This window comes from Streptomyces sp. NPDC037401 (assembly GCF_055602345.1).
Genome location: NZ_JBVJWO010000024.1, coordinates 75,766 through 117,942, shown reverse-complemented (window position 1 = coordinate 117,942; position 42,177 = coordinate 75,766). Strand labels below are relative to the sequence as shown.

Here is a 42,177-nt window from a genome sequence, read left to right as displayed (position 1 = left end):
ATGCGGGCAGACCACGGAGAACCGTCCAAACCCCGACCCACCGGAAACACGCCCCCATCACCCCGCCCACCACTCACGTCCCCGACCTGCCGGAAGAGGCCACTGACACCGGCCAGGCATCACGCTGACCGCAGCAGGACTCGGCTCAGCCGAGGGGGCGGGTGGGCAAACGCCGGACGGGGAAGTCCCGCTTGGGGGCGGAGGGCCGAGCCGGCAGAGCGCCGGGCCCCTCCCGCCGTCACCCCGACAGCAGCACACCTCGGCTCAGCCGAGCGCCGGTGACCGGACCCGCTCGGGGGAGAAGGGCGGGTCCGGTAGGGCAGCCGCCAGTGCGGCCCGCTCACCGGCAGAGCGTTGGCCCGCAGTAGCCCCCGCCCCGCCCCCACCCCCGCCTGGGCGTCCGGCGGGCGGGTTCAGGGCGGGTTGTGGGTGGGCCGGGGGTGAGGCGTAGGCGCAGGGGTGGGGCGCTGCTACCAAGAAAAGCGAAGGAGAAAGCGAAGGCGAGCGGGAACGCGGACTTGAGAGTGCGGGGGTGGCGATGGAAGCGTCAGTGATCGTGGTGCTGGCACTGTTCTACTTCGTTCCGACGGTGGTTGCCGTCGCGCGAGGGGTGTCGAACAGCGGGTCGGTCTTCGTGATCAACCTGTTCCTCGGGTGGTCCGTGATCGGCTGGGTGGCGGCCCTGGCCATGGCGGCCCGCTCCGTGGAGCGGTAGGAACGGAAGGGCGGGGGAGCGAGCCGTCGGCAATCAGGCCGCCTCCGCCCCCAAGAACTCCAGCAGCAGCTTCGTGATCTCCTCCGGCCGTTCCAGGGACGGCAGATGGCCCGCCCACGGCAGTTCCACGTGGCGGGCGTGGGGGAGCAGGGAGGGGAGGGAAGCGGCGATCTCGCGGAAGTCGGCGAGGTCGTGCGCGCCGCCGACGGCGAGGGTGCGGGCCGCGATGGTGGTGAGGTCGACATCCTGCCCGGGGAGTTCGTAGTTCTCCTCGTCGGAGCCGTCGGAGCCGTCGGAGCCGTCGGAGCCGTCGGAGCCGTCGGAGCCGTCGGAGCCGTCGGAGCCGTCGGAGCCGTCGCCCTCACCGACTCCCTCGCCGCCGCCCCCGCCCACCCCCCACGACACGAAATTGCCGCGCTGCATCTCCGCCACGAGGGCGCGGGTGGCCGCGGTGGCCTCCGGGCCCAGCCAGGTGCGGACGTTCAGGTCGACCGCGCCCTCGAGGTCGCCCGCCTCCAGCAGGGCCTCCTCGGCCTCGTCGAACGCATCGAGCTCCGGGCCCTGCTCGTGGCCCGGCCGGCCCGCGCAGAGCAGTGCGAGGGCGGTGACCCGCTCCGGGTGGAGGGCCGCGATGCGCAGGGCGATCCGGCCGCCGTAGGAGGCGCCGACCAGGGTGGCCCGGCCGATGCCCAGGTCGTCGAGGAGGGCGACGACGTCGGTCTCGTCGGAGTACGGGGCCGTCGCCGCCGGGGACTCGCCGCAGGTGCGGAAGTCCGCGCGCACCACCCGGAAGCCGGCTTCGGCCAGGGGCTTCCACTGGGGGTCCCACATGCGGCGGTCGCAGACGGAGGAGTGCAGCAGGATCACGGCCGGCGCGTCGGCCGGACCGTCCACATCATGAGAAATGATCACCACGGCATCGTCGCAGCCGAACACCCGCCCGACCATCGAATTGTCAGTGGGGCCCTCTACCGTCGTGGTCATGGGAATGGTGACGTTCGTCGACGAGACGACTGCGGGGAGCCGCGCCGACGGCTGGGGGATCGAGATCGCCGAGGAGCGGCTCGCGTTGCGCGAGCTGATCCGGCGCCGCGTCTTCCAGGAGGTCGCCGAGCAGCGCGCGGCCACCCTGGTCGCCGCGCCGCACCACACACCCACCGCCCACGAGACCTGCAAGGCCCACGAGACCTGCAAGGCCCACGCTGCCCGCAAGTCTCCCGTGGACCCGGAAGTGCAGACGGAGATCGCGCTGAAGGCCTTCGCGCGCAACGGCTTCCTCGTGCTGGTGGGGGACCGGCAGATCACCGAGCTGGACGAGGAGGTCGAGCTTCCGCTCGGCACCGAGGTCACCTTCCTCAAGCTCGTGGCACTGGTGGGGGGCTGAGATGGGACACGAGGGCGAGTACGCCGCAGCCGTGGTGCTGGCCGCGCGCGGGGACGACGTACGAGAGCTGGCCGAAGCGCTCCTCCTCGCGGCGCGCCACTACGACAACTACTGGTACGGCGAGCGCGGGATGGCGCTCGCCGCGGTGCGCGAGCTGCCGGCCGCCCGGCGCGAGCAGCTCGCGCACGCGCTCGCCGACCGGTTCGGGGAGCAGCACGAGGACTCCCCGGTGCGGCGGAGCATCCTGGTGCTGCTCGGCACGCTGCTGCACGACCTGCCCGTCGACGTGCTCGTGGCCGAGCGGCGGGCGGCGCTGGAGATGCTGGGGCGCCAGTCGTCCTTCTGGTACGGGCGGGGCTGGGAAGCGGTCGCCCGCGCCGAGCTCGCCGCCGGGCGGCAGCTGCCGCCCGCTGCGATCGCGACCCTGCGCCGCAGTTCGGACGGGTACGGCCGCAAGGACATCGCCGAGGTCGCCGCGCAGCTCACCGAGCCGGTGCTCAACGTCGGCGAGGAGTGGGCCGAGCGGGCCATGGCCGACGAGCGGTGGCACGGTCTGCTGCGGTACGTGCTGACGGCGACGGCCGCCAAGCCCTCCGCCCGCTGGGACAAGGGCGCCCTGGCCCTGATCGGCGAGCTCGGCGCGGAGGAGGTCCGGGAGGCCGTGCTGTCGTGGCTGGCCCTGGTGGGCCGGCCCCGGACGTTCCTGCTGGAGCCCGGTGCGTACGAGCCCGACGTGAACGCCGCGTTCGATCCGTTCAACGCCAACGCGCTGCGCGGTCTGGTCTGGCTGGCGAGTCTGCTGCCGGCGTGCCCGGACACGGCCCGGACGCTCGGGGCGGTCGTGGAGAGCGCCCTGCGCAAGGTCGCGGGGCTGGGCCCGCGCAATCCGAAGGTGGCGAATGCCGGGGTCAACGCCCTGGCCCGGATGGAGGGCGAGGCGGCGCTCGCGGAGCTGGCCCGGCTCGGCACCCGGGTGACGTACAAGGGCACCCTCAAGCTCCTCGACGGCGCGCTGGAGGACCGGGCCGCGGTGCTCGGGCTGAGCCGGGACGAGATCGAGGAGCTGGCCGTTCCGGCGTACGGGCTCACGGACGTCGGCGTGGCCGAGCGGCGGTTCGGCGAGGTAAGGGTCCGGCTGGAGGTCCGCGGCACCCGTGTCGACACGGCGTGGACGAATGCCTCCGGCAAGGCGGTGAAGAGCGTGCCCGCCGCGGTCCGGCGCGAGCACGGCGAGGAGCTCAAGGAGCTCAAGACCGCAGTGAAGGACATCGAGAAGACGCTGTCGGCGCAGGCAGAGCGGCTGGACCGGCAGTTCCTGGCCCGCCGCACCTGGCGGTACGCCGTGTGGCGCGAGCGGTACCTCGACCACCCGCTGGTCGGCACGCTGGCCCGTCGGCTGATCTGGACGGTCGGCGGGCTGCCGGTGCTGTTCGACGGCACGGACCTCCGCAGCGTCGACGGCGACCCGGTGTGCGCCACCTCCTCGGCCGAGGTCACGCTCTGGCACCCCGTTGGGCGGGAGGCGGCCGAGGTCTCGGCCTGGCGCGAGCGCCTCGAAGCGCTGCGCGTGACCCAGCCGTTCAAGCAGGCCCACCGCGAGGTGTACGTGCTGACGGACGCGGAGCGGGCGACCGGCACGTACTCCAACCGCTTCGCCGCGCACGTCCTGCGCCAGCACCAGTTCCACTCGCTCGCCGCGGTCCGCGGCTGGCGCAACAAGCTGCGGCTGTGCGTGGACGATTCGGCGCCGCCGGCGGTCCGGGAGCTGCCGCAGTGGGGGCTGCGGGCCGAGTACTGGATCGAGGGCGAGGGCGAGGACTACGGCACCGACACCACGGATTCCGGCAGCTACCTGCGCCTGCGGACCGACCAGGTGCGCTTCTACCCGATCGACGCGCCGCAGAACGAGGCGAGCACGTACGGCGGCGCGTACACGATGTGGCTGCGCGACGGACAGGACCCGGTGGAGCCGCTGCCGCTCGGCGGGATCCCCGAGCTGGTGCTCAGCGAAGTGCTGCGGGACGTGGACCTGTTCGTCGGCGTCGCCAGTGTGGGCAACGACCCCACCTGGTCGGACGGCGGGCCCGGCGGCCGCTTCCGCGAGTACTGGACGTCGTACGGCTTCGGGGAGCTGAACCAGAGCGCGCAGACCCGCAGGGCGCTGCTGGAGCGGCTGGTGCCGCGGCTCGCGATCGCGGACCGGTGCACGCTCGACGGCCGGTTCCTGCACGTGAAGGGCGAGCTCCACACGTACAAGATCCATTTGGGCTCGGGCAACATCCTGCGGACGCCGAACGACCAGTACGTGTGCATCGTGCCCGGCGGCAGTGCCGCTGCCGCCGCGGCGCCGGACAGCGGATACCTGCCCTTCGAGGGGGACCGCACCCTGGCCGTCATCCTCAGCAAGGCACTGCTGCTGGCGGCCGATACGGAGATCACCGACCCGACCATCACCTCCCAGCTGCGGTGAGGTGACGGTGAGGTGACACATGCCGAAGGCCCGCACCCCCAGGGGGCGCGGGCCTTCGGTGAACCTGCCGACCGGAAGGTCGGACCAGAAGGTCAGAAGCGGCGCGTGATCAGCGCGCGCTTGACTTCCTGGATCGCCTTCGTGACCTCGATGCCACGCGGGCACGCGTCGGTGCAGTTGAACGTCGTGCGGCAGCGCCACACGCCGTCCTTGTCGTTCAGGATCTCCAGGCGCTGCTCGCCGGCCTCGTCACGCGAGTCGAAGATGAAGCGGTGCGCGTTGACGATCGCCGCCGGGCCGAAGTACTGGCCGTCGTTCCAGAACACCGGGCACGAGGACGTGCACGCGGCGCACAGGATGCACTTGGTGGTGTCGTCGAAGCGCTCGCGGTCCTCGGCGGACTGCAGGCGCTCGCGCGTCGGCTCGTTGCCCTTGGTGACCAGGAACGGCATGACGTCGCGGTACGCCTGGAAGAAGGGCTCCATGTCGACCACGAGGTCCTTCATCACCGTCAGGCCCTTGATGGCCTCGACCGTGATCGGCTTCTCCGGGTTGATGTCCTTGATCAGCGTCTTGCAGGCGAGCCTGTTCTTGCCGTTGATCCGCATCGCGTCGGAGCCGCAGATGCCGTGCGCGCACGAGCGGCGGAAGGTCAGCGTGCCGTCGAGGTCCCACTTGATCTTGTGGAGACCGTCGAGCACGCGCTCCTTCGGGTCGATCTCGATCTGGAAGTCCTGCCACTGGGCGTCTTCCGACACCTCGGGGTTGTAGCGGCGGATCCGGAACGTGACCGTGATGTACGGGGAGGCCGCGGCCGCCTCTTCCATCTTGTCCAGAGTCGGGGTAGCCATCAGTACTTACGCTCCATCGGCTGGTAGCGGGTGGTGACGACCGGCTTGTAGTCGAGGCGGACCGAGTCCGTGCCGTCGTCGCCGACCTCGCGGTACGCCATGGTGTGGCGCATGAAGTTGACGTCGTCGCGGTTCGGGTAGTCCTCGCGGTAGTGACCGCCGCGGGACTCCTTGCGGGCCAGCGCCGACACGGCCATGACCTCGGCCAGGTCGAGCAGGTTGCCCAGCTCGATGGCCTCCAGCAGGTCCGTGTTGAACCGCTTGCCCTTGTCCTGGATCGCCACGTTCTTGTACCGCGCGCGCAGCTCCGCGATCTTCTCGACCGCGGTCTTGATCGTCTGCTCGGTGCGGAACACCATCACGTTGGCGTCCATGGTCTCCTGCAGCTCCAGGCGCAGGTCGGCGACCCGCTCGTTGCCGGTGGAGTTGCGCAGCCGCTCGACCTGCTCGACCACGAGGGACGCCGGGTCCTCCGGCAGCTCGACGTAGTCGTTCTCGGCGGCGTACCGCGCGGCCGCGATACCGGAGCGCTTGCCGAACACGTTGATGTCCAGCAGCGAGTTCGTGCCGAGGCGGTTGGCGCCGTGCACGGAGACGCAGGCGACCTCGCCGGCCGCGTACAGGCCGGGGACGACGGTGGTGTTGTCCGAGAGGACCTCACCCTCGACGTTGGTCGGGATGCCGCCCATGGCGTAGTGCGCGGTGGGCTGGATCGGGATCGGGTCCGTGTAGGGCTCGATGCCGAGGTACGTGCGCGCGAACTCCGTGATGTCCGGGAGCTTCGCGTCCAGCTGCTCCGGCGGGAGGTGCGTCAGGTCCAGGTACACGTGGTCACCGGCGGGACCGCAGCCGCGGCCCTCACGGATCTCGGTGTAGATGGAGCGCGAGACGACGTCACGGGACGCGAGGTCCTTCATGACCGGCGCGTACTTCTCCATGAAGCGCTCGCCGTCCTTGTTGCGGAGGATGCCGCCCTCACCGCGGGCGCCCTCCGTCAGCAGGATGCCCATGCGCCAGATGCCCGTCGGGTGGAACTGGAAGAACTCCATGTCCTCCAGCGGCAGACCGCGCCGGTAGCAGGCCGCCTGGCCGTCACCGGTGAGGGTGTGCGCGTTGGAGGTCACCTTGAAGAACTTGCCCGTGCCGCCGGAGGCGTAGATGACGGACTTCGCCTGGAAGACGTGGATCTCGCCGGTGGCGAGCTCGTACGCGACGACGCCGGCCGACTTCTTGACGCCGTCGACCTCCATGATCAGCTGGTCCAGGACGTAGAACTCGTTGAAGAACTCCACGCCCTCCTTCACACAGTTCTGGTACAGCGTCTGAAGGATCATGTGACCGGTGCGGTCCGCGGCGTAGCAGGACCGGCGGACCGGCGCCTCGCCGTGGTTGCGCGAGTGGCCGCCGAAGCGGCGCTGGTCGATGGTGCCGTCCGGGGTGCGGTTGAACGGCAGGCCCATCTTCTCCAGGTCGAGGACGGCGTCGATGGCCTCCTTCGCCAGGATCTCGGCGGCGTCCTGGTCGACCAGGTAGTCACCGCCCTTGACCGTGTCGAAGGTGTGCCACTCCCAGTTGTCCTCTTCCACGTTCGCCAGCGCGGCGGCCATGCCGCCCTGCGCGGCGCCCGTGTGGGAGCGGGTCGGGTACAGCTTCGTCAGGACGGCGGTGCGGCTGCGCTTCGTCGCCTCGATGGCGGCGCGCATGCCCGCGCCGCCGGCGCCGACGATGACGGTGTCGTACTTGTGGATCTTCATCGTGGTTTGCCTCAGCCCCGTGCCTAGCGGATGTTCGGGTCGAAGGTGAAGATCACCAGCGTGCCCAGAAGGATGGTGAACACCGTGGCGGTGTAGAGCAGGCCCTTCAGCCACAGCCGCGTGTTGGCGCGCTCCGCGTAGTCGTTGATGACGGTACGCAGACCGTTGGCGCCGTGCAGCATCGCCAGCCACAGCATCAGCAGGTCCCAGACCTGCCAGAAGGGCGAGGCCCAGCGGCCGGCCACGAAGGCGAAGCCGATCTTGGACACGCCGCCGTCCAGCACCAGCTGGATGAGCAGGTGGCCGATGACCAGGACGACCAGCACGATGCCCGACAGGCGCATGAAGAGCCATGCGGCCATTTCGAAGTTGCCGCGGGTGGAGCGGGGCGTCTTGCCCGTCCGCTTGCGCGGGGCCTCGATGTACGGGGCGGGGTTCTCGACGTCGTAGAGGCTCACGCCCTGCACGTCGCCGATCGCGGAAGAGGTGTCAGAAGACATGTGCGTCACTTCCCGAACAGTTCAGCAGCTGCGTGGCCGAGTACGGGGTACAGGGCCCCGGCCATCAGCACGACCCAGACGCCCACGACGGACCAGAGCATCTGCTTCTGGTAGCGGGGGCCCTTGGACCAGAAGTCCACGGCGATGACACGGAGTCCGTTCAGCGCGTGGAAGAGGATTGCGGCCACGAGGCCGTACTCCAGCAGCGCGACGATCGGAGTCTTGTAGGTAGCCACGACATCGTCGTACGCCTCGGGGGAGACGCGGACGAGAGCGGTGTCGAGGACGTGTACGAACAGGAAGAAGAAAATGAGGACGCCGGTGACTCGATGAGCCACCCAGGACCACATTCCTTCCCGGCCGCGGTACAACGTTCCAGCCGGCACGGAAAACCCTCCGGAAGCGGGGCGGGGGCCAGCCGGCTTCGTTGTCGGTCGGGCCCGGCCGGGTACGGTCCTCCGGCCCCGGACATCGTAGCGACGCTTTGTCGGTTCCTTCGCCCGGGGGCCTCTGGTGTGATCAAACAGGCACGGACGGACTATCCGACAGGCTGGAACCGGCCCATTGCGGGCTTACGGCGCCTACCCCGTCAACCAGTGCGATCAGCCGCCCCCGGGCGAGTCGCCGCAGCTCGTCGGCCGCGACGGACCGCTCCTCTTCCTCCGCGTGCGCCATCCGGCGGCGGATACCGGCCAGCACGTGGTTCGGGTGCTCCTCGGCCGGGTGCCCGTCGAGGCAGATGACGAAGGCGTGCCCGAACTTCCGCTCGTACTCCGCGTGGGCGGCGTGGAGGGCGAGGTGGGCGGCGTAGGGGGCGGTCGGGTGCAGTTCCGCGGACGACTCGTCGGCCAGGGCCTCCGCCAGGTCCTCGGGGGCGAGGTCGTACCCTGCTTCGTCGGCAGCGGCCAGAAGGGCGTCCATATCCGGGTACGGTCGGTGGGCGGCCATCCGGTGCGCCCAGTGCCGGCTGCCGCAGCAGTGCAGCAGGGCGTCCTCGGCCTCCTCGGCCGGGGCGGCGTTGAAGCGGGCCAGCCCGGAGCTGCCGCGGACCTGGGCCGGGAAGTGGCTGGACAGCGGGGGGCTCCTCGGGGCGGGGCGCGACGGGGGTGTGCGGCCAAGCTATCGAGGGCCGGGCGGCACCGTCGTACGGATACGCGGATTTCACCCTTACGAGGGGGAGGGGGCGAAGCGGCGGACGGGCGCGACGCGGGCAGGACGGCGGGGCGTGCGGATCCGGAGCGGCAGCCGAGGCCGCCACCCCCCACAGGAGAGGCCCCGGCCGCCGTCCGTTACGGGCTCGTGCGACAAGCCCGTACCCCTCTCAGCGTCGCGGGTGCGTTTTGTGTCACACCCCGCTTCGCGCACGAATGGTTGCTGGTTGTACAACTCGTGGACGACAGGTACTTGAAAGCCGTAACGTGCTGATTTGCGCAGGACGTACAGGACAGTGAACGGGTTGGGGACTTTGCTGGGGGACGACGCGGAGCTGACCGCCGCGGTGCTCGCGGCACAGTGCGGCGACGAGAACGGCTTCCGGACTGTGTACCGCACGGTGCACCCGCGCCTGCTCGGGTACGTACGCACGCTCGTGGGCGACACGGAGGCCGAGGACGTCACGTCCGAGGCCTGGCTGCAGATCGCCCGGGACCTCGGCTCCTTCACCGGGGACGCCGACCGCTTCCGGGGCTGGGCCGCACGAATAGCCCGCAACCGCGCGCTGGACCACGTCCGGATGCGCGGCCGCCGCCCCGCCGTCGGCGGCGACGAGACGGAACTGACCGGCCGGGCCGCCGACAGCGACACCGCCGTCGAGGCGATGGAATCCCTGTCGACCGGCCGCACCATGGCCCTCATCGCCCGCCTCCCGCAGGACCAGGCCGAGGCCGTCGTGCTGCGCGTGGTCGTCGGGCTCGACGCCAAGAGCGCCGCCGAGACCCTCGGCAAGCGGCCCGGAGCGGTCCGCACGGCAGCCCACCGCGGCCTCAAAAGACTCGCCGAGATGCTCGGAAGCGAGTTCGGGGATAATGCGGATGACCAAGGCGCGCCCGGTGACCCCGGGGGCTCCGGCGGTCAGGGGGGCAGCCGGGATCTCGACGCCGTACCGGCACCGCGGGCACACCGCGACGGTCCCGTGGAACGGTCCGGTGTGACGCAATCGCGTTGGCGGACGCAGAAGGACATGTGATGGCCGACGATCGCTACAGGTGGCTTGACGGTGCCGCGGCGGAGAAACTGCTGCGCGGCGAACCGGTCGAGCCCGCCGGGGGTCGTCGCGCACAGGACGAAGCCGCGCGCCTCGCAGACGCCCTCGACGCCCTCGTCCCGGCCCCCCGCTCCGCCGACGCCGCCGTACTCCCCGGTGAGGAAGCCGCCCTCGCGGCCTTCCGGGCCGCCCGCTCCGCCGGGGCCGTCCCGCACCGGGCCGCGGCCGACGAACCGCTGACCGTCCGGCTGGGCGTGCCCGAGATCACCCGCACCCCGGCCGTACGCCGCCGGGTCCGGCGCCCGCTGCGCTTCGCGCTCGCCGCGTCCGTCGCTGCCATCGCCGTCGGCGGCGTCGCCACCGCGGCGACCACCGGCCTGATCCCCGACCTGCGCGACGCTGCGGGCCCCGCCCCCTCCGTCTCGGTCGGCATCGGACCCGCGCCGGAAGAGACCGGTCCCACCGCCTCGCAGGATCCTGCCGTGGGCGTCCCGGCCGACAAGCTACGCGCGTCCGAGGGCCCTTCGGGCAGCCCGGAGACCGCCGACCCGCAGGCCACGACCGAGGGCGGCATCCGCCCGGACGGCGATGCCGAAGGCGGCCAGGGCGGGACGAAGGGCAAGGACGTCGGAGGGGCCGGCGACGGGGGCGGCGGAGGCAAGGACAAGGCGGCCGGCGGTACGGACGGCGGGGACACCAAGGACGACGCCACCGTCGTGACCGCCCTCTGCAAGGAGCTGCGGGCCGGCCGGCTCGCGGGCGAGCGCCGGCAGCGGCTGGTGCGTGCGGCCCGGGGCATCAGCCTGGAGAAGTTCTGCGACGCGAAGCTCGGCAGTTCGAGCGGCTCGGGCGGCTCGGGCGGTTCCGGCGGCCGCGACGAGGGCGACGGGGACGACGACATCCTCCAGACCCCGCCGGGCGGCACCGTCCCCGAGGACGACAGCGGCAGGCTGCCGACCCTCGGCTTCGGCCGCGACGCCCGCTAGGGCAACCGGCGAAGCCCGCCGGGAACATCCGCCGGAAATACCCCGCGGCCAAGCCCGTTCGCTGGGTGCCCGGCAGCGTGTCCGCACGTCGCAGCGGGGCGGCGCACATACGGCTGTAACACTTTTCGAGCGGTCGGCGCAGTACCTAGTGAGCCGACTGGTCATCGGCCGCGCATGAGCCGGGGTTCCCCCCGTACCCCTGGGCTCTGCGCAACCGGCGCGGGCGGGGCACGTTCCCCCGGCCCTGCCCGCGCCCCCTACGTTCCGCCGCCTCCGCGGCTCACCAGTAGACGACGACCTTGTCGCCCACGTTCACCTGCCGGAACACCGAGGCCAGCCGCTGCTTGTCCCGGACGTTCACGCAGCCGTGCGAACCGCCCGAGTAGCCGCGCGCCGCGAAGTCGGCCGAGTAGTGCACGGCCTGGCCCCGGCTGAAGAACATCGAGTACGGCATCTCCGTGTGGTACAGCGTCGAGGTCCACTTGACCTCCTTGCGGTCCACCTTGAACTCGCCCTCGCGCGTCGGCGTGTTCTCGGAGCCGAAGCGGACGTCCATCGCCGAGACCACCTTGCCGTCGATCATCCAGGCGAGGGTGCGGCTCTCCTTGCTGATGCACAGCACCCGGCCGGTCAGGCAGCGCGGGTCCGGAGCGGCCGGCTCCTTGGTGGTGGGCGGGTTCAGCTCGTTCTCGGTGGGCTTGCGGGAGGAGGCGAGCAGCTCCTGCCAGGTCTTCCCGTCCACGGTGCCGGTGACCGGCAGCTGCTCGTCCTGCTGGAAGGCCTTGACCGCCGTCGCGGTGAGCGTGCCGTAGAAGGCCGTGGGGCTGCGCTTGAAGTGGCCGAGCTGCCGCAGTCGGGCCTGGAGTTCGCGCACCTTCTCGCTCTCCGTGCCGTCCGCCATCAGCGGACCGTCCGAGGCGGGGGCGGAGGCGGTGGGCTCGCCGGAGGCCGAGGGGCCTTCGCCGAGCGGCTTGTCGTCCGTGGAGGGCGTGGGAGCGGCGGTGGCCGCCCCGGTGCCCGTGCCCGTGCCCGTACCGGCGGGCTCCTCCTGCGGACCGCAGCCGGCCGCCAGTGCCATGGCGGCGACTGCCGCGAACGTGTGGAATATGACGGCGCTACGGCGCATTGCTCTCCCCCGAAAATCTGCGTGTGTACCTAATGGATGCCGCCCGGACGTGCACGGTTGCGGACGGCGCGACGATGTTGCCACTACGTGACACGGTCCTGACACGGAGGTACTGCACATGGCGCGCGAGACGGAATCGGGGCTGCCCATCCGGCCGGTGTACGGGCCCGCGGACCACCCCGGCCGGGACCCGCAGCGGCAGCTCGGCGAACCGGGCGGCTACCCCTTCACCCGCGGGATCTACCCCTCGATGTACACCGGACGGCCCTGGACCATGCGGCAGTACGCCGGCTTCGGCACGGCCGCCGAGTCCAACGCCCGCTACCGGCAGCTGATCGAGCACGGGACCACCGGCCTGTCGGTCGCCTTCGACCTGCCCACCCAGATGGGCTACGACAGCGACGCCCCCCTCGCCCACGGCGAGGTCGGCAAGGTCGGCGTCGCGATCGACTCGGTCGAGGACATGCGCGTGCTCTTCGACGGGATCCCGCTCGACCGGGTCTCCACCTCGATGACGATCAACGCCCCGGCGGCCCTGCTGCTCCTGCTCTACCAGCTGGTCGCTGAGGAACAGGGCGTGCCGGCCGACCGGCTGACCGGCACCGTCCAGAACGACGTGCTCAAGGAGTACATCGCGCGGGGGACGTACATCTTCCCGCCCGCGCCCTCGCTGCGGCTGATCGCCGACGTCTTCCGTTACTGCCGGGCCGAGATCCCCCGCTGGAACACCATCTCCATCTCCGGCTACCACATGGCGGAGGCGGGGGCCTCGCCCGTGCAGGAGGTGGCGTTCACGCTGGCCGACGGGATCGAGTACGTCCGCACCGCGGTCGCCGCGGGCATGGACGTCGACGAGTTCGCCCCGCGGCTGTCCTTCTTCTTCGTCGCCCGCACCACCCTCCTGGAGGAGGTGGCGAAGTTCCGGGCCGCCCGGCGCATCTGGGCGCGGGTGATGAGGGAGGATTTCGGGGCCCGGGACCCGAAGTCGATGATGCTGCGCTTCCACACGCAGACCGCGGGCGTGCAGCTGACCGCCCAGCAGCCCGAGGTCAACCTCGTACGGGTCGCCGTCCAGGGGCTGGCGGCGGTGCTCGGCGGAACGCAGTCGCTGCACACCAACTCCTTCGACGAGGCGATCGCCCTGCCCACCGAGAAGTCGGCCCGCCTCGCGCTGCGCACGCAGCAGGTCCTGGCGTACGAGACCGACGTGACGGCCACCGTCGACCCGTTCGCGGGGTCGTACGTGGTCGAGTCGATGACGGACGAGCTGGAGGCGGCGGCCGTGGCGCTGATGGGCCGGGTCGAGGAGCTCGGCGGGGCGGTCGCGGCCATCGAGCGCGGTTTCCAGAAGGGCGAGATCGAGCGGAACGCCTACCGCATCGCACGGGAGACGGACAGCGGCGAGCGGGTGGTCGTCGGGGTGAACCGCTTCGCCCTCGACGAGGAGGAGCCCTACGAGCCGCTGCGGGTGGACCCGTCGATCGAGGCGCGGCAGGCGGAGCGGCTGGCGCGGCTGCGGGCGGACCGGGACGGCGCGGCGGTGGACCGGGCGCTGGCGGCGCTGCGGGAGGCCGCGGCGGGCACCGGGAACGTCCTCTACCCGATGAAGGAGGCGCTGCGGGAGCGGGCCACGGTCGGCGAGGTCTGCGACGCGCTGCGGGCGGTCTGGGGGACGTACGTGCCGGTGGATTCCACCTGGTGAAAACCGGTGGCGGGAGTGTCGTACCCGCGTGCGAGACTCGTCGGCATGCTGGGTGTGACCGATCTTCCGACGTATCTCGCGGCACTGGTGCTGATCGTGCTGCTGCCGGGGCCGAATTCGCTGTACGTGCTCTCCGTCGCCTCTCGGCACGGTGTGCGCGAGGGGTACCGCGCGGCCTGCGGGGTGTTCACGGGCGACACCGTGCTGATGGTGCTGGCGGCCGTCGGCGCGGGGGCGCTGCTCCAGGCCAGCCCGCTGCTGTTCGGCATCGTGAAGGTCCTGGGCGCCGGGTACCTCGCCTGGATAGCCGTCGGCATGATGCGGGCCGCCTGGGCGATGTGGCGGACCCGCCGGTCGGGCCCGGAGCAGGCGGCGGCCGCGGAGCAGCCCGGTCCGTCGGCCGAGCGCCCGTACCGGCGCGCCCTGGTGGTCAGCCTGCTGAACCCGAAGGCCATCCTCTTCCTGCTGTCGTTCTTCGTGCAGTTCGTGGACCCCGACTACGCCTACCCGGCGCTGTCGTTCCTGCTGCTCGGTGCGCTGGGCCAGCTGGCGAGCTTCCTGTACCTGAGCACGCTGATATTCAGCGGTGCCCGGCTGTCGGCGGCCTTCCGCCGCCGCAAGCGCCTGTCGGCCGGTGTCACCTCGGCCGCCGGCGTCCTCTTCCTCGGCTTCGCCGCGAAGCTGGCGGTCAGCTGAGCGCCTTGCGCAGCCTCGGCGTCAGCGGTTTCTCCACCAGCCGGTAGAGCAGCCAGGCCAGCCCCAGCATCAGCGCGACCGTCCCCAGCAGGGTCGCCGCGGGCGGCAGCCCCAGCCGCTGGTGCAGCTCGCGGATGACGACCCAGCCCAGGTGCTCGTGCACCAGGTAGAAGGGGTACGTCAGCGCTCCGGCGACGGTCAGCCAGCGCCAGTTCATCCAGTCGAGCCTGCCCAGTGCGATCAGGGCGACGGCCACGAAGCCCGCGGTGACCACGGCCACGATCACGCCCGCGCTGCGGTACGAGAAGAAGCGCGGGTCCGGGGCGTGCCACAGCCCCGCCACGGCGTAGTGCTGGCCGATCAGCCAGCCCGCCAGGGCCACGCCCCAGGCCGGGACGTCGCGGTGGTCGCGGTGGACCAGGTAGAGGCCGATCCCGCCGATGAAGAAGGGCGCGTACTGCGGCATCAGGGCCTGCCGCAGGAATTGCGCGTCCGCCACGTCCGAGAGCGCGGCGGCCAGCGTCCACACCGCGCAGAAGAGCAGGATCCGCTGTCGTCCGCCGCCCGGCAGCACCACGAACAGCGCGAAGAGCGCGTAGAAGCGCAGCTCGGCCCAGAGGGTCCAGCAGACCCCGAGCACCCGGTCCGCCCCCAGCGGCTGCTGGAGCATGGTCAGGTTGACCAGGAAGTCCGGGCCGGACACGGTCCGGTGCGCCACCCAGGGCAGCGCGAAGACCAGCGTGATCAGCAGGATCGCCGCCCAGTAGGCGGGGTAGAGGCGGGCCACCCGCGAGGCGAAGAACGACTTCAGCGGCCGGTTCCACGCGCTCATGCAGATGACGAAGCCGCTGATCACGAAAAATATCTGCACGCCGAGGCAGCCGTACGCCAGCCAGGGCGCGGACTCGGGGAACAGCTCGCGGGGCGACTGCCCCCAGGACTTGGCGACCTCGCCGCCGCGTCCCGCGTAGTGGTACCCCGCGACCATCAGGGCGGCGAGCAGCCGCAGCCCGTCCAGGGCGCGCAGCCGCGGCCGGCCCGCGGGGCGCGGCCGGGCACCGCGCTGCTGCACGGGCACGGGCACGGGCACGGGGCCGGCGGTGGCGGTCATCCGAGTGCGGCCCGGCGCAGGTGGCGTACCCGGCGGACCACGCGGCGCACGGCCGGGCTGCGCGGGATGAACGCCAGCTGGGGCGGGACGGCGCCGGGCAGGCCCAGTGCGGTCAGCCGCCGCTTCTTGAAGTACCGCCAGGTGTGGTCGTCGAGCCGGCGGGCGAGGTAGCGCTCCGCCTCGGCGCGCCGAGTGGCGAGGACCTGGGACTGCATGGCGTACCCGACGGCCGTGACCAGGCCGGTGAGGTCCTCCAGTGCGGCGGGTCCCGGCGGGGTCCAGGCCCGTACGGCCGCCGGGTCCTCCAGCTCGGGCAGCAGCGCGTCCACGATGGTGAGGGGGACGCGGTTGCTGTTCTGGTACGGCGCGATGCGGTCGAGCAGGGCGCCGGTGCCGGTGCGGGCGACCGGGATGCCGTACAGCGCGGACGCGGTGAGCAGTCCGGTGGAGAAGCAGCCGACGACGAGCGCCGGGTCCAGCTGCCGGTAGAGCACCTCGGCCAGGACCGGTGCGTCCACGACGGTGAGCCGGGCGCCGAGGCGCTCCGCCTCCTCCTCGACCATGCGGGACCAGCGGGCCGGGGCGCTCGGGTGGGGCTTGAACACGAGGTGCTCGTGGCCGAGGGCGTGGGCGCCGCGGACCATGCGGACGTGGAGTTCTTCCTCTTCCTGCGGGGTGATCAGGCCGAGGGCGGACAGGTACTGCCCGAGCAGTACGGCGGGCCGCTCGCCCGACTCGTGCGCCGGGACGTACTCCTGCTCGTCCCGGGCCAGGTCGTCGAGCACCTTGCGGAAGGCCTCGGTGGGCACGATCTCCGCGGGGACGCCGAACTCGCTCAGCAGCAGCGGCTCCAGGCCGGCCACCAGGTCGAGGTGGAGCAGCCGCTTGATGCGGACCCCGGTCAGCGGGTCGAGCTTGTTGCGCGTGGGCCCGTAGCTCATCAGCCCGTCGGCGTAGACCTCGACCGGTGTGCCGGCGAAGACCTGGACGAGGGCCTGGGCGGGGGCGACCTGGATGGACTCGACGATCAGCTGTATCCGGTCCTCGCCGAGGTCCCACAGCTGCCGCAGCTGCCGCTCCCACAGCGGGGCGTCGTCGTTGCGGGGCTGCCAGCCGCCCGGGTGGAAGGGCTCGATGACGGCGTTCCAGTCGCGCACCTCGTCGAAGCGGGTGGCGAGCCGGGCGAAGCCGGGCATCTCGGCGGGTCCCGGAGTGGTCTCGGGCACCGCGGAGTTGTTGCTGACGAGCAGGATGCGGCGGTCGGCCCGGCCGAAGCAGCCCGCGTCGAGGGCGGCGGCGAGGGTCGCCGTGCCGTAGAGCGTGGACGCCAGGAAGATCTGGGTGGTGCGGCGCGCGGCCATCAGGCGGCCACCTCCGCGCCGGCGGAGCGGCGCCGGAGCCTGCGCAGGCGTCCCGCGCGCTCGGTGTCCATGGAATTCAGTGCCTCGTCCAGCACGTCCTGCGGCATTCGCCTCAGCGCGGCCGCGCTCATCGAACGGAGTTTTCTGGCCACGACCGGTTCGAACCTTTCAATGGAGCCGACATGGTGCGAAATGATTGCGCAATAGGTGCGCACTGCTTTCGGCATAAGCCGGTCCGCATCGCGGTCCTGCGACGTTTCCAGCAGTACCTGGTCGAATGCCCGGATGAAGTCGAGCTGGCGCACGTCGCCGATCTGCGTCAGCGAGGTCGCGACGCCCCGCCGGTAGAAGAGGCCCGGCAGGCCGACCGCGGCGAAGCTGTCCGCCTCGCGGTGCAGCCGCCAGATCCACGGCCGGTCCTCGGCGGTCCGCAGGCCGTCCGTGAAGTGCAGCAGCCCGCGGTCCGCGAGCCGCCGGTGGTACATGCCGGCCCAGGCGAAGGGGTAGTCGACCGAGGTGGTGCGGTCGGCGGGCAGGATCGCCTCGCGCGGCTGCAGCACCTCGCCCTGCGGGCCGTACGGCACGCGCTGCACGGTGCGGTTGCGGCCCGTGCACCGGACGTGGTCGATGCGGACGAAGTCGCAGCCCAGCGATTCGATGGAGGCCAGGACCCGGCTCAGGTGACCGGGGGCGAGCCAGTCGTCCCCGTCCATGAAGGTGATGAATTCGCCGCTCGCGGCATCGAGACCGGTGTTCCGGGCGGTGGCGAGACCGCCGTTCTTCTCGTGTCTGATGTGCACCGCTCCGGGCAGGTCGCGGGCCGCCCGCTCCAGGAGCTCGGGCGTCCCGTCCGACGAACAGTCGTCGACGAGGATGAACTCGAAGTCGTCCCGCGCATTGCTGCGCAGGCTCCGGAGGGCGTCTGGTGCGTATGTCTGCACGTTGAAGAACGGCACGACGACAGAAAGCTTGACCACCCACGTGACACTAGGACTTGGCGCCGCATTCACCATGGACCGGGCAAGGACTTTCGGTGAACTCCGGGCGTCGGATCGCTTAACCAGAACGGTTCCCGCCGGTGTCCTGTCCGTATTCGCATTGCGTCGACTGGCTGTTAACCCTCTGTTGTGCGGTCGTTGGGCCGATCACTGGAATTCCGGCATAGCTTCGGGCCGTGCCAGTAAGTACCAACGGCGTAAGTGCTCCCGGGACAATGCGGGTTGCCGTACTCGCCGATTCCGATACGCGATGGAAATGGGGCGCGCTCACCGCCCGGCGCCTCGCCCCCGGCTGTGCAGAGCCCGACGGTCACCTGACGGGATTCCTGCTGCGTGGACGGGCCACCCCCACCGCGCGCCAGCTCGGCGAAGTGGGTGTCCGCGCCGACCGGTTGACGGAAGTCACCTGCGCCGAATTCCTCGCCGAAATCAAGAACGGCGGATACGACGTGGTCGTGCTCGCGCTCGTCGGCGGGGCCGTCCAGGCCGTGCTGCACGGGCTGCGCGCCCTGTGGCCCGAGCCCGCGCGGCGGCCCGTCCTCGTCACCGGCTACGTCGGCGTCGTCTACGAGAAACTCGCCGACGGGCTGCTGCTGCGGCACGGCGCCGACGTCGTCCTCGCCAACTCCCGCCACGACGCGGACCGCTTCCGCGCCGTGTACGAGGGCGTCGGCGCCGACGCCGGAGCCGTCACCGAGACCGCACTGCCCTTCCTCGGCGGCGCACCGTACGAACAGAAGACCAGCCGCGCGCACACCGTCGTCTTCGCCGCCCAGCCCTCCGTGCCCGAGAGCCGCGCCGACCGTACGTACATCCTGCGCCGCGCCGCCGAGCACGCCCGGCTGCACCCCGGCCGCGAGGTGCTGATCAAGCTGCGCAGCAAGCCCGGCGAGCACACCACGCACCTCGAAGAGCTGCCGTACCAGAAGCTCGCCGAGCGCCTGCCCGGCGGACTCCCGGCCAACTGCCGCCTCGTCTACGGGAACATGGGCGAGGTCCTCGACGGCACCGACCTGCTCGTGACGGTCAGCTCCACGGCCGCACTCGAATCCCTCCACCGGGGCATCCCCACCGCCGTCCTCACCGACCTCGGCGTCCGCGAGGCCCTCGGCAACCACCACTTCCTCGGCTCCGGCTGCCTGGCCTCCTGGGACCAGCTGGACGAAGGCCTGCGCCCGAAGGCCGACCCCGGATGGCTCGCCCGCCAGGGCGTGGCCGCCGACGGACCGTACGACCAGGCCTTCGCGACCGCCCGCGAACGGGTCGCCGAACTGGCCGCGCTGCCGCAGCTGCCCGCGGTCAGCCCCTACTACACGCTCGCCACCGCCCCCGGCTACCTGCCCGGCATCCTCGCCCGCCACCACCTCGGCCCGGACGGCACCCCGCTGCCCGGCGCCGTACGCCCGGCGCCCGGCCGGTCCCGGGTGCGGCGGTACGTGCGATCGGCCCTGCGGGACGCGGCGCGCGGCGCCTACCGCCACGGCGTACAGCGGGTGGCCCCGGCCATCCGCCGGATGGGAGAACTGTGAACGTCAGCACCGGGGCCGCCGGCCCCGCCGAGCGGGTCGTCCTCGCCGTCATCCCGGCCCGGGGCGGCTCCAAGGGCGTCCCGGCCAAGAACCTGGCCCCGGTCGGCGGGGTCCCCCTCGTCACCCGCGCGGTCCGGGCCTGCCTGGCCGCCGGACACGTCACCGACGTGGTGGTCTCCACCGACGACGGGGCGATCGCCGCCGCCGCCCGCGAGGCCGGCGCCGAGGTGGTCCCCCGGCCCGCGGCCATCGCCGGGGACACCGCCACCAGCGAGTCCGCCGTCCTGCACGCCATGGACGCCTTCGAGGCCCTGCACGGCGTGAGCGTCGACGCGGTGCTTCTGGTCCAGGCGACGAGCCCCTTCATCACCGCCTCCGACGTCGAGGGCGTCGCCGCCGCGGTCGTCGCCGACGGCGCCGACTCGGCCATGACGGTCGCCCCCTTCCACGGCTTCCTGTGGCGCGAGAGCCCGGTCCCCTCCGGCCGCAGCGGCTACGGCGTCAACCACGACGAGTCGCACCGGCCGCGCCGCCAGGACCGGCCCCTCGACCTGCTCGAGACCGGCGCCGCGTACGCCATGGACGCCGCCGGCTTCCGGGCCGCCGGCCACCGATTCTTCGGGCACATCGTGCCCGTCCACACCGACCCGGCACGCGTGCTGGAGATCGACGACCCGCACGACCTGGCGCGCGCCCGCGCGCTGGCCCCGCTGCTGGACCCCCCGGCCCCCGAGGCCGCCCGGCAGCTCCCGCACCACCCGCACGACCCTCACCACCCGAACGACCCGCAGCTCGACCCCGCCGGGGCGCCAGGCCACCCCGAAGCAGTTCCCGGCCCCCCGGCACCCCGTACCACCCACCACCGAAGGACGTCTCCTGCCATGACCGCCACCTCCTCCCCCCGCCTGCGCCAGCTCGGCTCCCGCATCGCCGGCCCCGGCCGCCCCGTCTACGTCGTCGGTGAGATCGGCATCAACCACAACGGCGAGCTCGACAACGCCTTCGCGCTCATCGACGCCGCCGCCGAGGCCGGCTGCGACGCCGTCAAGTTCCAGAAGCGCACCCCCGAGATCTGCACCCCGCGCGACCAGTGGGACATCGAGCGCGACACCCCCTGGGGCCGGATGACCTACATCGACTACCGCCACCGCGTCGAGTTCGGCGAGGACGAGTACCGCGCCATCGACGAGCACTGCCGCAAGCGCGGCATCGAGTGGTTCGCCTCCCCGTGGGACACCGAGGCCGTCGCGTTCCTGGAGAAGTTCGACGTCCCGGCCCACAAGGTCGCCTCGGCCTCCCTCACCGACGACGAGCTGCTGCGCGCCCTGCGCGCCACCGGCCGCACCGTCATCCTCTCCACCGGCATGTCCACCCCGAAGCAGATCCGCCACGCGGTGGAGGTGCTCGGCAGCGACAACATCCTGCTCTGCCACGCCACCTCGACCTACCCGGCCAAGGCCGAGGAGCTCAACCTGCGCGTGATCAACACGCTCCAGGAGGAGTACCCGAACGTCCCGATCGGCTACTCCGGCCACGAGACCGGCCTGCAGACCACCCTCGCCGCCGTCGCCCTCGGCGCGACCTTCGTCGAGCGCCACATCACCCTCGACCGCGCCATGTGGGGCTCCGACCAGGCCGCCTCCGTAGAGCCCGGCGGCCTCGCCCGCCTGGTCCGCGACATCCGCACCATCGAGACCGCCCTCGGCGACGGCATCAAGAAGGTCTACGAGTCCGAGCTCGGCCCGATGAAGAAGCTCCGCCGCGTCCAGGGCGAGCCCGCCGAGCTCGCCGGCGCCGGGGCCTGACCCCTCCCGCCCGGTCCCGTACGGCCCGCCCCCGACACGAGGAGAACGCGGTGACTTCGCGCGCGACGACCCTGGCCTTCGTGGAGAGCCCGGTCCAGCTGCTGAACGTCCTGGAGTGGGCCCACGCGGAAACCGGACGGGGCGCGGCCGGCCCCGGAGCTGCCCTGCTGGGCGGCGTACCGGCCCAGCCCTCGGCCCGGGCCCGGCCGCTGCCGGACCGGGCCGGCGGGCCGCCGGAACCGGAGCCCGGCCGACGGCCGTACGAGGAGCTGCGGAACCTGCGGATCGTCGTGCTGCCGCCCGTGGACCCGATGTCCCGCGGCCAGCTGCGCCGGATGGCGGGGCTGGCCAGGGACGCGGGGCACCAGGTGCAGTGGCAGGAGGCCCGCGGCGGCGGCTCGGCCCCCCTCAAGGCGCTCGCCGCCCTCGCGCGCGACGTGCGCCGGGCCGAGCGGATCGTCGTCGGGGACCCCTTCTCCCGCTACGTGCAGCTGCTGCTCACCCTGGTGAGCGCGGACGAGCTCGTCGTCGTCGACGACGGCACCGCGACCATGGAGTTCGTCTCCCAGATCGCCCGCGGCGAGCGCCTCGTGCGCTGGCACCGGGTCGGCGGCCGCGGCCTGGCCGGGCGGACCCGCGAACTGGCCTACGCGCCGGTCTCCGCGACCGCCCGGCGCCGCTTCACCCCGCGCCCGGGGCAGCGGGTCGAGGTGTTCAGCTCGATGCCCGTCACCGCCCCCGACGGGGTCCGGCTGCGGGTCAACGACTTCGCCTGGACCCGCAGCACCTTCGGGCCGCCGCGGATACACAAGGGCACGGACCTGGTCGGCACCTCCCTGGTGGAGACCGGGGTCGTGGAGCCCGCCCGGTACGTCGACGCCGTCCGCGGCCTGGCCCGCGCCCACGGCGCGACCCGCTACTTCGCCCACCGCCGAGAGAGCAACGACAAACTGCGCACGCTCAGCGAGGCCACCGGGATGGAGATCGTGCGCCCGGACCTCCCCCTCGAACTGATCGCCCGGCGTGGACCCGTCGGTCGTACGATCGTCAGCTTTCCGTCCACGGTCGTCCACACCCTGCCCTACGCACTGGCGGGCACCGGCGTCACCGTCGCCGTGGTCGACGTCGACCCGGCCTGGCTCACCGGCACGGCCTCGCCGCGCGCCCGGACTTTCCTCGCCGACGTGAACGACACCGCGCGTGACGTGCGCAGGCTCAGCTCCCTCGCGGGGGCGCCTCCGGCGGTCACCCCGGCCGGATGAGCGGCGGAGTTTACCCCCAGCGCCAGGGGGCTATGCGTCTGGAAGCCGGGTTTTCTTCCCCTAACGGGCTGAACTTTTCCTGATCTCCAGCCAGTTGGCCCTTAGGTGCGCCTACCCTTCAACGGGTGAACCAGTTGATGTCCCGCGAGTCCCTGACCGTCCTGCCCGGAGAGCCGGCCGATCCGGCGCTGCCCGGCAAGCTCCCGGAGAATCTGCGTGCCGAACTGATCGCGTTCCGCCGGGACTTGCACATGCACCCCGAGCTGGGCCACCACGAGTTCCGCACCACCGCCGCGATCAAGGCCAGACTGGAAAAAGCCGGTCTGCGGCCACGCGTACTCGCGACCGGCACCGGGCTCATCTGTGACATCGGCACCTGGGACCGTACGCGGCCCATGCTGGCCATCCGCGCGGACATCGACGCCCTGCCCATCCCCGACGCCAAGGTCTCGGCGCCGTACCGCTCCACCGTCCCCGACCGGGCGCACGCCTGCGGCCACGACGTCCACACCGCCACCGTGCTCGGCACCGGCCTGGTCCTGGCCCAGCTGCACCGCCAGGGGCTGCTGCCCCGGCCCGTACGGCTGCTCTTCCAGCCCGCAGAGGAAGTGCTGCCCGGGGGCGCCGCCGAGGCCATCGAGTCCGGCGTCCTGGACGGCGTCGGGCAGATGATCGCCGTGCACTGCGACCCGAGGGTCGACGCCGGCAGGATCGGACTCCGCCCCGGTCCCATCACCTCCGCCTGCGACCGGCTGGAGGTCACCCTCTCCGGCCCCGGCGGCCACACCGCGCGCCCGCACCTCACCACGGACCTGGTCACCGCAGCCGCCCGGGTCGCCGTCGACGTCCCGGCGCTGCTGAACCGGCGGATCGACACCCGCTCCGGGCTCTCCGTCACGTGGGGACGGATCGAATCCGGCCACGCCTGCAACGTCATCCCGATGCTCGCCGAGCTGTCCGGGACCATCCGCTGCCTGGACCTGAACGCCTGGCACGGCGCCCCCGACCTGGTGCACGCGGCCATCGACGAGATCGCCACCCTCCACGGGGCCAAGTCGGAGATCACCTACGTCCGCGGCGTCCCGCCGGTCGTGAACGACCCGGTGGTCACAGAACTGCTCCGCGACGCCATGACGGCCCGCCGCGGCGCCGGCTCCGTCGAGGACACCGAGCAGAGCCTCGGCGGGGAGGACTTCTCCTGGTACCTGGAGCAGGTGCCCGGCGCCATGGCCCGGCTGGGCGTACGCACCCCGGGCGACCCCGTCAAGCGCGATCTGCACCGCGGCGACTTCGACGTGGACGAGTCCGCGATCGCGGTCGGCGTGGAGCTGTTCACGGCGGCCGCGCTGCTCGACGCGCACCGCGCCCGCCCGGTTTCATAACGGAAGATCAAAGTTTTTTCCGGTCGGTCCCGGGCTCCGCGAGGGGCTCGGGACACTCCCCGTACACCGCAGGTACAACAGGGTTTTGGGCCTTTCGGGTTACCGATCGGTCACTGTCCGGTTCGCGACGATCCGATAACGACTCCTGAACGGGCCTTTAACTGACATCTACGCGCGTTACGATCGCCGCGAAACCAGCGCCGGTCGTGGCGCTTCGGTCAGGTTTTGAAGGAGCCTCCCCTTGCGCCGGATCACCAGGATCGCAACCGTGGGCATCGCGTCCGCGGCGCTTGCCCTCAGCGCCACTGCATGTGGCGGAAAGAAGTCCACGGACGCCGGGTCCTCGGACTCGACGACGAAGGAAGCCACTGCGGCCATCGCCTACGACATCGGCGGCCGTGGCGACCAGTCCTTCAACGACGCCGCCTTCGCCGGCCTGCAGAAGGCCGAGAAGGACCTGTCGGTCAAGGGCAAGGAAGCCGAGCCCACCGAGGGTGAGGGTGACGCGGACAAGGTCCAGCGCCTCACCGAGCTGGCCCGCAGCGGCGCCAACCCGGTCATCGGCGTCGGCTTCGCCTACGCCCCGGCCATCAAGAAGGTCGCTCCGAAGTTCCCGAAGACCACCTTCGGAATCATCGACGACACCTCGGTGACCGGCGCCAACGTCGCCAACATGGTCTTCAACGAGGAGCAGGGCTCCTACCTGGCCGGCGTCGCCGCCGCCAAGGCGTCCAAGACCGGCAAGGTCGGCTTCATCGGCGGTGTCGAGGTTCCGCTGATCAAGAAGTTCGAGGCGGGCTACGTCCAGGGCGTCAAGGACACCAACCCCAAGGCCACGGTACTGACCCAGTACCTGACCCAGCCGCCGAACTTCGACGGTTTCGCCAAGCCCGACCTCGGCAAGGCCGCCGCCCAGGGCCAGCTGGCCAAGGGTGCCGACGTGGTCTACGCCGCCGCCGGTCTGGCCGGTTCCGGTGCGATCGAGGCCGCCTCGACCGCCGGCAAGTGGGCCATCGGTGTCGACTCGGACCAGTACAACCAGGCCGGTCTGGCGAAGTACAAGAACCAGATCCTGACCTCGGTCACCAAGGACGTCTCGGACTCCGTCTACAACCTGATCAAGTCGGTCAAGGACGGCAAGCCGCAGTCCGGTGAGGTCCGCTACGGTCTCGACAAGGACGGCGTCGGCCTGGCCGACTCCAACCCGGAGTACAAGAAGCAGGCCGAGCTGATCGCCGCGGTCGAGAAGGCCAAGGCCGACATCATCGCCGGCAAGATCAAGGTCAAGACCGCCCCGTAAGGCTGGTCCGTCTGATCTGACGGTCGCCGGGGTCCGGGAAGCGGCTCTGCCGCTCCCGGACCCCGGGCCGCTTTTGTGGCCTGAACTTTTCACTTTCGACAGCGCTACGCGCGTAGAGGTCTCGTGGACGCGATACCTTCACGACCCGCCCTGTCCTCCCTGCCTTCCGCTCCTTCCCGCCAAGGAGAGTGCGTCATCAACGCGTCCAGCCCGCCCCCCGCCGTAGAACTGCACGGCATTACCAAGCGCTTCCCCGGCGTCGTCGCCAACAAGGACATCGCGATCACCGTCCGCAAGGGCACGGTCCATGCCCTCATCGGTGAGAACGGTGCCGGCAAGTCGACTCTGATGAAGATCCTCTACGGCATGCAGAAGCCGGACGAGGGCACCATCGCGATCGACGGGGAGCAGGTCTCCTTCAGCACCCCCGGCGATGCCATCGCCCGCGGCATCGGCATGGTGCACCAGCACTTCATGCTGGCCGACAACCTCACCGTCCTGGAGAACGTGGTTCTCGGCGGCGAGAAGCTCTACGGCATCGGTGCCAAGGCCCGCAAGAAGATCCTGGAGATCTCGGACGCCTACGGTCTGGGCGTGCGCCCGGACGCCCTGGTCGAAGACCTCGGCGTCGCCGACCGCCAGCGTGTGGAGATCCTCAAGGTCCTCTACCGCGGCGCGCGCATCCTCATCCTCGACGAGCCGACCGCGGTGCTCGTGCCGCAGGAGGTCGACGCACTCTTCGAGAACCTGCGCGAGCTCAAGTCCGAAGGCCTGACGGTCATCTTCATCTCGCACAAGCTGGGCGAGGTGCTCAAGGTCGCCGACGACATCACCGTCATCCGGCGCGGCACCACGGTCGGCACCGCCGACCCCAAGACCGCCACGACCAAGCAGCTCGCCGAGCTGATGGTCGGCAGCGAGCTGCCGACGCCGGAGACCCGGGAGTCGACGGTGACCGACGTCCCGATGCTCCAGGTGAAGGGCCTGACCATCGCCGCCGACGGCGCGGTCGTCGCCGAGCCCGAGGTGCTGGCCCGCCAGGCCCCGGAGGACTCCGCGGTCCGCGAGGGGGCCGAGCTCGGCCGGCTGCTGCTGGACGACATCAGCTTCACCATCCACAAGGGCGAGGTCCTCGGAATCGCCGGCGTCGAGGGCAACGGCCAGACCGAGCTCATCGAGGCCCTGATGGGCATGAACACCCCGGACGCGGGCGTCATCACCCTGGACGGCGCGGACATCACCAAGGCTCCCGTCCGCAAGCGGCGCGTCGACGGCATCGGCTACATCCCCGAGGACCGGCACCGGCACGGCCTGCTGCTGGAGTCCCCGCTGTGGGAGAACCGCATCCTGGGTCACGTCACCGAGGCGCCCAACTCCAAGCGCGGCATCCTCGACCCCAAGGCGGCCCGCAAGGACACCGAGCGGATCGTGCGCGAGTACGACGTGCGCACGCCCGGCATCGACGTCACCGCGGCCTCGCTCTCCGGCGGCAACCAGCAGAAGCTGATCGTCGGCCGCGAGATGAGCCACAACCCGAAGTTCCTGATCGCCGCCCACCCCACCCGTGGTGTGGACGTCGGCGCACAGGCGCAGATCTGGGACGCGATCCGCGAAGCCCGCCGCGAGGGCCTGGCCGTCCTCCTGATCTCCGCGGACCTGGACGAGCTCATCGGCCTGTCCGACACCCTGCGCGTGATCTACCGCGGGCGCCTGGTCGCGGACGCCGACCCCGCGACCATCACCCCGGAGGAGCTGGGCACCGCCATGACCGGCGCGGCCCGCGGCCACCTGGAACACGAGAACAACGGCGAAACCGCTGGTACCGCCGGGAGCGCCGGCAGCACCGAAGGACCCGACTCCGCCGCGGGCGCCGATTCGCCGGAGGACGAGGCGCGATGATGAAAATCGACAAGGACAAGCTGATCCTGGGAGCCGCCGGACCGGTGCTCGCACTGGTCAGCGCCTTCCTGCTGACCGCCGTGGTGCTGCTCGCCACCGGCGTGAACCCGATCGAGCCGATCCGCCTGATGGTGGAGAACGCCGGCTACGAGGACGTCCAGGTCCTGATCCTGAATCAGACCGGCACGTACTACCTGGCAGCCCTGGCCGTCGCCATCGGCTTCCGGATGAACCTCTTCAACATCGGCGTCGACGGCCAGTACCGCCTCGCCGCGATGCTCTCCGCGGTGGTCGGCGCGTCCGTCACCCTCCCGGGCCCGCTGCAGATCCTGCTCATCGTCGTCGTCGCGATGTGCGTCGGCGCCTTCTGGTCCGGCATCGCCGGCGTCCTCAAGGCCAAGCGCGGTGTCAGCGAGGTCGTCTCCACGATCATGCTGAACGCCATCGCGACCAGCCTGATCGCCTGGCTGCTGCTGCCGGAGAACCTCGGCGTGCAGCCGGAGGGCTCCAACGACCTCACCACCGGCGACATCCCCGAGTCCGGCTGGTTCCCGGCCGTGAGCATGGGCGACTCCGGCGAGATCTACGGCTTCACCTTCGTCGCCTTCGCGCTGGGCATCGTCTACTGGTTCGTCCTCAACCGGACACGCTTCGGCTTCGACCTGCGCGCCACCGGCGCCAGCGAGTCCGCGGCCCAGGCCTCCGGCGTCGACGCCAAGAAGATGATCCTCACCTCGATGCTGATCTCGGGTGCGGTCGCCGGTCTGGCCGGCATGCCGGTCCTGCTGGGCGACACCCACACGTACAGCCTCTCCTTCCCGGTCGGCGTCGGCTTCACCGGCATCACCATCGCGCTGCTCGGCCGTAACCACCCGGTCGGCATCTTCTTCGCCGCCCTGCTGATCGCGTTCCTGGACAAGGCGTCCGCCTCCCTGGACCAGTACGGGTACGCGAAGGAAATCGCCACGATCATGAAGGGCCTGATCGTGATCGCGGTCGTCGTCTCGTACGAGCTCGTCCGCCGCTACGGCATCCGCCGCCAGCAGCAGAAGGTGGGCGAGGAGCTCGCCGCCGGCGGCGCCATGAAGACCGAGAAGGAGGTCGCGGCGTGAGCACCAGCACCGTTTCCGCGACGAGCGCCGCGCCCAAGAAGAGCAGCGGCCGCACGAAGCTCACCCTGCCCTGGATCCTGCTGATCATCGCGGGCGGCCTCGCGCTGGTCTCGCTGGTCCGCGTCATCAGCGGCGCCAACGACCTGACCTCCGTCGGCCAGGTCTCCGGCGCCCTCCAGCTCGCGGTGCCGATCGGCCTGGCCGGTCTCGGCGGCCTGTGGGCCGAGCGCGCGGGCGTCGTGAACATCGGCCTCGAAGGCATGATGGTCCTCGGCACCTGGTTCGGCGCCTGGGCCGGCTACCAGTGGGGCCCGTGGACCGGCGTCCTCCTGGGCATCGTCGGCGGCGCCCTCGGCGGCCTGCTGCACGCGATCATCACCGTGACGTTCAACGTCAACCACATCGTCTCCGGTGTGGCGATCAACATCCTCGCCATCGGCGTCACCCAGTACCTGTCGAACTACACGTTCGCCGAGGCCGAGGGCGGCTCCTCCAAGCAGTCCCCGCGCATCGAGCCGATCACCGACATCACCATCCCGGGGCTGTCGGACTGGCTGACCGATCTCCAGGGCAAGAACTGGTTCTTCATCTCGGACGTCGCCGGCGTCCTCGGCGGCCTGGTGACCAACCTGTCCCTGCTGACCGTCGTCGCCCTGCTCCTGATCCCCGGCAGCGTGTACGTGCTGTGGCGGACCTCGTTCGGTCTGCGGCTGCGCTCCTGCGGTGAGAACCCGGTGGCCGCCGAGTCCCTCGGCGTCAACGTGTACAAGTACAAGTACATCGCCGTGGTCATCTCGGGCGCCCTGGCCGGTCTCGGCGGTGCGTTCCTCGCGATCGTGTCCACCGGTATCTACCAGGAAGGCCAGACCGGCGGCCGCGGCTACATCGGTCTCGCCGCGATGATCTTCGGTAACTGGATGCCGGGCGGCATGGCGCTCGGCGCGGGCCTCTTCGGCTTCACCGACAGCCTCAAGCTGCGCGGCGGTGCCGAGAACGTCCACGCGATGCTGCTGCTGATCGCGATCCTGCTGGTCCTGGCGATGGCCTGGCACCTGTACAAGAAGAAGTACGTCCAGGCCGCGGTCTCCGCCGGCTTCGCGGTGCTGCTCTTCCTCTGGTACGCGCTCACCGACGAGGTGCCGAGCCAGTTCGTCGACGCCGCCCCGTACGTCGTGACCCTGCTGGTCCTCGCCCTGTCCGCACAACGCCTGCGGATGCCCAAGGCGGACGGCCTGCCGTACCAAAAGGGCCAGGGCAAGTGACGGCGCCCGGCACCTCCGCCATCGACTGGGAGGCCCTGCGGAAGCAGGCGCGGGACGCCATGTCCCACGCCTACGCCCCGTACTCGGGCTTCCCGGTCGGGGTGGCCGCCCTGGTCGACGACGGGCGCGTCGTGACCGGCTGCAACGTCGAGAACGCCAGCTACGGCCTCGGGCTGTGCGCCGAGTGCGGTCTCGTCTCGCAGCTCCAGGCCACGGGCGGTGGCCGCTTGACGCACTTCACGTGCGTGGACGGCAAGGGCGAGGTCCTGGTCCCGTGCGGTCGCTGCCGGCAGCTGCTGTACGAGTTCGGCGGTCCCGAGCTGCTCGTGGAGACGCCGGACGGGGTGCTGCCGCTCGCGGCGATGCTGCCCCAGGCCTTCGGGCCCGACCATCTGAGATAGCCGTACGAAGACGGCCCTTCGCCCTGCCGGGCGGGGGGCCGTCGCACTTCCCCGCATCATCCGTTCCACCCCTCTCTATGCGCGTAGAAGGAAGTAGGAAGTAACCCATGGACGTCATCTCCGTCATCCGCACCAAGCGCGACAAGGGCGAGCTGAGCCCCGAGCAGATCGACTGGGTCATCGACGCGTACACGCGCGGCGTGGTCGCCGACGAGCAGATGTCCGCGCTGGCGATGGCCATCCTGCTGAACGGCATGAACCGCGCCGAGATCGCCCGCTGGACCGCCGCCATGATCGCGAGCGGTGAGCGGATGAACTTCGACGCGCTCTCCCGCCCGACCGCGGACAAGCACTCCACCGGCGGCGTCGGCGACAAGATCACCCTGCCGCTCGCCCCGCTCGTCGCCGCGTGCGGCGCCGCCGTGCCGCAGCTCTCCGGCCGCGGCCTCGGCCACACCGGCGGCACCCTCGACAAGCTGGAGTCCATCCCCGGCTGGCGCGCGCTGCTCTCCAACGAGGAGATGCTGAACGTGCTCGACACCACCGGCGCGGTCATCTGCGCCGCCGGCGACGGGCTGGCCCCGGCCGACAAGAAGCTCTACGCGCTGCGCGACGTCACCGGCACCGTCGAGGCGATCCCGCTGATCGCCTCCTCGATCATGTCGAAGAAGATCGCCGAGGGTACGGGCTCCCTGGTGCTGGACGTGAAGGTCGGCTCCGGCGCCTTCATGAAGAACATCGAGGACGCCCGCGAGCTGGCCCGCACCATGGTCGGCCTCGGCACCGACTCGGGCGTCAAGACGGTCGCCCTGCTCACCGACATGTCCACCCCGCTCGGCCTCACCGCGGGCAACGCCCTCGAGGTCCGCGAGTCGGTCGAGGTGCTGGCCGGTGGCGGCCCCGCGGACGTGGTGGAGCTGACCATCGCGCTCGCGCGCGAGATGCTCGACGCGGCCGGCATCAAGGACGCCGACCCGGCGAAGGCCCTCGCGGACGGCTCCGCGATGGACGTGTGGCGCCGCATGATCGCCGCCCAGGGCGGAGACCCGGACGCCACCCTGCCGGTCGCCCGCGAGCAGCACGTGGTCACCGCCCCGTCCTCGGGCGTCCTGACCCGCCTGGACGCGTACGCGGTGGGCGTGGGCGCGTGGCGCCTGGGCGCCGGCCGGGCCCGCAAGGAGGACCCGGTGCAGGCGGGCGCGGGCATCGAGCTGCACGCCAAGCCGGGTGACTCCGTCGTCGCCGGCCAGCCGCTGATGACCCTGCACACGGACACCCCGGAGAAGTTCGCGTACGCCCTCTCCTCCCTGGAGGGGTCGTACGACGTCGCCCCGGCGGGCACCGACTTCACCGCGGCCCCGATCGTGCTGGACCGGATCGCCTGACGCGATTGCGCCCGGGCCGATGAATCGGTGACCCGGGCGGGGTCTGTGTCTCGTGGAGACGAAGACGCTGACCCTGCCCGGACCCGATCTGCCCGGACACGACATCCCCGCGCTGTGCGCGCGGATACGCGACCTCAGCCGCGGCGGCCCCGCGGAGGTGGTCTGCGATGCGACCGCGGTCGTGCTCCCCGGGCTCGCCGCGGTCGACGCCCTCGCCCGCATGGCGCTGACCGCCCGCCGCCACGGCACCCGGCTCCGGGTGAAGGGCGCCGGCGGGCGGCTGCGCGCGCTGCTGGGCCTGGCGGGCTTAGCCGAGGTGCTCGGGCAGCCCGAAGAGCGGGAACCACCGCTCGGTGTCCAGGAAGGCGTTCAGGCCGACGATCCGTCCGTCTGAGATCTCCAGCACCTGGAGGGCCCAGGGCACGTGCCCCTCGCCCGTCTCGGACCTGCGGTACTGGCCGAAGGCCGGGAGGCCGTTCGCCACGGTCGGCACCAGGCGGGAGCCCTTGCAGCCGATGCCCTGGTTGAGGTGCCAGGCGGCGATCTCCGCCGGCCCCTGGAGCCACAGGTCGAAGGGCGGCATGGACAGCACGGCGTCCTCGTGCAGCAGCGAGGTCAGCTGCTCGATGTCGTAGCCCTCGAAGGCCGCCGTGTAGCGGTCGAGCAGCTTGCGCTGCTCCTCGTCGAGCGGGTCGGCGGCATCGCTCTCGCGGATCTTCTGCGAGGCGAGCGTCGCCCTCGCCCGCTGCAGGGCGCTGTTCACCGAAGCCACCGTGGTGCCCAGCAGCTCGGCCGTCTCGTCGGCCTTCCAGGCCAGCACCTCGCGCAGGATCAGCACCGCCCGCTGCTTGGCCGGCAGGTGCTGAAGGGCCGCCATGAACGCCAGCCGCACGGACTCCTTCGCGAGCGCCGTCTCCGCCGGGTCCGCGGTCTGCGGCAGCACCCGACCGTCCGGCACCGGCTCCAGCCACGTGACCTCGGGCCGGGTGGCGAGCACGGCCGAGGCCTGGGCCTGCGGAGCGGTGAGGTCCATCGGCCGGGCGCGCTTGCTGCCCGCGCTGAGCAGGTCCAGGCAGACGTTCGTCGCGATCCGGTACAGCCACGACCGCAGCGAGGAGCGGCCCTCGAACTTGTCGTAGCTCCGCCAGGCGCGGATGTACGTCTCCTGGACCGCGTCCTCCGCGTCGAACGACGATCCGAGCATCCGGTAGCAGTAGCCGTTGAGCTCGACCCGGTGGCGGTCCAGGGCGGCGTCCAGCTCCGGACGGGTCGCGACGTCACTCATCTTGTCTGCCCCCAGGTCGCACAGGTGTGGTTCCGGTCCGGTTCCGGTACTTCGGGTACTTCGGCTTCGGACACTTCGGAAGCTACCCCAGGGGTCTGACAACGGCAGCCGGAAACGCCCGGGCGGCCCGCTGGGGGCAGCCCGGGCGCGGGTCTGCTCAGGTACCCGGCTTGCGGCCGTAGACGAAGACGTCCTCGCCGTTCTTGAGCATGTTCCAGTACGCCTTGGCGTCCGCGGACCGCATGTTCACGCAGCCGCCCGAGCCCGGCGGGTTCCACATGCTCTTGGTGACGGAGTGGAAGGCCTGGCCGCCGTCGAAGAACTGCGAGTACGGCATCCACACCCGGTAGATCGTCGACCAGTGGTTGATGTTGCGGTGGTAGATCTTCTTCAGCCCGGTACGGGTTTCCGTACCGTCCTTGCCCGTCCGCACCGGAACCGGGCCGTACTTCAGGGTGCGGCCGTCCTGGATCCAGCTCAGCTGGCGGGTCAGGTCCACGCACGCGATCCGGCCGCGGTTGGTCGGGCACTTGCCGTCGGCGTTCGGGTTGTTGCCCGCCGCCTTCTGGGCCAGCATCGTGCTCATCGTCCGCCAGGTCACGGTGCCCGCGTACCCGGCGGTCGGGGTGATGCCGTGCTTGGCCTGGAAGGCCTTGATCGCCTGGCAGTCCGCCGCGGACTGACGTCCGTCGACCGGCCGCCCGAGGAACTTCTCCACCTGCTTCTGGTAGGGCCCGGTGGTCATGTTGCACGACGCCGCCTGCGCCGGAGCGGCCGTCACCGCCAGCGACAGCGGCATCACGAGCGCGGTCACCGCGCCCGCCGCCACGGCCCCGCGGCGGCTGCCGCGTATGGCCGCAGCCATCTTGTTCCCCATCCCCGTTCCCGTCCCCATGCCGATCCCCATCCCCAGATCCCCAGATCCCCGATAGCGTTCTCCGTGCCTCGCCCCGAGGCCGTGCGGGGCCGTACGAGGCCCTCGTCTGGAGGACGCACGAGGGCCCGGGATGAGTTGCACTCCCGGGCCGTCTTTTTGTGCTGAGCAGCTGGTATTACTGCGGCCTGCGGGACAGCCCCTAGCGCACGGGGGTGAGGAGCAGGCGCTCCGCGCGGGCCACCCGGGACCCGTACAGGGTGATCGAGACGACGCCCAGTACGGCCAGCAGGCCCAGCAGCACCGTCGCCTGCCAGCCGGCCGCGTGGTACGCCACCGCACCGAGGGTGCCGCCCGCGCTGCTGCCCAGGTAGTACGCCGACTGGTACAGGGCGGAGGCCTGGGCGCGGCCCGTCTTCGCCGTACGGCTCACCGAGGACGACGCGACCGCGTGGCCCGCGAAGAAGCCCGCGGTGATCAGCACCAGGCCCGCCAGGATCGCGGCCAGCCGGTCCGAGAGCGACAGCAGCAGGCCCGCGGCGGTCGTCGCCACGGCCAGGTACAGGGCGCCGCGGCGGCCCAGCCGGGCCACCAGCTGCCCGGCGGCGGCCGAGGAGGCCGTACCGACCAGATAGACGAGGAAGATCGAGCCGATCACGCCCTGGCCGAGGGAGAACGGCGCCTCGGCCAGCCGGTAGCCGATCACCGTGTACACGGCGCCGAACACCGTCATGAACAGCGCGCCGATGCCGTACAGGCGCAGCAGCAGCGGGTCCTTCAGGTGACCGGCGACGGTGCGGCCGAGCGCCCGCGGCTCCAGGGAGGCCGGGCTGAAGAACCGCGCCTTCGGCAGCAGGACGCGGAACACCACCGCGCACACCAGCGCCAGCACGCCGACCGCGGCGAGCCCGGCGCGCCAGCCGCCCAGCTGGGCCGCCCACCCGGTGACGAGACGGCCGCTCATGCCGCCGATGGAGTTGCCCGCGACGAACAGTCCGATCGCGGCGACGAGCGCCTTGGGCCGGACCTCCTCCGCGAGGTACGCCATCGCCGAGGCGGGGACGCCCGCGATGGCCGCGCCCTGCACCGCGCGCAGCGCGATCAGCACCTCGATGTTCGGGGCGAAGGGCACCAGCAGGCCGACCGCCACGGCCACCGCCATCGAGCACGTCATCATCCGGGTCCGGCCGAAGCGCTCGGAGAGGGCGCTCAGCGGGAGGACGAACAGCGCGAGCGCGCCCGTCGCCGCCGACACCGTCCAGCTGGCCTGACCGGCCGTCACGCCGAAGCCCGTGGAGATCGCGGGCAGCAGCGCCTGGGTGGAGTACAGCAGCGCGAAGGTCGCGAGCCCGGCGGCGAAGAGCGCGAGGCTCAGGCGGCGGTAGCCGGGGCGGCCGGGGGAGAGGGGCTCCGGGGCGGCGGCGGGCTTCGTGTGAGAAGCGGGCTTCGCGTGGGGAGCGGGCTGCGGGGACGGCGGGGTGGAGGCACCCGTGGTGACGGGTGCCCCGGTATGAGCGGGAGGCATACGTCGACGGTAGGACGGCTTCTTTCATGCGTCCAATGCGTCCAATCCCCATAATTGATTCAGTTCTGCATAAGCACAGTTCAGGAGGGTGGCTGTCAATGAGCCGTTACGAAGAAGACATGGCCGTGACAACTGTCCTTGCGCCCCGCCTCGCCTATTTCGCCGCGGTCGCCCGCCACCAGCACGTCACGCGGGCCGCGCACGAGCTGGGAGTTCCACAGCCGACGCTGTCGCGGGCGATCGTCCGGCTCGAACAGGACCTGGGCGTCGCCCTGTTCGCGAGGAAGGGACGTACGGTCGTCCTGACGACCGCGGGCCGCACCTTCCTCGCCTCGGCGGAACGGGCCCTCGGTGAGATCGGCCGCGCCGCCGAGTCCGTACGGGCGGACGCCGACCCCGCCTCCGGGAAGGTCGCCTTCGGCTTCCTGCACACCATGGGGTCGGAGACCGTACCGGGGCTGATCAGGGCCTTCCGGGCGGACCACCCGCGGGTGCGGTTCTCGCTCGTGCAGAACTACGGCGAGGCGATGCTGGAGCGGTTGCGCGCCGGCGAGCTGGACCTCTGTCTCACCTCGCCGATCCCGGACGCGCCGGACCTGGTCGCCCGGCGGCTCGACGAGCAGCGGCTGCGGCTGGTCGTGCCGGACGACCACAGGCTCGCCACGCGCAAACGGATCCGCCTCGCGGAGGCCGCGGACGAAACGTTCGTCACCCTGGAGCCGGGCTACGGGCTGCGGCGGATCACCGACGACCTGTGCGCGGAGGCGGGGTTCACCCCGCGGGTGGCGTTCGAGGGCGAGGAGGCCGAAACGCTCCGCGGCCTGGTGGCGGCGGGGCTGGGCGTGGCCCTGTTGCCGCCCCCGGCGGTCGCCCGGCCGGGCGTGGTCGAACTGACCGTCACGGCACCGCGCGCGGCCCGCGAAATCGGCGTCGCCTGGCTCGACGGCCACCCGGACACCCCACCGGTGGCGGCCTTCAAGCGCTTCCTGCTCTCGCAGCGGGGGAGGCTCCTGCCGGAGGGGTAGGGGTAGGGGTAGGGGTAGGGGGTGGGGGGTGGGGGTGGGGGGCCGGTGCTCTGCCGGGGCGGTCCTCTTCCCCCAAGCGGGGCGCTGTCTGCCGGTGTTTGCCCACCCGCCTCCCCGGGCGGTCTGGCTTGTACGGCAGTCGGCACGATGGTGGGGCGGGGTCCGGTGCCGCGCTGGCTCCTGATGGTCTCCGGAGGCGGGTGCGGCGCATCGGCACTCGGCGGAGCCGAGGTGTGTTGCGGTCGGGATGACGGCGGGGCGGTGGCGGGGGCGGGTTTGCGGTGGGTCGGGGTGGCGGGGTTCTCCGTGGTCTGCCCGCATGTCTGAGTGTCCGTCCGTGCCGGGCCGTGCCCTCAAGGGCGCTCCCTTCGGTCGCGTCGCTTCGCGATGGCCCTTCGGGCCACCCTTGACCGCCCGTCCCGTCCCGGAAGTCCACAGACTTGCGAGCATCCCCCGGAGGGGGAGGGATGGCAGCGGGGACGGGACCCAGTGCCGGTCCCCCTGGCCGACCGGTCGGGTCAGGGGCGCGGGGTGCCCGCCCTCCGGGCGGAAAGACGCGCGGCAGATCGCTACACGGCCGCGGTCGATTGGCGGCCGGCGGCCGGCCGTGGTTGGGCATAGGCCGCCCACGATCGCTACACGGCCGAGGCCGACCGGCGGCCACCGGACCGGCCGTGGCCGGACATAAGCCGCCCACGATCGCTACGCGGTCCGCTCGTCTCGGCGGCGGCCGGGCTGTCTGTGGCCGGGCATAGGCCGGCAGCGGCCGCCGGACAGCCGTGGTCGTCCGGCGGCCGCTGCTTGTCAGCAGCAGAGCTCGGTGGGGCGGTCGTCAGGCGGCAGGACGGAGGTGTGCACGGCGGGGAAGCCGCCGGTGGTGGGTGGCCTCCCACCGGGGGGCCTCAGCTATGCCCTCCCAGCCGCGCGGAGCGCGGGCGCAGACCCGCGCGCGAAGAGCCGCTTCCGGGCGGGCTGGTTCCTCTCGTCCCCACCCTGCCCCGGCTGGGCGGGCCGCCCGTGGCCCGCATGATCTCGGCGCTGTGGCGCTGGCACGTGCGTTCCGACATGCCCAGGCGGCGGGCGATGGCCTTGTCCTCCGTGCCTGCGGAGAGGAGCTGGACGATCGTCTGGCTGTCTGGCGCAGTTCGTCCGACCGCCCGGCGCCACCGTCCTGCACCCCCCGACGGGCTCCTTCCACCACGGCTACGTCCTGGCCACCGCCCGCGCCGCGGACGAGCTCTCCCGCACCCTGGGGCGTGCGGCCGGTCTTCTGACGGCGGTCTCCGTACCCGGCTGAAGCCGGCCGGCTCAGCCCCGCAGCGACCGGCCGAAGCCGGAGGCCAGGGGCATGCGCAGGCCGAGGGGCGGCGGGGCGGCGAGGGCGTCGGTGACCGGCCGGGAGTAGTGGCCCGTGAAGAGGGCGCCCCTGACGAAGTCCACGGACAGGGCGACGACTTCGGAGCGGTGCTCGCGCAGCGAGTGGCCGTCCGAGTGGACCTCGAAGCGGCACGTCGACCGGTTCGCCTTCTTGGCGCGGGTCGCGAGGTGGAACGACAGCTCCGGGTCGGAGCTGGCGTCGTTGGTGCCGTGAACGATCAACACCTGTCGGCCCGCCAGCTGTTTCACCGGTTCAGGGGAGGCCATCGGGGACGGCTCCTCCAGGCAAGGGGCAAGGGCCAGTACGGAGTTGACGGCGGTGTGGCCCGCGGCGCGCAGGGCGGCCAGGCCGCCGGCGCCGTAGCCCGCGAGGCAGACGGGCACGTCGCCGTAGCGGCGTACGACCTCGCCCGCGGCCCACTCGGCGGAGCCGCCGTGGACCAGGTGCACGGCCAGTCCCTCCGCCGCTCCCGCCCTGGCCAGAGCCCGGCTCAGGGCCCGTACCGGGCCCGGCGAGAGCCGGGAGGTGCCGGGGAGTAACAGGACGACGCCACTGACCACCTCGGAGCCGTTCGCGCGGGCCGCCCGCCCCAGGCGGGCCCCGCGCACCGGCGGCGCATGCTGTGCCATGGCCAAACAGTCTCAGACGCCCGGGTGTACGCCACCCGTCCGCACGGTCACTGTTACGTATCGACCGCGCCGCCCGCCGGGGCGCTCTACGCGCGTAGGCGCTACAGTGCCGAGATGACGAGCGAGACCCCCACCCTGCCCACGCCGGACCAGATCCGCCGCTCCCCGAAGGTGCTCCTGCACGACCACCTCGACGGCGGGCTGCGTCCCGGGACCATCCTCGAGCTGGCCGCGGAAGTCGGCTACGACAAGCTCCCCGAGACCGACGCCGACAAGCTCGGCGTGTGGTTCCGCGACGCGGCCGACTCCGGCTCGCTGCCGCGCTACCTGGAGACGTTCGCGCACACCTGCGCCGTCATGCAGACGAAGGAGGCGCTCTTCCGGGTCGCCGCCGAGTGTGCCGAGGACCTCGCCGAGGACGGCGTCGTCTACGCGGAGATCCGCTACGCCCCCGAGCAGCACCTCGAGGCCGGTCTGAGCCTCGAAGAGGTCGTCGAGGCCGTGAACGACGGCTTCCGCGAGGGCGAGCGCCGCGCGAGGGCCAACGGCCACCGCATCCGCGTCGGCGCCCTGCTGACCGCCATGCGCCACGCGGCCCGTGCGCTGGAGATCGCGGAGCTGGCCAACCGCTACCGGGACAACGGCGTCGTCGGCTTCGACATCGCCGGCGCCGAGGCCGGGTTCCCTCCCACCCGCCACCTCGACGCCTTCGAGTACCTCAAGCGCGAGAACAACCACTTCACGATCCACGCGGGCGAGGCCTTCGGCCTTCCGTCGATCTGGCAGGCCCTCCAGTGGTGCGGCGCCGACCGGCTCGGCCACGGCGTGAAGATCATCGACGACATCGAGGTCGCCGAGGACGGCTCCGTGACGCTGGGCCGCCTGGCGTCGTACGTCCGGGACAAGCGCATCCCCCTGGAGATGTGCCCCACCTCGAACCTCCAGACGGGCGCGGCCGCCTCGTACGCCGAGCACCCGATCGGCCTGCTGCGCAAACTGCACTTCCGGCTGACCGTCAACACCGACAACCGGCTGATGAGCGGCACCAGCATGACCCGCGAGTTCGAGCACCTGGTCGACACGTTCGGCTACTCGCTCGACGACATGCAGTGGTTCACCGTCAATGCGATGAAGTCCGCGTTCATTCCTTTCGATGAACGACTCGCCATGATCAACGACGTCATCAAGCCTGGCTACGCCGAGCTGAAGTCGGAGTGGCTGTTCCGCCAGACTGCTTCCACCAGCGGTTCTGTCGCCGTGTAGGCCACGGCATTACGTTCTGAAAGCGTCCGGGAGGGTCAATTCCCGGACGCTTTCTCGTATTTAAGGATGTTTGCGGTGGAGGGTTTGAGATGGCTAGTTTGCGGAGCCGCTCAATTCCCCGTCGCAAGGACGAGATTTCATGAAGCAGTCAGCTGCCAAGACCCTCGGTGTCGCCGTCCTCGGTGCCGCCTTCGCCGCAGCCGCCGCGGGCACCGCCTCGGCCACCCCGGCCGTGGGCGCCGCCGACCTGCTCGGCTCCGCCACCGGCATCGCCGGCGCGGTCCCGGTCGCGGACACCCTCGGCAAGGTCACCAACCAGACGGCCGCCCCGGCCGAGGGCCAGGGCGAGTCCTCGGACCCGGTCGCCGGCCTGCTCGGCGGTCTGCCGCTGCAGGGCGGCCTGCCGCTCTGACCCTGCCGCGTTCCGTACGCGTGCACGACCGGGCGCACACCCCTTCGACGAGGTGTGCGCCCGGTCGCGTGCTGTGCCAGGATCGCCACCAACTGCCGTAAGACGCACGGGCTGTGAGGTTTCGTCGATCATGCTGGTGAAGGCAAGGGGAGCGGTCGCGCTCCTGACCGTTCCCGTCCTGCTGCTCGCCGCCGGCTGCTCCGCGCAGGAGTCCGGACCGAAGGGCCCCGCCGAGAACAAGAGCTCGCGGCAGCCCGCCGCGGGTGCCCCGGGCAGTGCAGGGACGGCCCCGGGCAGTACCGGGACGGCCCCGGCCGGCGCAGGGACGGCCCTGGAGAAGGCGGCGCTGGCCCCGGGGGACCTCGCCGACTACCAGATCTCCACGCAGGGCAAGGACCCGGCGGCGCCGGACGGCCAGCCCCAGGCGGACCGCAAGCCCTGCCAGCCGCTGGCCGACGTCATGGGCGACGAGCCCGACGAGGCCGCGCGCGAGACGGTCAACCGCGGCATCGGCTCCCGCAGGAAGCTCGGCCTGGCGGTGTCCGCCTCGCTCAGTTCGTACGCCGAGCGCGACGCGAAGCAGCTGCTCTCGGGCCTGCGCGAGGCGCTGGGCGCCTGCAAGGACGGCTTCACCGCGACCGTCGAGAAGCAGACCGGCACGTACAAGGACGTCCGGCCGGCGGACTACGAGGTCGGCGGCGACGAGAGCGTGAGCTGGACCGTCACCGCGGCGGCCGAGGGCGTCTCGGCCCCGGTCCACCTGCTCGTCGTCCGCTCGGGGGCGACGGTCGTCCGGATGATGGCGCTGAACGTCGCCGACCGGAAGCAGGCGGAGGTGCCGCACGACCTCGCCGACAAGCAGCTCGAAAAGCTGGCGCGGGCCGGCCGCTGATTCGCGGTCCGGCTACCAGGCGGTCTTGGCGGCGGTCTGCTCGTTGGGCAGCAGCAGCCACAGGGCCAGGTACACCAGGAACTGCGGGCCGGGCAGCAGGCACGAGACCACGAATATGACCCGCATGGTCGTCGAGGAAATTCCGAAGCGACGCGCCAGCGCGGCGCAGACTCCGCCGATCATTCGTCCGTCGCGGGGGCGGGCAAGGGCGGCCATGGCTTTCTCCTTCGTCGTATCGCTTTCTGCGATGTCTCAATACTCCCTGGGTACGGCGGACAGAACCTCGCTCCAGGGGGCGATACCGACCCTGGAAATCCTCGGGGTCGACCCCTGAGAAGCCGGTCCGGAAGGGACCTCGCACACCTTTGCGCGCCGCAGCCGGGCGCGCACCGCCGGTACGACGGCCAGGTGCGCGAGGGCGACGCCGGCGGAGTTCAGCAGCAGCGAGTCGACGTCCATCACCTGGCCCGGGATGCCGGTCTGGAGCAGCTCGATGGCGAGCGAGACGAGCGTGCCGGCCGCGGTGGTACGGGCCAGCGAGGCCAGTGGGGACACGGTCAGCCGGCCGCCCGTGAGCGGCAGCAGTACGCCGAGCGGGGCGAGCAGGACCACGGCCGACCCGATCCGGCGGGCCGCCTCGAGCGGCCCGTACGCGAGATCGGCCCTGATCCCCTCCAGGGGGGTCAGATTGGCGGCCGCGGCCCAGGGCACGTCCAGCGGCCGCAGGGTGAACCAGCCGACGAGTGCGAGATGGGCGAGGAGCAGGACGCCGCTCACGGCCCGGAATCGTATGGCGGAACTGCCGCCCACGTCATGACGCTGTTGCACACCAGCAGGGACGCACCGGGCGGTGGGCCCGGTTCCGGTGCCGGGTGTGACGGCCGTCCCCATGCACGGGCGGGCCGGTCAGCGGGTGGCGAAGAGGACGATCAGCAGGATCGCGCCCGCGACGGCCGGGGCGATGGTCTCGTACGCCCAGCGCACGGAGACCTCGCCCTGGGCGCCCGGGCGGTTGGTGGCGACGGCCCGCTCGTGGACCTCGCTCAGCTCGGCGACGTGCTGGTCGGCCTCGGCGCGGCTGATCTCGGGCTCGGCCTGGAGCATGTCCTCGCCGTGCGCCTTGCGCTTGGCGTTGCGGCGGGTCGCGGACTTGCGCTGGCGCAGCGAGACGGGGATCGACCACAGCTGGTACGTCGCCCCGCCCGCGAGGGCCTCGGCGGAGTAGCGGGCCCGGATCGCGTCGACCCTGGCCCACGGCAGCTCGATGGTCCGGAAGGGGTTGCGGATCCGCAGCCGGTCCTCGTTGGCGAAGACGGCGGGCCGCAGGGTGTACGCCCAGATGAGCGGGGCGGCGGTGAGGAATCCGGCCAGCGCGAACCAGGGGGTCCGGCCGCTGCCGCGGACGACCGCGTCGCCGCAGATCCACAGCAGGAGCGCCAGCAGCAGGCCCCCGGTCACCAGGGCGGCGTTGGAGCGGTAGACCCGGTCCGCGTAGGCCGGTTCCTCGATGGGCTGCTGGGGGCTCGTCATGCGCTCGATTCTGCCTCACGCCGTCCCGGCCCACGAGATCGGAGCCGCCCTCCCGGGCGGCCGCCCGGGAGGGCCCCGGGAAACGCCCGTGGGGGGGGGGGGGGGGGGGGGGGGGGAGGGGAGGGGGGGAGGGGGGGGGGGGGGGGGGGGGGGGGGGGAGGGGGGCGAGG

Annotated in this window: 39 protein-coding genes and 1 pseudogene; 23 read left to right on the top strand and 17 right to left on the bottom strand. The window is 71.7% G+C overall.

The annotated features are described in order from the left end of the window. Nucleotides 1–538: 538 nt before the first annotated feature. The gene (locus ACZ7H1_RS24860) at nt 539–715 is read left to right on the top strand and encodes a superinfection immunity protein (protein ID WP_470789760.1); all 177 of its coding nucleotides are present in this window, start codon (nt 539–541) and stop codon (nt 713–715) included. A 33-nt stretch (nt 716–748) separates the two neighbouring features. On the opposite strand, the gene ACZ7H1_RS24855 is transcribed toward ACZ7H1_RS24860, so the two are convergent. Then, nucleotides 749–1,699, bottom strand: coding sequence for an alpha/beta fold hydrolase (locus ACZ7H1_RS24855; protein WP_470789758.1), 951 nt, complete (start codon nt 1,697–1,699; stop codon nt 749–751). Between ACZ7H1_RS24855 and ACZ7H1_RS24850 the strand changes: the two genes are divergently transcribed. Together ACZ7H1_RS24850 and ACZ7H1_RS24845 are read left to right on the top strand one after the other, a co-directional pair. Beyond that, entirely contained in the window at nt 1,698–2,099 is a 402-nt protein-coding gene (locus ACZ7H1_RS24850; protein ID WP_470789757.1) for a hypothetical protein, read from the top strand. The genes ACZ7H1_RS24855 and ACZ7H1_RS24850 overlap by 2 nt on opposite strands. Nucleotide 2,100: 1 nt before the next feature. Beyond that, nucleotides 2,101–4,569 (top strand): DUF4132 domain-containing protein, encoded by a 2,469-nt coding sequence (locus ACZ7H1_RS24845; RefSeq protein WP_470789755.1) that lies wholly within the window; start codon nt 2,101–2,103, stop codon nt 4,567–4,569. 92 nt (nt 4,570–4,661) lie between these two features. On the opposite strand, the gene ACZ7H1_RS24840 is transcribed toward ACZ7H1_RS24845, so the two are convergent. The 5 genes from ACZ7H1_RS24840 to ACZ7H1_RS24820 form a co-directional block, all read right to left on the bottom strand. Beyond that, nucleotides 4,662–5,420 carry a succinate dehydrogenase iron-sulfur subunit gene (locus ACZ7H1_RS24840; RefSeq protein ID WP_470789753.1) on the bottom strand — a complete coding sequence of 253 codons (759 nt, stop codon included), beginning with the start codon at nt 5,418–5,420 and terminating at the stop codon, nt 4,662–4,664. Next, on the bottom strand, nt 5,420–7,174 hold the full coding sequence (gene sdhA / locus ACZ7H1_RS24835; RefSeq protein ID WP_470789751.1) for a succinate dehydrogenase flavoprotein subunit: 1,755 nt from the start codon (nt 7,172–7,174) through the stop codon (nt 5,420–5,422). The genes ACZ7H1_RS24840 and sdhA overlap by 1 nt, the downstream gene beginning before the upstream one ends. Before the next feature lie 23 nt (nt 7,175–7,197). Continuing rightward, on the bottom strand, nt 7,198–7,674 hold the full coding sequence (locus tag ACZ7H1_RS24830; protein WP_470789749.1) for a succinate dehydrogenase hydrophobic membrane anchor subunit: 477 nt from the start codon (nt 7,672–7,674) through the stop codon (nt 7,198–7,200). 5 nt (nt 7,675–7,679) lie between these two features. Further along, nucleotides 7,680–8,060, bottom strand: a complete 381-nt coding sequence (gene sdhC / locus ACZ7H1_RS24825) for a succinate dehydrogenase, cytochrome b556 subunit (protein ID WP_328968883.1) — start codon at nt 8,058–8,060, stop codon at nt 7,680–7,682. Between the two features lie 133 nt (nt 8,061–8,193). Next, the gene (locus ACZ7H1_RS24820; protein ID WP_470789773.1) at nt 8,194–8,748 is read right to left on the bottom strand and encodes a 2-oxo-4-hydroxy-4-carboxy-5-ureidoimidazoline decarboxylase; all 555 of its coding nucleotides are present in this window, start codon (nt 8,746–8,748) and stop codon (nt 8,194–8,196) included. 391 nt (nt 8,749–9,139) lie between these two features. Here ACZ7H1_RS24820 and ACZ7H1_RS24815 point away from each other — a divergent pair, with 391 nt between their 5' ends. Further along, nucleotides 9,140–9,859, top strand: a complete 720-nt coding sequence (locus tag ACZ7H1_RS24815; RefSeq protein WP_470789772.1) for an RNA polymerase sigma factor — start codon at nt 9,140–9,142, stop codon at nt 9,857–9,859. After that, nucleotides 9,859–10,863, top strand: a complete 1,005-nt coding sequence (locus ACZ7H1_RS24810; protein ID WP_470789747.1) for a hypothetical protein — start codon at nt 9,859–9,861, stop codon at nt 10,861–10,863. Before ACZ7H1_RS24815 ends, ACZ7H1_RS24810 begins: the two co-directional genes overlap by 1 nt. Nucleotides 10,864–11,143: 280 nt before the next feature. Here ACZ7H1_RS24810 and ACZ7H1_RS24805 read toward each other — a convergent pair whose 3' ends face one another. Continuing rightward, complete coding sequence (locus ACZ7H1_RS24805; protein ID WP_470789745.1) at nt 11,144–11,989, bottom strand: L,D-transpeptidase family protein; 846 nt, start codon at nt 11,987–11,989, stop codon at nt 11,144–11,146. Between the two features lie 118 nt (nt 11,990–12,107). Between ACZ7H1_RS24805 and ACZ7H1_RS24800 the strand changes: the two genes are divergently transcribed. Further along, entirely contained in the window at nt 12,108–13,691 is a 1,584-nt protein-coding gene (locus tag ACZ7H1_RS24800) for an acyl-CoA mutase large subunit family protein (protein ID WP_470789743.1), read from the top strand. 45 nt (nt 13,692–13,736) lie between these two features. Then, on the top strand, nt 13,737–14,387 hold the full coding sequence (leuE, locus tag ACZ7H1_RS24795) for a leucine efflux protein LeuE (RefSeq protein ID WP_470789741.1): 651 nt from the start codon (nt 13,737–13,739) through the stop codon (nt 14,385–14,387). Here the strand turns inward: leuE and ACZ7H1_RS24790 are convergent. From ACZ7H1_RS24790 to ACZ7H1_RS24780, 3 genes are read right to left on the bottom strand one after another with little or no spacing between them, the layout of a single operon-like run. Beyond that, nucleotides 14,380–15,498 carry an acyltransferase family protein gene (locus ACZ7H1_RS24790; RefSeq protein ID WP_470789739.1) on the bottom strand — a complete coding sequence of 373 codons (1,119 nt, stop codon included), beginning with the start codon at nt 15,496–15,498 and terminating at the stop codon, nt 14,380–14,382. The genes leuE and ACZ7H1_RS24790 overlap by 8 nt on opposite strands. Continuing rightward, a complete protein-coding gene (locus ACZ7H1_RS24785) occupies nt 15,495–16,859 on the bottom strand; it encodes a polysialyltransferase family glycosyltransferase (protein WP_470789738.1) in 1,365 nt (454 codons plus the stop codon). Before ACZ7H1_RS24785 ends, ACZ7H1_RS24790 begins: the two co-directional genes overlap by 4 nt. Beyond that, nucleotides 16,859–17,836, bottom strand: coding sequence for a glycosyltransferase family 2 protein (locus ACZ7H1_RS24780; RefSeq protein ID WP_470789736.1), 978 nt, complete (start codon nt 17,834–17,836; stop codon nt 16,859–16,861). Before ACZ7H1_RS24780 ends, ACZ7H1_RS24785 begins: the two co-directional genes overlap by 1 nt. Before the next feature lie 236 nt (nt 17,837–18,072). Here ACZ7H1_RS24780 and ACZ7H1_RS24775 point away from each other — a divergent pair, with 236 nt between their 5' ends. From ACZ7H1_RS24775 to ACZ7H1_RS24720, 12 genes and pseudogenes are all read left to right on the top strand, one after another. Next, the gene (locus ACZ7H1_RS24775; RefSeq protein ID WP_470789734.1) at nt 18,073–19,386 is read left to right on the top strand and encodes a DUF6716 putative glycosyltransferase; all 1,314 of its coding nucleotides are present in this window, start codon (nt 18,073–18,075) and stop codon (nt 19,384–19,386) included. Beyond that, a pseudogene (locus ACZ7H1_RS24770) lies at nt 19,383–19,793 on the top strand (acylneuraminate cytidylyltransferase family protein); the annotation flags it as partial. The gene ACZ7H1_RS24775 and the pseudogene ACZ7H1_RS24770, both read left to right, overlap by 4 nt. A gap of 474 nt (nt 19,794–20,267) precedes the next feature. Continuing rightward, nucleotides 20,268–21,191: an N-acetylneuraminate synthase family protein gene (locus tag ACZ7H1_RS24765; protein WP_470789770.1), complete on the top strand. Its 924-nt coding sequence runs from the start codon at nt 20,268–20,270 to the stop codon at nt 21,189–21,191. 50 nt (nt 21,192–21,241) lie between these two features. Next, nucleotides 21,242–22,453, top strand: coding sequence for a hypothetical protein (locus ACZ7H1_RS24760; RefSeq protein WP_470789732.1), 1,212 nt, complete (start codon nt 21,242–21,244; stop codon nt 22,451–22,453). A gap of 137 nt (nt 22,454–22,590) precedes the next feature. Continuing rightward, on the top strand, nt 22,591–23,835 hold the full coding sequence (locus tag ACZ7H1_RS24755) for an amidohydrolase (protein WP_470789769.1): 1,245 nt from the start codon (nt 22,591–22,593) through the stop codon (nt 23,833–23,835). Nucleotides 23,836–24,076: 241 nt separating this feature from the next. After that, nucleotides 24,077–25,135, top strand: coding sequence for a BMP family lipoprotein (locus ACZ7H1_RS24750; RefSeq protein ID WP_470789731.1), 1,059 nt, complete (start codon nt 24,077–24,079; stop codon nt 25,133–25,135). A 228-nt stretch (nt 25,136–25,363) separates the two neighbouring features. After that, nucleotides 25,364–27,034 carry an ABC transporter ATP-binding protein gene (locus ACZ7H1_RS24745; RefSeq protein WP_470789767.1) on the top strand — a complete coding sequence of 557 codons (1,671 nt, stop codon included), beginning with the start codon at nt 25,364–25,366 and terminating at the stop codon, nt 27,032–27,034. Further along, the gene (locus ACZ7H1_RS24740) at nt 27,031–28,146 is read left to right on the top strand and encodes an ABC transporter permease (protein WP_470789729.1); all 1,116 of its coding nucleotides are present in this window, start codon (nt 27,031–27,033) and stop codon (nt 28,144–28,146) included. The genes ACZ7H1_RS24745 and ACZ7H1_RS24740 overlap by 4 nt, the downstream gene beginning before the upstream one ends. Next, entirely contained in the window at nt 28,143–29,408 is a 1,266-nt protein-coding gene (locus ACZ7H1_RS24735; protein ID WP_470789727.1) for an ABC transporter permease, read from the top strand. Before ACZ7H1_RS24740 ends, ACZ7H1_RS24735 begins: the two co-directional genes overlap by 4 nt. After that, on the top strand, nt 29,405–29,809 hold the full coding sequence (locus tag ACZ7H1_RS24730; RefSeq protein WP_470789725.1) for a cytidine deaminase: 405 nt from the start codon (nt 29,405–29,407) through the stop codon (nt 29,807–29,809). Before ACZ7H1_RS24735 ends, ACZ7H1_RS24730 begins: the two co-directional genes overlap by 4 nt. 107 nt (nt 29,810–29,916) lie before the next feature. Further along, nucleotides 29,917–31,194, top strand: a complete 1,278-nt coding sequence (locus tag ACZ7H1_RS24725) for a thymidine phosphorylase (protein ID WP_470789723.1) — start codon at nt 29,917–29,919, stop codon at nt 31,192–31,194. Between the two features lie 52 nt (nt 31,195–31,246). Continuing rightward, on the top strand, nt 31,247–31,588 hold the full coding sequence (locus ACZ7H1_RS24720) for an STAS domain-containing protein (RefSeq protein ID WP_470789721.1): 342 nt from the start codon (nt 31,247–31,249) through the stop codon (nt 31,586–31,588). Here the strand turns inward: ACZ7H1_RS24720 and ACZ7H1_RS24715 are convergent. The 3 genes from ACZ7H1_RS24715 to ACZ7H1_RS24705 all read right to left on the bottom strand — a co-directional run bounded on the left by ACZ7H1_RS24715 (nt 31,502) and on the right by ACZ7H1_RS24705 (nt 34,878). Continuing rightward, entirely contained in the window at nt 31,502–32,479 is a 978-nt protein-coding gene (locus ACZ7H1_RS24715) for a sigma-70 family RNA polymerase sigma factor (RefSeq protein WP_470789719.1), read from the bottom strand. The two genes, ACZ7H1_RS24720 and ACZ7H1_RS24715, sit on opposite strands and share 87 nt — an antisense overlap. A gap of 157 nt (nt 32,480–32,636) precedes the next feature. After that, nucleotides 32,637–33,344 carry a L,D-transpeptidase family protein gene (locus tag ACZ7H1_RS24710; protein WP_470789717.1) on the bottom strand — a complete coding sequence of 236 codons (708 nt, stop codon included), beginning with the start codon at nt 33,342–33,344 and terminating at the stop codon, nt 32,637–32,639. A 211-nt stretch (nt 33,345–33,555) separates the two neighbouring features. Next, the gene (locus ACZ7H1_RS24705) at nt 33,556–34,878 is read right to left on the bottom strand and encodes an MFS transporter (protein WP_470789715.1); all 1,323 of its coding nucleotides are present in this window, start codon (nt 34,876–34,878) and stop codon (nt 33,556–33,558) included. Nucleotides 34,879–34,976: 98 nt separating this feature from the next. Here ACZ7H1_RS24705 and ACZ7H1_RS24700 point away from each other — a divergent pair, with 98 nt between their 5' ends. Then, nucleotides 34,977–35,903 (top strand): LysR family transcriptional regulator, encoded by a 927-nt coding sequence (locus tag ACZ7H1_RS24700; RefSeq protein WP_470789713.1) that lies wholly within the window; start codon nt 34,977–34,979, stop codon nt 35,901–35,903. A gap of 1,308 nt (nt 35,904–37,211) precedes the next feature. On the opposite strand, the gene ACZ7H1_RS24695 is transcribed toward ACZ7H1_RS24700, so the two are convergent. After that, on the bottom strand, nt 37,212–37,910 hold the full coding sequence (locus tag ACZ7H1_RS24695) for an alpha/beta hydrolase (RefSeq protein ID WP_470789711.1): 699 nt from the start codon (nt 37,908–37,910) through the stop codon (nt 37,212–37,214). Between the two features lie 114 nt (nt 37,911–38,024). Between ACZ7H1_RS24695 and ACZ7H1_RS24690 the strand changes: the two genes are divergently transcribed. The 3 genes from ACZ7H1_RS24690 to ACZ7H1_RS24680 all read left to right on the top strand — a co-directional run bounded on the left by ACZ7H1_RS24690 (nt 38,025) and on the right by ACZ7H1_RS24680 (nt 40,477). Further along, nucleotides 38,025–39,173 (top strand): adenosine deaminase, encoded by a 1,149-nt coding sequence (locus ACZ7H1_RS24690; RefSeq protein ID WP_470789709.1) that lies wholly within the window; start codon nt 38,025–38,027, stop codon nt 39,171–39,173. Nucleotides 39,174–39,312: 139 nt separating this feature from the next. Further along, nucleotides 39,313–39,585: a hypothetical protein gene (locus tag ACZ7H1_RS24685; RefSeq protein WP_470789707.1), complete on the top strand. Its 273-nt coding sequence runs from the start codon at nt 39,313–39,315 to the stop codon at nt 39,583–39,585. A 130-nt stretch (nt 39,586–39,715) separates the two neighbouring features. After that, nucleotides 39,716–40,477 carry a hypothetical protein gene (locus tag ACZ7H1_RS24680; protein ID WP_470789706.1) on the top strand — a complete coding sequence of 254 codons (762 nt, stop codon included), beginning with the start codon at nt 39,716–39,718 and terminating at the stop codon, nt 40,475–40,477. A 12-nt stretch (nt 40,478–40,489) separates the two neighbouring features. Here ACZ7H1_RS24680 and ACZ7H1_RS24675 read toward each other — a convergent pair whose 3' ends face one another. The 3 genes from ACZ7H1_RS24675 to ACZ7H1_RS24665 all read right to left on the bottom strand — a co-directional run bounded on the left by ACZ7H1_RS24675 (nt 40,490) and on the right by ACZ7H1_RS24665 (nt 42,007). Then, on the bottom strand, nt 40,490–40,693 hold the full coding sequence (locus tag ACZ7H1_RS24675) for a PspC domain-containing protein (RefSeq protein ID WP_470789704.1): 204 nt from the start codon (nt 40,691–40,693) through the stop codon (nt 40,490–40,492). Nucleotides 40,694–40,729: 36 nt separating this feature from the next. Next, entirely contained in the window at nt 40,730–41,254 is a 525-nt protein-coding gene (locus ACZ7H1_RS24670) for a VanZ family protein (protein WP_470789702.1), read from the bottom strand. A gap of 129 nt (nt 41,255–41,383) precedes the next feature. Then, nucleotides 41,384–42,007 carry a PH domain-containing protein gene (locus ACZ7H1_RS24665; RefSeq protein WP_470789700.1) on the bottom strand — a complete coding sequence of 208 codons (624 nt, stop codon included), beginning with the start codon at nt 42,005–42,007 and terminating at the stop codon, nt 41,384–41,386. Between the last annotated feature and the right edge of the window lie 170 nt (nt 42,008–42,177).

Coding starts and splice junctions, on each gene's coding strand:
- ACZ7H1_RS24710 (WP_470789717.1), bottom strand. CDS start 33,344: ATGGCTGCGGCCATACGCGGCAGCCGCCGCGGGGCCGTGGCGGCGGGC.
- ACZ7H1_RS24680 (WP_470789706.1), top strand. CDS start 39,716: ATGCTGGTGAAGGCAAGGGGAGCGGTCGCGCTCCTGACCGTTCCCGTC.
- ACZ7H1_RS24715 (WP_470789719.1), bottom strand. CDS start 32,479: ATGAGTGACGTCGCGACCCGTCCGGAGCTGGACGCCGCCCTGGACCGC.
- ACZ7H1_RS24850 (WP_470789757.1), top strand. CDS start 1,698: ATGGGAATGGTGACGTTCGTCGACGAGACGACTGCGGGGAGCCGCGCC.
- ACZ7H1_RS24805 (WP_470789745.1), bottom strand. CDS start 11,989: ATGCGCCGTAGCGCCGTCATATTCCACACGTTCGCGGCAGTCGCCGCC.
- ACZ7H1_RS24765 (WP_470789770.1), top strand. CDS start 20,268: ATGACCGCCACCTCCTCCCCCCGCCTGCGCCAGCTCGGCTCCCGCATC.
- ACZ7H1_RS24725 (WP_470789723.1), top strand. CDS start 29,917: ATGGACGTCATCTCCGTCATCCGCACCAAGCGCGACAAGGGCGAGCTG.
- sdhA (WP_470789751.1), bottom strand. CDS start 7,174: ATGAAGATCCACAAGTACGACACCGTCATCGTCGGCGCCGGCGGCGCG.
- ACZ7H1_RS24755 (WP_470789769.1), top strand. CDS start 22,591: ATGTCCCGCGAGTCCCTGACCGTCCTGCCCGGAGAGCCGGCCGATCCG.
- ACZ7H1_RS24855 (WP_470789758.1), bottom strand. CDS start 1,699: ATGACCACGACGGTAGAGGGCCCCACTGACAATTCGATGGTCGGGCGG.
- ACZ7H1_RS24800 (WP_470789743.1), top strand. CDS start 12,108: ATGGCGCGCGAGACGGAATCGGGGCTGCCCATCCGGCCGGTGTACGGG.
- ACZ7H1_RS24700 (WP_470789713.1), top strand. CDS start 34,977: ATGAGCCGTTACGAAGAAGACATGGCCGTGACAACTGTCCTTGCGCCC.
- ACZ7H1_RS24810 (WP_470789747.1), top strand. CDS start 9,859: ATGGCCGACGATCGCTACAGGTGGCTTGACGGTGCCGCGGCGGAGAAA.
- ACZ7H1_RS24675 (WP_470789704.1), bottom strand. CDS start 40,693: ATGGCCGCCCTTGCCCGCCCCCGCGACGGACGAATGATCGGCGGAGTC.
- ACZ7H1_RS24665 (WP_470789700.1), bottom strand. CDS start 42,007: ATGACGAGCCCCCAGCAGCCCATCGAGGAACCGGCCTACGCGGACCGG.
- ACZ7H1_RS24685 (WP_470789707.1), top strand. CDS start 39,313: ATGAAGCAGTCAGCTGCCAAGACCCTCGGTGTCGCCGTCCTCGGTGCC.
- ACZ7H1_RS24860 (WP_470789760.1), top strand. CDS start 539: ATGGAAGCGTCAGTGATCGTGGTGCTGGCACTGTTCTACTTCGTTCCG.
- ACZ7H1_RS24790 (WP_470789739.1), bottom strand. CDS start 15,498: ATGACCGCCACCGCCGGCCCCGTGCCCGTGCCCGTGCCCGTGCAGCAG.
- ACZ7H1_RS24845 (WP_470789755.1), top strand. CDS start 2,101: ATGGGACACGAGGGCGAGTACGCCGCAGCCGTGGTGCTGGCCGCGCGC.
- ACZ7H1_RS24775 (WP_470789734.1), top strand. CDS start 18,073: ATGCGGGTTGCCGTACTCGCCGATTCCGATACGCGATGGAAATGGGGC.
- ACZ7H1_RS24840 (WP_470789753.1), bottom strand. CDS start 5,420: ATGGCTACCCCGACTCTGGACAAGATGGAAGAGGCGGCCGCGGCCTCC.
- ACZ7H1_RS24695 (WP_470789711.1), bottom strand. CDS start 37,910: ATGGCACAGCATGCGCCGCCGGTGCGCGGGGCCCGCCTGGGGCGGGCG.
- leuE (WP_470789741.1), top strand. CDS start 13,737: ATGCTGGGTGTGACCGATCTTCCGACGTATCTCGCGGCACTGGTGCTG.
- ACZ7H1_RS24830 (WP_470789749.1), bottom strand. CDS start 7,674: ATGTCTTCTGACACCTCTTCCGCGATCGGCGACGTGCAGGGCGTGAGC.
- ACZ7H1_RS24690 (WP_470789709.1), top strand. CDS start 38,025: ATGACGAGCGAGACCCCCACCCTGCCCACGCCGGACCAGATCCGCCGC.
- ACZ7H1_RS24705 (WP_470789715.1), bottom strand. CDS start 34,878: ATGCCTCCCGCTCATACCGGGGCACCCGTCACCACGGGTGCCTCCACC.
- ACZ7H1_RS24785 (WP_470789738.1), bottom strand. CDS start 16,859: ATGGCCGCGCGCCGCACCACCCAGATCTTCCTGGCGTCCACGCTCTAC.
- ACZ7H1_RS24740 (WP_470789729.1), top strand. CDS start 27,031: ATGATGAAAATCGACAAGGACAAGCTGATCCTGGGAGCCGCCGGACCG.